The following is a 56,008-nucleotide window of genomic DNA, read 5'->3' as shown; positions in this document are numbered from 1 at the left end:
GGCCTTCTGCGTGGCTGCGGATCTAGACGTACGCGTCGAGTTCGGCCACCTGGGCGTGGCACGCCTCGTCGACCTGCCACGGCTCGGCCGTGACGGGGGCGAGCCGAAGGCTTTCGGCCTGGAGCGTCGCCGGGATGAAGGCGCAGTCGGCGATCAGCTCGGACAGGGTCTCGGGTTCGGTGACGGCGTTCACGATTCGTCACGCTATTGATCCGCTCTCGACCGGAAAAGGAGTACCAGCCGGTAGTGTCGGCGGGGTACGCGCGAACTACCCGGATGGGTCATGACCCGGGGGTAACTTCGCGCCTTTTGCCGTGAGGTCGAACACGAAGGAGCAGCCGGTGGCAGACAGGGCCAGGATCGCGGTGTCCGGCAGTATCGCGACCGACCACCTCATGCACTTCCCGGGCAGGTTCGCCGAGCAGCTGGTCGCGGAGCAGCTGCACCGGGTCTCGCTGAGCTTCCTTGCCGACGACCTCGTGGTCCGGCGGGGCGGGATCGGCGCGAACATCGCCTTCGGCCTCGGGGTGCTCGGCGTCCAGCCGGTCCTCGTGGGTGCGGTCGGCGCCGACTTCGCCGACTACCGCTCCTGGCTGGAGCGGCACGGTGTGGACACCTCGGGCGTGCACGTGTCCGAGGTCGCGCACACCGCGCGGTTCGTCTGCACCACCGACGAGGACCTCTGCCAGATCGCGACGTTCTACGCCGGCGCGATGGCCGAGTCCCGCAACATCGAGCTGCTGCCGATCGCCGAGCGCGCCGGCGGGCTGAGCCTGGTGCTGATCAGCCCGGACGACCCCGAGGGCATGATCCGCCACGCCGCGGAGTGCCGTCAGCGCGGGTACGAGTTCGCCGTCGACCCCTCGCAGCAGCTGGCCCGGATGACCGGCGAGCAGGCGCGCGCGTTCGTCGCCGGCGCGAAGTACCTGTTCAGCAACGACTACGAGTGGGAACTGCTGCTCCAGAAGACCGGCTGGACCGAGGCCGACGTCCTCGACCAGGTCGGCCTGCGGATCACGACGCTGGGCGAGAAGGGCGTCGAGATCGTCGGCAAGGAGGGCATCGCCCTGCAGATCGGCGCGGTCCCCGAGCGGCTGAAGGCGGACCCGACGGGTGTCGGCGACGGCTTCCGCGCGGGCTTCCTGGCCGGCCTCGACGGCGGCCTCGGCGTCGAGCGCGCGGCCCAGCTGGGTTCGCTGATCGCGGTGCTGGTCCTGGAGACGGTCGGCACCCAGGAGTGGACGTTCGACCGCGCGGAGGCACTGGCCCGCATCGGCGAGGCGTTCGGCCCGGACGCGGCGGACGAGATCTCGGCGGTCCTGCCCGCCGCCTGAGCCCCGGATGTGACGAAGGGCCCGCACCGAACCGGTGCGGGCCCTTCGTCACACGAGCCTCAGAGCTTGACCGGGTACACCGGCTCCGGGATCTCCGGCTTGATCCGGTGCTCGACGAAGATCCCGTGCCACAGCATGAACACGATCAGCGCCCACAGCTGGCGGCTGCGGTCCAGCTGGCCCGCCCTGTGCTCCTCCAGCAGTGCCAGGATCGCCGTCTTGTCGAGCAGCTCCTCGGTCTTCGAATCGCTGATGATCCCGCGGGCCCAGTCGTACATCTCGTTGCGCAGCCACAGCCGGATCGGCACCGGGAAGCCCAGCTTGCGGCGGTTCAGCACGTGCGCCGGGATGATCTTGGCCAGGGCCTGGCGCAGCGCGTACTTCGTCGTGCCGTGGGCGAGCTTCTGGTCCAGCGGGATCGACGCCGCGACCTTGAACACCTCGGCGTCGAGGAACGGCACCCGCAGCTCCAGCGAGTTCGCCATGGTCACCTTGTCGGCCTTGACCAGGATGTCGCCGCGCAGCCACGTGTAGAGGTCCACGTGCTGCATGCGGGCCACCGGGTCCCAGCCGCGCGAGACGTCGTACCAGGGCGCCGTGACGTCCTTGAAGCCCACGCCTTCCTGGTAGGTCTTCAAAACGTTCCGCAGCTGGTCGTCGCGGAAGTTGCGGGCGTTGCCGTAGTAGCGGTCCTCCAGCGGCAGCGCGCCGCGGCGCAGCAGGTCCTTGCCGCGGGTGCCCTCGGGGATCTTCGTCGACACCTTGCCGATCAGCTTCCGCATGCCGCCCGGGATCTTCTCGAACGGCGCCAGCGAAATCGGCTCGTTGTAGATCGTGTAGCCGCCGAACAGCTCGTCCGCGCCTTCGCCGGACAGCACCGCCTTGACGTGCTTGCGGGCCTCGCGGGCGATGAACCACAGCGGGACCAGCGCCGGGTCGGCCACCGGGTCGTCGAGGTACCAGACGATGAGCGGCAGGACCTCCATCATCTCGTCCGCCGACACCGTGCGGACCACGTGCTTGACGCCGATCGCGGCGGCCGACTCGGCGGCGACGTCGACCTCGGAGTAGCCCTCGCGCTCGAACCCGGTGGTGAACGCGATCAGATTCGGGTTGTGCTCCTTGGCCAGCGTGGCGGTGGCCGTGGAGTCGATGCCGCCGGAGAGGAACGCGCCGACGGTGACGTCCGGGTCGGAGATCATGTGCTTGCCGACCGAGTCGCGCATCACATCGGCGATCCGCTGGTACAGCTCTTCGGCCTCGGCGGGCCCGTTCACCGGCTTCGCGCTGAACTGCGGGTGGAAGTAGCGGGTGAACTTCACCTCACCGCCGGGCACCACCTCGAACGAGGTGCCGGACTCGACGCGCCGGATCGCCGTGTGCAGCGACTCGGGCTCCGGCACGTACTGCAGGACCAGGTAGTGCTGGAGGGCCTTCCGGTCCAGCTCCTGCGCGACGCCGAGGACGTCCGACAGCTCCAGCAGACTCTTCTTCTCGCTGGAGAACGCCACGCCGCCGGGGCCGGCCGAGTAGAACAGCGGCTTGATCCCGAACGGGTCACGCGCGCCGAAGACCCGCTTCTCCTGCGAGTCCCAGATCATGAAGGCGAACATGCCGCGCAGGCGCTTGACCCAGTCGGCGCCGAGGTAGTGGAAACCGGCGACGATGGCCTCGCCGTCGCCCTCGGTTTCGAACTTCGCGCCGTGCTGCTCGGCGAGCTCCGCGCGCAGCTCCAGGTAGTTGTAGATCTCCCCGTTGAAGTTCATCGTGTAGCGGCCGGGCGCTTCCGGCGGGCCCCAGACCAGCGGCTGGTGCGCGTGCTCGACGTCGATGAAGGCGAGCCGGTTGAAGCCGTAGACGACCTCGGCGTCGGCCCAGGTGTCCTGCTCGTCGGGGCCGCGGTGGCGCTGGCAGCGCATGGCCGCGCCGACGGCGTCACGCGCGTTCGCCGCGCCGGTCTCGGTCGCGCAGATCAGTCCAAGCAGGCCGCACACGGGTACTCACACACCTTCGGAGTTCACACGGGGCTGGGGAAGAGCCCAGTATGCCGGGCGGGTGGTGGCGAGTAACACGCGCGTCGATGGTTACCCCTTGGTCAGCGGGATGGGCCAACTCGGCTAGAGTCCGGCTGTCACAAAGATCGGTCGTAGGAGGCTCTGGGTGAAAGGGCGAGGCGCAGTGGGACAACCCGAGCGCACCCTGGGGAAGCGGACCGTGCGCGTCGCCGCGTTGGCCGTGCTGGTCGCGCTGACCGCGACGGGCTGCTCCGGCGACGAGATCCTGCGGTTCGGCTGGCCCGTCGGGGTCACCGAGCAGGCGAACCAGATGCGCAACCTGTGGACCTGGGCCGTGGTGGCCGCGCTGGTCGTCGGGGTCATCGTGTGGGGCCTGATCTTCTGGACCGCGACGTTCCACCGCAAGAAGAAGACGGTCGACGGCGAGCCGGAGGAGCTGCCCCGGCAGTTCCAGTACAACATCCCGCTCGAGCTGTTCACGGTCGTCGTCCCGACGATCATGGTCTGCGTCCTGTTCTTCTTCACCGCGACGACGGAGTCGAAGGTCCTGGACAAGGTGCCCAACCCGGACGTCAAGGTCCAGGTCGTGGCCTTCCAGTGGAACTGGGAGTTCAAGTACGAGGACGCCAACGCGGCCAAGCCCGACGGCAGCGGCCAGGTCAGCACGGTCGGCTCGTCCGGCGAGATCCCGCTGCTGGTGCTCCCGGTCGGCAAGACCATCCAGTACGACCTGGTCTCCACCGACGTCATCCACTCCTTCTGGGTGCCGGAGTTCAACTTCAAGCGGGACGTCTTCCCGAACCCGGAGAAGAACAACCAGGACAGTTCCTTCCAGAACAAGATCGACCGCGAAGGCTCCTTCGTCGGCCGGTGCGCGGAACTGTGCGGCACGTACCACTCGGTGATGAACTTCGAGGTACGCGCGCTGTCGGCGGACAAGTTCGACCAGTACATCGCGCTGCGCAAGCAGGTGAACCCGGCCACCGGCCAGACGTTCACCGCGGCCGAAGCGCTGGCGAAGATGAACTGCGGCGAGCTGTGCACCCCGCACGCGGTGACCACCCAGCCGTTCAACACCGACCGCACGGCGCGGACCGCGTCCAACTGACGGCTCAGGCAGTGACATCCGGGGCTTCGCCCCCGGGCCGGGGGCTCCGCCACCCGGGCCCCCCAAAGCGGATACAGGGAGTAGGAAAGACCCATGAAGGTCGAAGCCCGCATCTTCTTCATCGTGGCGATCTTCGCCGTGTTCATGGCGGGGGTCTACTGGCTGTGGACCGCGCTGTCCGCGACCCACGGTGCCGAGCCGGTGGGCATCGTCGCGCTGTTCCTCACCGGTGGCCTCGCGTTCCTGGCCGGCAGCTACATGCAGTTCGTCGCCCGCCGCATCGAGCCCCGCCCGGAGGACCGGGAGGACGCCGAGATCAGCGACGGCGCGGGCGAGCTGGGCTTCTTCAGCCCGGGCAGCTACTGGCCGATCGGCATGGCGGCCACCGCCGCGCTCGCTGCCTTGGCGCTGGCGTTCTTCCACATCTGGCTGCTCGTCATCGCCCTGGTCGCGCTGCTCATCACGATCGGCGGCCTGGTGTTCGAGTACCACACGGGCCCGTCGCACGACTGAGTTCGCTCCGTTCGGACCGGCCGCCACATTCGTGTGGCGGCCGGTTTCGTTTCTGCCGGGTGCTCAGCCGCGGAACGCCGTCCGGTAGGACGAGGGGCTCGTCCCACGCAGGCGGCTGAACTGGTGGCGCAGCGCGGCCGCCGACGCGTAGCCGCACGCCGTCGCGATGTCCTCCACCGACAAGCGGCCCTCCTCCAGCAGGGCCTGGGCCCGGTCCAGCCGCCGCTCGGTCAGCCAGCGGTGCGGGGTGGTGCCGGTCGCCGCCGAGAAGCGGCGCAGGAACGTCCGCTCGCCGAGGCCGCTGCGGCGGGCCAGCTCGGCCACGGTGAACGGCTGGTCCAGCCGCCGCTCCACCCACTCCAGGGCCTCCGCGACGACGGCGTCGTCGCCCGCCGCCGTCGCCGGGACGGGCGCCTGCACGAACTGGGCCTGGCCGCCGGCGCGGTGCGGGGCCGCCACCATCCGCCGGGCCAGCGTCGTGGCCGCCGCGACGCCGCGCAGCCGGCGGACCAGGTGCAGGCACAGGTCGACCGCCGCGACGGTGCCCGCGCTGGTCAGGATGCCGCCGTCGTCGGCGTAGAGCGCCTGCGGGTCCACCTCGGCGGCCGGGAACCGCTGCCGGAACTCCGCCTCGTACACCCAGTGGACCGTGCAGCGGCGGCCGTCGAGCAGGCCCGCGTAGCCGAGGCTGAACACGCCCGCGCAGAACCCCGCCACCCACGCGCCGCGCCCGGCCGCGTCGCGCAGGACCTCCAGCACCGGTGCGGGCGGAGGTGCGGTCCGCGGCGCGCACGTCGGCACGATCAGCAGGTCCGCCGACGCCGCGAAGTCCAGGTTCCGCAAGCCGGACAGCCCGAACCCCGACCAGCTCTCCACCGCCGCCCCGGCGGGGGAGCAGACGGCGAAGTCCCAGCCCTCGATGCCGTCGGCACTGCGGTCGGTGCCGAACACCTCGCACGCGACGCCCAGCTCGAACGGCGAAACGCGGTCCGCGAGCACCACGGCGACCCGGTTGACGTCCATGCCGGTCAGTGTGTCACAAGTTTTGCGGTGGTTGTCATCTCTGACACTGGTCGGCGGTGCCGGACGGGACGAACCTGGTCGGCATGACGAACTCCGAAACGCGCCCGCTGCTCCAGTGGTCCGCGGCGATGGCGATGTCCGGCACGATCGGCGCGGTCGTCCTCGAGAGCGGCGCGGCCGCGCCCGCGGTGGCCTTCGCCCGCTGCTTCGTCGGAGGCACCCTGCTGGTGCTCTGGTGCCTTTCGCGCGGCTGGCTGCAGGCCTGGCGGCCGTCCCGCCGCGACCTCGGGCTGGCCGTGCTGGGTGGGCTGTTCCTGGTCGGCAACTGGGTGCTGCTGTTCGCCTCGTACGCGCTGTCGTCGATCTCGGTCAGCACGGTGGTGTACCACACGCAGCCGCTGATCCTGGTCGGCCTGGCGGCGGCGTTCCTCGGCGAGAAGGTCGCCAAGAGCCACCTGGCCCGGGCCGGCATCGCGTTCGCCGGGGTGGCGTTGATCTCGTTGTCCGCGCACGGCGAGGGCGGCAATCCGGTGCAGCCGGCCGGGATCGCGCTGGCCCTCGGCGCGGCGGTGCTGTACGCCGGAGCGTCCTTCGTCGCGAAGCAGCTGAAGCACATCCGCCCGCACCTGCTGGCCGCCGTCCAGACGACGGTGGGCGCGCTGGTGCTGGCACCGGTGCTGCTGATCACGCCGCTGCCGTCGACGACGTCGGGGCTGCTCTGGCTGGTGCTGCTGGGCACGGTGCACACGGCCCTGATGTACGTGCTGATGTACGCGAGCATCGGCAAGCTGCCCACGACGACGGTGGCGTTGCTGTCCTACCTGTACCCGGTGGTCGCGGTCGTGGTCGACATCGCGTTCTACGGCCACCGCCCGAGCTGGCCGGAGGCGCTGGGCATGCTCGCGGTCCTGGCGGCCGCGCTGGCCCCACAGCGCCGCCGCCCGGCCGCCGTGCCGGAGAACTCCGAGGAAGCCGACGAAGTGCCCGAGCCCACCGCCCGCGCTTGAGCGGGCGGCCGGTCAGCCGAAGGCGATCCAGCGGTCCAGCAGGGCCGCTGCGGCGCCCGAGTCGATCGCCTCCGCGGCTCGCGTGAGCCCGGCGCGGAGATCGTCCTCCAGCGAGTCCGAGAAGCCCGTGAAGGCCGCCAAAGCCGCCGCCGCGTTGATCAGGACCGCGTCGCGGACCGGGCCCGGCTTGCCGCCCACCAGTTCGCGGACCACCTCGGCGTTCGCCGCCGCGTCGCCGCCGCGCAGGTCCTCCGCCGTCGCGCGGGGGACGCCCACCGACGCCGGGTCGAAGGTGCGCTCGGTGACTTCGCCGTCCGAGACCACCCACACCGTCGACGTCGTCGTCGTGGTGATCTCGTCGAGGCCGTCGTCGCCGCGGACCACCAGGGCGCGCGTGCCGCGGCGGGCGAAGGTCTCCGCCAGCACCCGCGTCTTGTCCGGGTACGCGCAGCCGATCAGCGCGGCGCCCGGCTGGGCCGGGTTGGTCAGCGGGCCGAGCAGGTTGAACGTCGTCGGGATGCCGAGCTCGCTGCGCACCGGGCCGGCGTGCCGCAGGGCCGGGTGGAACGCCGAGGCGAGGAAGAACCCGATGCCGACCTCGGTGAGGCTGCGCCGGACGTCCTCCGGCGGCAGGGAGATTTTCACCCCGAGCGCTTCGAGGACGTCCGCCGCGCCGGACTTCGAGGACGCGCTGCGGTTGCCGTGCTTGGCCACCGGTGCGCCCGCGGCCGCCGTGACGATCGTCGCCATCGTGGAGATGTTCACCGAGTTCGAGCCGTCGCCGCCGGTGCCGACGATGTCGACGGCCGGGCGGTCCAGCTCGACCCGCCGGGCGTGCGCCAGCATCGTGGCCGCCATGCCGGCGATCTCCTCGGGCGTCTCGCCCTTGGCGCGCAGCGCCACCGCGAACCCGGCGATCCGGGCCGGGCTCGCCGCGCCGCTCATGATCTGGTCCATCGCCCACGCCGTGTCCTCCGCGGAGAGGTCGACGCCCGCGATGAGCTGCTTGAGCAGGGGTGGCCAGGTGCGGGGGACCGGGGTGGTCACCGGGCTCAGCCGTTCACGACGGGGACCCGTCGCGCGCGCAGCACGTCGGCGACGGTCTCCGCGGCGGTCAGCGGGTCCAGCGGGTGCACCAGCACGGCGTCCGCCTGCGACCAGGTGGCCAGCCACCGGTCGTCCTTGCGCCGCACGGCCACCACGATCGGGGGGCAGTCGGCGATTTCACTCTTCAGCTGGCGGCACAGGCCGATGCCGCCGGTCGGCTGCGCCTCGCCGTCGAGGATCGCCAGGTCGACGTTCCCCGCGTCCACTTCGGCCAGCACGTCGGCGATGCCGGCCGCCTCGACGTAGTCCACGCGCGCCAGGTCGGCGGCGGGCCGCCGGCCGACCGCGTTCACGATCGCCTCGCGCACCTCCGCCTTGTGGCTGAACACCAGGATCCGCATCGACTCGCCCATCAGGCACGCCTCCGTATCGCTACCGCACTGCTCTTCGGGGGGTTCCGGGTGGCGGAGCCCCCGGCCCGGGGCGGAGCCCCGGTTGAGCACTGCCGCCGATCGTATCGGCCGAGACCGACATCACGCGGTCGGCTCCGGCTGTTGCGCGTCCCAGCCGAGCGCGTCGCCGCCCAACCGTTGCGCGAGACCGGCCATCCGGGACCGTTCCTGGGCGCAGTGCAGCGCGTCGAGCACCTGGACGCGCACCGCGAGCACGCGCACCAGTTCGCCGTCCGGTCCCTGTTCCCGCAGGTCGTAGCCGTCCCGGGCGAGGATCGACGCCGCCTCGGCGAGCCGGTCCGGCGGCAGCAGCAGGTGGTGCCGCAGAACGGCCGGTGCCGCGGCGACCCAGCCGGGTGAACCGGCGAGCACGGCGGAGTCCGCGACGACCGGGTCGAAGGCCTCGGCGACGATCGCCAAGCCGGGCGCATCAGCGGTCAGACCGGGCGTTTCCCGCTTCCTGACCAGGTCAAGCAGGCGGTCGAGTAAACCCATGAGTAGCTCTTCCCTTCGCGGGCATCCGGTGTGATCGGTTACGCAGACGGCTCGCCGTGGACCCACCCGGCGGAGCGGCGGTGCGAGAGGACATAATGCGACGCGTGACAACGGCAGCTCCCACCATCAGTCAGCGGGTCCACTCGCTGAACCGGCCGAACATGGTCAGTGTCGGCACCATCGTGTGGCTTTCCAGCGAGCTGATGTTCTTCGCCGGACTCTTCGCGATGTTCTTCACGGTCAAGGCGCAGAACTCGTCCGGCCAGTGGCCGCCGCCGCTGCACGGCGAGGAGTTCAAGCTCAACGTGGCGTACGCGATCCCGTTCACGGTGATCCTGGTGCTGTCCTCGCTGACCTGCCAGTTCGGCGTGTTCGCGGCCGAGCGCGGTGATGTCTACGGGTTGCGCCGCTGGTACATCATCACGTTGATCATGGGCGCCATCTTCGTCGGCGGCCAGGCCAACGAGTACCACAACCTGGTCGAAGAGGGGATGACGATCCCGTCCGGCCCGTTCGGCACGGTCTTCTACCTCGCGACCGGCTTCCACGGCCTGCACGTCATCGGTGGGCTCATCGCCTTCGTGTACCTGCTCATCCGCACGAAACTGAGCAAGTTCACGCCCGCCCAGGCCACGTCGGCGATCGTCGTGTCCTACTACTGGCACTTCGTCGACATCGTGTGGGTCGGCCTCTTCGGTGTGATCTACCTCCTTCCGTAGGTCGCCCCCGCCGCCACCACCATCACCATCGGCCTGAACTGACAGCAAGGGTTGCCGCAAGATGACCACCAGCACCAACACCTCGGAGCGCCGGTACCGCGCGCGGTCGAAGCTGCGGAGGCGGTTCGCCGGCCTGCTCGCGCTCGGCATCGCGCTGGTGGGCGCCGGCGCCCTGTACGCCGTGTTCGCCCCGGAGCCGCAGACCGCGCAGGCCCAGGGCACGCCGGCGCAGCTGCGCCTCGGTGAGCAGGTCTACAACAACACCTGCATCGCCTGCCACGGCGCGAACCTCGAGGGCGTGCAGGACCGCGGGCCGAGCCTGATCGGCATCGGCGACGCCGCGGTGTACTTCCAGACCTCCTCGGGCCGCATGCCCGCCGCGCGCCAGGAGGCGCAGATCGAGCGCAAGCCGCCGAAGCTGACCGAGGCCGAGATCGACGCGGTCGGCGCCTACATCCAGGCGCACGGCGGCGGCGTCCAGCGCCCCGCCGAGAAGGGCGAGGCCCTGCGCGGCGACGACCCGGCCCGCGGTGGCGAGCTGTTCCGCCTCAACTGCGCGTCGTGCCACAACTTCACCGGCCGCGGCGGCGCGCTGTCCGCCGGCAAGTACGCGCCGAACCTGGACCCGGCCAGCGAAGAGCAGATCTACACGGCCATGCTCACCGGCCCGCAGAACATGCCGAAGTTCTCCGACCGGCAGCTGTCGCCGGAGGAGAAGAAGGACATCGTCGCCTACGTGAAGTCGGTGTCGGACGGCAACAATGACCCGGGTGGTAACGGCCTCGGCGGGGTCGGCCCCGCTTCGGAGGGCGTCATCGCCTTCATCGTCGGGATCGCCGCGCTGATCGGCGTGACGCTGTGGATTGGATCGAAGGCATGAGTGCCGAGGGGCCGAAGCCGCCGACGGAGGCGGAACTGGCTGAGATGGACCGGGACCAGCTGCTCAAGCTGGGTGGCGCGCTCGACGGCGTCGAGATCGTCGAGTACCCGACCCCGTGGCCCGTGGAGGGCACCCGCGCGGAGAAGCGGGCCGAGCGCCTGGTCGCGTTCTGGTTCGCGCTGTCCGCGCTGGCCGGGATCGGGTTCGTCGTCTCGCTCATCTGGTGGCCGTGGCAGTACGAGGCGCCGGACAACGAGAGCGCCCACTTCTGGTACAGCCTCTACACCCCGATGCTCGGCATCACGCTCGGCCTGGCCATCCTCGGCCTGGGCATCGGCGTGATCCTGTACACGAAGAAGTTCGTGCCCGCCGAGGTCGCGGTGCAGCAGCGCAGCGACAACGACGGCGGGGGGTCGGCCGAGGTCGACCGCGCGACGATCCTCGCGCACCTGGCCGACGCCGGGAACCGCAGCACCATCGCCCGCCGGTCGCTGATCAAGCGCACGGCGATCGCCGGTGCCGGTGCCCTCGGCCTCGCCGCCGCCGCGCTGCCGGTCGCGTCCTTCATCAAGAACCCGTGGAAGGACAGCGAGTCCCGCGACTCGCTGTGGCACACCGGCTGGCAGCCGAACTTCCCCGGCGAGAAGGTCTACATGCGCCGGGCCACCGGCAAGCCGGTCGAGGTGGAGCACGGCAAGCAGACCGAGATCTCCCTGGTCAAGGCCGAGGACCTCGACGCCGGCGCGATGGAGACGGTGTTCCCGTTCCGCGAGTCCGAGCGCAACGACGCGGAGGCGCTGGCCAAGGCGCTGACCCGGGTGGACAACCCGGTCATGCTGATCCGCCTGCGCCCGACCGACGCCGCCAAGGTGGTCAAGCGGGCCGGCCAGGAGGACTTCAACTTCGGCGACTACTACGCGTACACGAAGATCTGCAGCCACGTCGGCTGCCCGACCTCCCTGTACGAGCAGCGGACCAACCGCATCCTGTGCCCGTGCCACCAGTCGCAGTTCGACGCCCTCCACTACGCCAAGCCGATCTTCGGCCCGGCGACGCGTCCGCTGGCCCAGCTACCGATCACGGTGGACGAAGAGGGATACTTGATCGCGCGAGGCGACTTCATCGAGGCCATCGGTCCGGCCTTTTGGGAGCGTAAGTCATGAGTTCACTCACCACGCCGACCAAGGGCTCGAGCGCCGTGGAACGGCACTTGGGCGAGGCCGCGAACAACGCCGACCAGCGGTATCTGCTGGCCAAGGGGCTGCGGCACCAGCTGAACAAGGTGTTCCCGACGCACTGGTCGTTCCTGCTGGGCGAGATCGCGCTCTACAGCTTCATCATCCTGCTGCTGACGGGCGTGTACCTGACGCTGTTCTTCGACCCCTCGATGCAGGAGGTCGTCTACCACGGCAGCTTCAAGAACATGCAGGGCCTGGAGATGTCCCAGGCGTTCCGCACGACGCTGGACATCTCCTTCGACGTGCGCGGCGGCCTGTTCATGCGGCAGCTGCACCACTGGGCGGCGCTGATCTTCGTGGCGTCGATGGCCGTGCACATGCTGCGGATCTTCTTCACCGGCGCGTTCCGGCGCCCGCGTGAGGCGAACTGGGTGATCGGCGGGCTGCTGCTGATCCTGGGCTGCTTCGAGGGCTTCTTCGGGTACTCGCTGCCCGACGACCTGCTCTCCGGTACCGGTATCCGGGCGACGCTCTCGGGCATCGTGCTGTCGGTGCCGGTGGCCGGGACGTGGATCCACTGGGCGTTGTTCGGCGGGGAGTTCCCGGGTGACCAGATCATCCCGCGGTTGTACACGCTGCACATCCTGCTGATCCCGGGCATCATGCTCGCGCTGGTCGGGGCGCACCTGGCGCTGGTGTGGTACCAGAAGCACACGCAGTTCCCGGGCGTGCGCCGCAAGGAGACCAACGTCGTCGGCGTCCGGATCATGCCGTACTTCGCCCTCAAGGGCGGCGCGTTCTTCACCCTGGTCGTGGGGGTGCTGGCGCTGATGTCGGGGCTGTTCCAGATCAACCCGGTGTGGAACTTCGGCCCCTACAACCCGGCGCAGGTGTCGGCGGGCTCGCAGCCCGACTGGTACATGGCCTGGGCCGACGGCATGCTCCGGATCTGGCCGGCCTGGGAGGTCTACCTCGGGAACTACACGATCCCGGCGGTGTTCTTCCCCGGCGCGGTCGGCATGCCGATCCTGTTCGGCCTGCTGCTGGGCTACCCGTTCATCGAGCGGAAGCTGTCCAAGGACACCGCGCACCACAACCTGCTCCAGCGGCCCCGGGACACCCCGGTCCGCACGGCGCTGGGCGCGATGGCGCTGGGCTTCTTCATGGTCATCGAGCTGTCCGGCTTCAACGACATCATCGCCGACCAGTTCGACATCTCCCTGAACGCGACGACGTGGGCGGGCCGCATCGGCGTGCTGATCGTGCCGCCGCTGGCCTACTACTTCACCTACCGCATCTGCCTGGGCCTGCAGCGGGCCGACCGCGAGGTGCTGGAGCACGGCGTCGAGACGGGCATCATCAAGCGGCTCCCGCACGGTGAGTTCATCGAGATCCACCAGCCGCTGGCGGGTGTCGACAGCCACGGCCACGCGATCCCGCTCGAGTACCAGGGCGCGTCGGTGCCGAAGAAGATGAACAAGCTGGGCTCGGCCGGCCACGCGGTGCCGGGCACGCTCTGGTCCCCGGACCCGGCGGAGGAGACGGCGGCGCTGGAGCGGGCCAACGGCAACGGCCACTCCGGAGCCCAGAACGGCCAGCACGGCCAGCACGGCGAGTTCGACTCCGCCGAGGTGGCGTCGAGCGCGAAGCAGGCCGACCACTAGCCAGGGTCACGACGAAGGCCACCTCCTCCGGGAGGTGGCCTTCGGTCGTTTCCGGCCCTTCTCGGCCCCCCGCGCCCCTTGGGTCCGTCGAATCGACGCTGCTGCGGCGCGCAGCGCCTCCGTTGAGGGCGGCGTGGGGGCAGGGCGGAGCAACCAAGGCCGCCTTGGGGCGCTAGTCCTCCACGCCGATCGAGAAGGCCGATTCCGTGTCGGTGCGGCTGTAGGACCGGAACGCGATGTGCGTGACCGTGTTGAGCACGCCCGGCACCTTCCCGATCCGGCCGGGGATCAGGTCGGCCAGGTCCTCGTGCGTGGCCACCTTCACCGTGGCGATGAGGTCGACGTCCCCGGCGCACGAGTAGACCTCGCCGACCCCCTCGATGTCGGCGATCGCCTGCGCCGCGTCCGGGATCGCGTCCGCCTCTACCTGGATCAACACGATCGCGGTGATCACCTGGGTCCTCCAAGACTCGTCTGCGGGTGTCGCCCGCGATCCTAGTGAGCCCTGCGCCCTCCGGCGCCGTCCCGGGCGCCTGCCGCGCCGCCCAGCCGCCTCTCGGCCGCTCCCGTCACCTCCCGTGCCCAGCCGGTCGGCGCGGGTACCTGGGGTGGCCGGACGGCGTGCCTGGGCGGTCGGAAGGCGCAGCTGGGTGCTCGGGCACGAACGACCATCCAACTACGCAGGCCGAGCTGTTCAGGCACCTCTGCGTCCCCACCCCGCCCAGCCGGAGCCGGGTAGGCCGGGCCGGTCAGCCGACGTGCTCCAGGGAATGGGCCTCCGCGACCAGGTCCAGCCAACCCCGCCAGCCCGCCACCGCCGCGGGCTCGGCCCAAGGGCGGGTGGTGCGGACCAGCCTGACCCCCGGGCGGGCCAGCCAGCGCAGCAGCACCCCCACCTCCTCCGGCGGTGCTCCGTGGAGCGGACCCGGCTCCGGGAACACCGTCTCCGCCGACGCCACCAGGGCCTCCACCACCGGCATCGGGGGCACTCCGCGCCGGGCGACGCCGGCCGAGGCCAGGCGGCCGTAGCGGATCACCGACAGCTCCCAGCCGCCCGCGCCGTCCGGGGCCGCCGCGATCAGCTCGGCGATCGAGGCCAGCGAGGCCTGGCGGTGCGCCCGGCCGAGTGCGCGGATCAGCGCCGCCAGCTCGTCGCGGTGGCGGGCCGCCTGTTCGTAGTGCCGGCCCGCCGCCAGGCGCTCCACGTGCTCGGCCGCCGTGTGCAGCGGGCTGCCGTCCAGGCCCGCGATCAGTCCCGACACCGACTCGACCGCCGGGCTGTACGCCTCGACGCTCTGCCGTCCCGCGCAGGGCGCTCCGCAGCGCCCCAGCTCCGCCAGCACGCACGGGGTCCCGTTCGCCGACCGCGGCGAGATCCGCTGGGTGCACGTCCGCAGGCCCGACGCCCCGGCCAGGGTGTCCGCCGTCGTGCGGGCGTCCGCCTGGTTGCGGAACGGCCCCAGCACCCCCGGCCGCGGCAGGCGCACCACCGACAGCCGGGGGAACGCCTCGTCCGTCAAGCCGATCCACCAGCCCTGGTGCCGGTTCTTCGACCGCCGGTTGTAGGCGGGCCGGTGCGCCGAGATCAGCCGCAGCTCCCGCACCTCCGCCTCCAGCGCGTGCGCGCACACGACGTGGTCGACGCGCTCGGCCAGCGCGACCATCTCCCGGATCCGGCTTCGCCCCTCCGAACCCGTGAAGTACGTGCGCACCCGGCGCCGCAGGTCCTTCGCCGTGCCGACGTACAGGACCTCCTCCTTCGGCCCCTTGAACAGGTAGACACCGGGAGCCGACGGCAGGTCCGCCGCCAGGTGCCGTTTGGCGCGCTGGGCGACGGTCACCTCCGGCAGGTAGCCCATCAGCTCTTCGAGCGAGTGCACGCCCAGGTTCCCGACCCGCTCCAGCAGGCCGTGCAGGACGTCCACCGTCGCCCGTGCGTCGTCCAGGGCGCGGTGCGTCGGCCGCGTCCTCGCGCCGAACAGCAGCGCCAGCGCCGTCAGGTTGTACCGCCCGACCTCGTCCCGCGGCACCACCCGCCGCGCCAGCCGGACCGTGCACACCACCGTCAGCTTCGGCCACACGTACCCGTGGCCTTCGCACGCCGCCCGCATGTGGGACGTGTCGAAGCCGGAGTTGTGGGCGACCAGCACCGTGCCCCCGATGAACTCCAGGAACGCCGGCAGCACCTCCTCGATCGGCGGCGCGTCGTAGACCATCGCCTGGGTGATCCCGGTCAGCGAGACGATCTGCGGCGGGATCGGCGCGCCGGGGTTCACCAGCGTCGCGAACTCGCCCAGCACCTCGCCCCCGCGCACCTTCACCGCCCCGATCTCGGTGATCCCCGACGGGCCGGGCGGCGCCCCGGTCGTCTCGAGGTCGAAGACGACGAAAGTCGTGTCCCGCAAGGGAGTTCCGAGCTCGTCGAACGCGAGCTGAGCCTGGACCGAACGCATGGGCGGGACTCTAGGGGCCACCCCCGACAGTTTTGGCCGCGCCGTGGCCGACCGGGTGCCCGGCGCGGTCGGTGTGGCGCGGTCCGTGTGGCGCGGTCCGTGTGGCGCGCGGGGCGGGATGCCGGGCCGGGAACTACCCTGGACCAATGCACCCGCAGCCGCTCGTGCCGGAGCCACCGGGGGACCCCGTCGGTCCCTCGGGTGTCGCGTCGCGCGCCGAGCCGGCCGAGGAGGCCGAGGAGGTCGCTGACCAGGCCGGACATCCCGAGCCCGCCACCTGGCCCGCGCTGCCCGAACCGGTGCGCGACCGCATCGCCGAGCTCGCCGCGGCCGCCGTCGCCAAGCTGCCCGCCACCGACGTGCCCCGCCAGCTGCGGCCGGTCGCGAAGTTCGCCCCCGCCAAGCGGGCCAAGCTCGGCGGCGCCGCCCTGCTCGCGGCCCTCGGCGACTCGTCCCAGTTCCGGACGGCCGTCATCGAGTGGCTGCGCGAGCACCGCACCGACGCCCTCGACCCCAACGCCGCCGATTCCGTCGCCGCAGCGGCCGCCGCCGTCCTGCTCGGCGAGTCCGAGGCTGCCGGGCGCGTCCGGCTGGTCGCCAGGAACGCCGAGGAAAACGCCCTGCGCGCCGAACGCGACGCCGCGCTCGCCCGCGCCCAGCGGCTGGAGGCCGAGCTCGCCCAGGTCCGCGCCGAACTCGCCGAAGCGAAGCAAGCCGCCGAGAACGCCCGGGGTGAGCGCGAGGGCGAAGTCGAGAAGCTCCTCAAGCGACTTCGCGAACAAGGCGTGCAGCTGCGCCAGGCCAGGGACGCGGCCGAAGCGGCCTCCGCCGACGTCGAACGCGGGTCCGCCGCCCACCTCGCCGAGCTCGCCGCGCTCACGGCCCAGCTCGAGCGCGAACGCCAGCGCGTCGCCGGGGAGCGCGCCCGCGCCGAGCGTGCCGTCGCCGACGCCGAGATCGCCCGCCAGTCCGCGCGCGAGGCCCGGCAGGCCGACGAAGTGCGGCTCGCCCTGCTCATCGACACCATCGACGGCGCCGTCAGCGGCCTGCGCCGCGAGCTCGCCCTGGGCGCGCGCGGAGCCCGGCCGGCGGACATGGTCCGCGGCGCCAGTTCCGGGACCGGCCAGGGCGGCAAGATCCCCGACGTGTCCACCTTGGACCGCTACCTCGCCCTGCCCAACGTGCACCTGATCGTCGACGGCTACAACGTCACCAAGACCGGCTACCCGGAACTCGCCCTCGCCGACCAGCGCGACCGGCTGATCCACCAGCTGTCCGCGCTCGCCGCGCGCACCTCCGCCGAGGTCACGGTGGTGTTCGACGGCGCCGGCGTGCTCTCCGTCCCGGCCTCGGTGCCCCGCGGGGTGCGGGTGCTGTTCTCCGACCGCGGGGTCCTGGCCGACGACGTCATCCGCAACCTCGTCGCGGCCGAGCCCGCGGGGCGGCCGATGGTCGTCGCGACGTCCGACCGGGCGGTCGCGGACTCCGTGCGGGGCCGCGGCGCCCACCCGACGCCGTCATCGGTGCTGGTCAGCCGCCTGTCGAGGGTCTGACCGCCCGAAACTGTCGGTGGTGGCGCCTACCGTTCTCCCCAAGTCAGCACCGACGTGAGGAGGACGACATGAGCGACACCCCCGAGCTGTCCGAAGTGGACGTCTCGCACATCGCCGTTTCGGACATCGAGAACCTGGTGGTCGATTGCGACCGCTGTGCCGTGCGCGGCATTTCCTGCCACGACTGCGTCGTGAGCGTGCTGCTCGGCGCGCCCCCGGCGGTGGTGTGGGACGCCGACGAACGGCGCGCGGTGGACGCGCTGGCCGAAGCCGGGATGGTGCCGCACTTGCGGCTGGTCGAAGAACCGGTCCGGCGCACCGCCTGATTTCCACCGTTTCGTGAGGGCGCGCCGAATGGTCGATCGAATCGGTGAACGGTCGGTAGTCGAAAGGTCCTCCGGAGAATCGCCAGCGTGTAACACCCATCACACCTTTCCTCCCGCCCTGGTCCGATGGTGTTCCGGGCTGTCACTCAGCGTTTTTGGCGGCGAGGTGGTGGACGCGGTGGCGGTCTTTTCGTAACCTGTCCGAGATCTCGTGGCCCTCGGCCGTCTGTGGAGGCGGCGACGCGAGATCGCCGCCGGGCGCAGCTTTGTCGGGAAGCTGGGAACCGGAACCACCACCGCGTGCTTCACCTGTTGCGGCTCGTGCATGGCAAAAGCGCACGGCTCGGGCCGTGGTGGCGGGACAGCGGCGAAGAGGAACTCCCCGGCCTCTTCGTGCCCCGGGTCCCGTTCGGCGGCCGAGACCAAAGGAGACCCGCGCGACCGTGCAGTCGCATTCCCTCAGGCGCGTGGTTTCAGGTGCCCTCGCCGCGGCCTCGGTGATCACCCTCGTCACCGTGGCCCAGCCGTCGGCCACCGCCGCCCCCGTCCCCGTGCTCCAGACCCCGCCCGCCGGCTCCGACGCCCTCGCCAAGTACCGCGACCTCGCGGCCCAGGCCGAGAAGCTCAACGAGGACCTGCTGTCCGCCAAGGACGACCTGAAGAAGAAGCAGGGCGAGCTCGACAAGGCCAACAACGACGTCAACGCGGCGAAGGAACAGGCCGTCAAGGCTTCCGAGAGCCAGAAGAAGTACCAGACCGAGGTCGACAAGTTCGCCGGCGCGTCGTTCACCAGCGGTGTCCAGCTGAACAAGCTGTCGGCGCTGCTGGCGGGCACGTCCACCCAGGACTTCCTCGACCGCTCCTCGGCGCTGGAGGTCATCGCGACCGGCAAGAACGCCGCGATGGGCAACCTCACCGGCGCCGTCCAGCAGGCCACCGACGCGGCCGCCAAGGCCAGCGACGCCGCGAAGCGCGCGCAGGACGCGCGCGACGCCGCGGCCAAGCTGACCCAGGACATCGAGGCCAAGCAGAAGACCCTGCAGGACCAGATCGACCAGCTCGAAGCGGCCAACAAGAACCTGAGCGCGTCCGACCGGGCCGCGCAGAAGGACCGCGGCGGGTCGGCGCCCACCGACATCAAGGCGCCCACCGCGGCCGCGCAGGCGGCGTTGAACGCGGCGCTGAGCAAGCTCGGCAGCGCCTACGTCTACGGCGCCACCGGGCCGAGCACGTTCGACTGCTCGGGCCTGACCATGTGGGCCTACAAGCAGGCCGGCATCACGCTGCCGCGCACCAGCCGCGAGCAGTCGACCTTCGGCGCCGCGGTGCCGCGGGACCAGCTCCAGCCGGGCGACCTCGTGTTCTACTACTCGCCCGTTTCGCACGTCGGCATGTACATCGGCGACGGCAAGATGGTGCACGCGCCCGACACCGGTGACGTCGTGAAGATCTCGCCGCTGCAGAGCCAGTACGCGGGAGCGCGCCGCCCGACGGCGTGACCTTCGCCGGCCCTGTACCCGATCCCGGGGGCGGTACCGCGGACGCGGTGCCGCCCCCGGTTCGTCGGTGGCTAGCCTTTGGTCGTGCTCAAGACCCTGCTCGTGACCAACGACTTCCCGCCGCGGCCCGGGGGCATCCAGAACTACCTGAACTCCCTCGCCACCCGGCTGCCGGCGGACGACCTGGTCGTCTACGCGCCTTCGTGGGAGTCGCGCACGGGGTCGCACGAGGAGTTCGACGCCGAAGCGCCGTTCGAGGTCGTCCGGCACCCGACGTCGCTGATGCTGCCGACGCCGGACGTGCTTCGCCGGGCGAAGCAGATCATGCGGGCGCGGGACTGCGAAGCCGTCTGGTTCGGGGCGGCGGCGCCGCTCGCGCTGCTGGGGCACCCGCTGCGCCGGGCCGGGGCGCGCCGCGTCGTGGCGTCGACGCACGGCCACGAGGTCGGCTGGTCCATGCTCCCCGGGTCGCGGCAGGCGCTGCGGCGGATCGGCGACACCGCCGACGTCCTCACCTACGTCAGCCGGTACACGCGCGGCCGCTTCGCCGCGGCGTTCGGCCCGATGGCCGGGCTGGAGCTGCTGCCGTCCGGGGTGGACACCGAGCTGTACCGGCCGGACCCGGCCGGGCGCGCCGAAATCCGCGCGCGGCACGGCCTCGGCGACCGGCCGACGATCGTGTGCGTGTCGCGGCTGGTCCCGCGCAAAGGCCAGGACCAGCTGATCCGTGCGCTGCCGAAGATCCGCGAGCGGGTCCCGGACGCGGTGCTGCTGATCGTCGGCGGCGGCCCGTACCGCAGGACGCTCACCGGGCTGGTCGCCGACCTGGGCCTGGAACGCGACGTCGTGCTCACCGGGTCGGTGCCGTGGGCCGAGCTGCCGGCGCACTACGCGGCGGGCGACGTCTTCGCGATGCCCGCGCGCACCCGCGGCAAGGGGCTGGACGTCGAAGCGCTCGGCATCGTCTACCTGGAGGCCTCGGCGACCGGCCTGCCGGTGGTCGCCGGCAACTCCGGCGGGGCGCCCGAGACGGTGCTCGACGAGGTCACCGGGCACGTCGTCGACGGCCGGGACGTCACCCAGCTCGCCGAGACCCTGGCCAGCCTGCTCGCCGACCCGGTGCGCGCGCGCCGGATGGGCGAGGCCGGGCGCGGGTGGGTGACGGCGAACTGGCGCTGGGACGTCATGGCGCGGCGGCTGTCCGGCCTGCTGGACGGCGACCCGGTGGCCGTCGTCCGCTAAGGCGTGTAGAGCGCCGGGTGCCGCGGATCGTCGACGCGCACGACGACGTCGGCGAGCGAGCTCGGGCCGGCTTCTTCTTCGTAGCGTTCGTAGGCCGGGACCGCCCAGGCGTCCGGCACCCGCCGGCGCAGCGCGGCGGGGGAGAGCCAGAGGTGGACGGCCAGGTCGAAGGCCAGCCCGGCGCCCAGCAGCAGCTCGCCGTCGAGGAGCACGACCCCGCCTTCGGGCACCGGCACCCGCGCGGCGCGGGTCGCGCGGTCGCGCTCGGCGTCCCACAACGACGGCAGGACTTCGCCCGCGTTCTTCAGCGGGTCCAGCACTTCGCGGCGGAGCGCGCCGAGGTCGAGCCAGTCGGTGTAGCGGGTGTCGGGGTTCGTGCGCCCGTGCTCGAAGCGCAGCGACGCGGGGCGCAGGAAGTCGCGCGCGGACACGCGCACGGTCGCGCGGCCGCGCAGGCGCAGGGGATCGACCAGCGCGTCGGCGAGTTCCGCGGCCGGTGTCGCGCCGGCCGCGCCGTCGACGGCGACCGCGAGCCGCGGCCCGGTCAGCGCGTCGATGCGCTCGGCGAGTTCTTCGGCCAGGACGGCGGGGGAGATCGGGCGGTAGCGCACGGGTGCCCATCCTCCACCCGGACCGCTCGCCGTTCTTGTCGTACCCCGGTGCGAGGATGCGGACATGACTTCTTCGGTGGGGAAAACCGCGGGTGCGGGGTGGAACATCGGCGTCTCGCGGACCGTGCCGTACCCGGCGGAAGCGGTGTGGGAGTTCCTGGTCAGCCGCGAGGGCGTCGCGATCTGGCTCGGCCCCGGCGCCGAGCTGCCGACGGAGCCGGGTGCGGCGTACGAGACGGCGAACGGCACGGTCGGGGAGATCCGCAGCTTCGTCGGCGGCGACCGCGTGCGGCTCACGTGGCGGCCGAGCGACTGGGACCACGACTCGACCGTGCAGGTGCGGCTCAGCGGCTCGGGGGCCAGGACGACACTGAGGTTCCACCAAGAATGGCTTGCGGGCGCGGAAGAACGCGAACGACAGCGGGCATACTGGCAGGACGTGACCGAGCGCGTCGTGGCGGCACTCGCCGAACGCTGACGCCGTGAGGACTGGGGGCTGAAATGACGACCGACGAAATCGTCGAGGTGGCGGCGGACTTCGCCCAGGACGCGCACCTGTTCTCGGAAATACTGCGCGGCGGCGGCCCGGTGCGCCGGGTGCGGCTGCCACCGCGCGGGCTGCCGTGCTACCTGGTCACCGGGTTCGCGGAGGCGCGGGCGCTGCTGGCCGATCCGCGGCTGCGGAAGAACAGCCAGGGCATCCGCGCGGTGTTCGAAGCGAAGCTGCCGCCGGAGGCCCTGCAGAACGGGCTGGGGCAGGACCTGAGCTGGCACATGCTCAACTCGGACCCGCCGGACCACACGCGGCTGCGGAAGCTGGTGAACAAGGCGTTCACCGCGCGGACGGTGGCCCGGCTGCGGCCGCGGGTCGAACAGATCACCGCGGAGCTGCTCGACGCGCTGGCCGGGCAGGAGCGGGCGGACCTGGTGGCCGCGTTCGCCGCGCCGCTGCCGATCACCGTGATCTGCGAGCTGCTGGGCGTCCGTGAAGAGGACCGCGCGGAGTTTTCCGGCTGGTCCAAGACGTTGCTGAGCGCGGCGGTGCGGCCGGAACAGGTCCAGGCCGCGGCGGGGAGCATGTTCGCGTACCTGACGGACCTGATCGCCCAGAAGCGCGCCGAGCCGGCGGAGGACCTGCTGTCGGACCTGGTGCACGCGACCGACGACGGGGATTCGCTGTCCGAGCCCGAGCTGGTGTCGATGGCGTTCCTGCTGCTGGTGGCCGGCCACGAGACGACGGTCAACCTGATCGCCAACGGCGTGCTGGCGCTGCTGCGCGAGCCGGCGCAGCTGGCCCGCCTGCGTGCGGAGCCGGAGCTGCTGCCGGGCGCGGTGGAGGAGTTCCTGCGCTTCGACGGCCCGATCCACCTGGCCACGCTGCGGTTCACGGCGGAGCCGGTGGAGGTGGCCGGGGTGACGATTCCCGAGGGCGAGCTGGTGCTGGTCTCGCTGCTCGGGGCGAACCGCGACCCCGAGCGGTATCCGGAGCCGGACAAGCTGGACATCACGCGCGCGGCCGGCGGGCACCTGGCGTTCGGGCACGGCATCCACTACTGCGTGGGGGCACCGCTGGCCCGGCTCGAGGCGGAGATCGCGCTGGGCGGACTGCTGGCCCGGTTCCCGGACATCGCGTTGGCCGCCAAGCCGGATGAGCTCGTCTACCGGACCAGCTCGCTCGTGCACGGGCTGGAGACGCTGCCCGTTCGGCTGTGAGGGTCGGCGAGCCGGGCCGGGGAGGCCGGGCCGGGGAGGCCGCGCCGGGGGATGGTGCCCGCGCTGCTGCGGCGGCGAAGGTCGGCGGCGGCAACCGGGCCCGGAGTGGTGTCGTAGGGTCGGCGGATGGACTCCGCCGACCTGCTCGCCCTCGATGCCCGGCACGTCTGGCACCCCTATGCGCCGATGCCGGCCAAGGTGCCGTCGCTGCTGGTCACCGAAGCGAGCGGGGTTCGGCTGACGCTGGCCGACGGGCGGGAGCTCGTCGACGGGATGTCCTCGTGGTGGTCGGCCGTGCACGGCTACCGGCACCCCGTTCTCGACGCCGCGCTCACCGCGCAGGCCGGGCGGATGAGCCACGTCATGTTCGGGGGCCTCACCCACGAACCCGCCGTCACCCTCGCCAAGACCCTCGTCGACCTCACGCCCGACGGGCTCGAGCACGTCTTCCTCTGCGACTCCGGATCGGTCTCGGTCGAGGTCGCCGTCAAGATGTGCCTGCAGTACCAGCGTTCCCGCGGGCGGACCGGCAAGCACAAGCTGCTCACCTGGCGCGGCGGCTACCACGGCGACACCTTCACGCCGATGAGCGTCTGCGACCCCGACGGCGGCATGCACTCGCTGTGGCGCGGTGTCCTGCCCGAACAGGTCTTCGTGCCCGCGCCGCCGTCCGGGTTCGACACCCCGCCCGATCCGTCCTATGTGGACACGCTGGCGGCCGGGATCGAGCGGCACGCGGGCGAACTCGCCGCCGTCATCGTCGAGCCCGTCGTGCAGGGGGCCGGGGGGATGCGGTTCCACCACCCCGCGTACCTGCGCGCCCTGCGGGAGCTCACCGAAGCGCACGACGTCCTGCTCGTCTTCGACGAGATCGCCACCGGCTTCGGCCGCACCGGTGCGTTGTTCGCCGCCGAGCACGCCGGGGTCACGCCCGACGTCATGTGCGTCGGGAAGGCGCTCACCGGGGGCTACCTCAGCATGGCGGCCGCGCTGTGCACGCCGGCGGTCGCCGCCGGGATCGCGCGGGGCGAACTGCCCGTCCTGGCGCACGGCCCGACCTTCATGGGCAACCCGCTCGCGTCCGCCGTCGCCAACGCCTCGCTCGGGCTGCTCGCCGACGGCGGCTGGCGCAGCGACGTCACGCGGATCGAAAAGGCGTTCCTCGACGGCCTGGCCCCGGCGCGCGACCTGCCCGCCGTCACCGACGTGCGGGTGCTCGGCGGGATCGGCGTGCTGCAGCTCGACCACCCCGTCGACATGGCGGTCGCCACCGACGTCGCCACCGCGCAGGGCGCCTGGCTGCGGCCGTTCCGGGACCTCGTCTACGCCATGCCGCCGTACGTTTCGACCGGCGACGACCTCGCCGTGCTCACCCGCGCGATGCTCGCGGTCGCCGAACAGGCCTGAATTCAGCACATCGGGCGTGACCACCGGCACACCGAGACCCGAAGGTCCCTCATCGTCGCGCTGGGTGCCGGACCAAGATCGAAACCACGCGAACGGCGGAGGGGTTAAGGGTGACCGGGCCGGGAAAGCCGGTCCGTCCTGTGCCCGGACGAACGCGAGAAATGCTTGCGTAGCAGACATTTCGCCCGATTTCGGCGATCCTGCCCCCATGATCGAGATCGTTCGCGGCGAGCACGACACCGGACCCCCGAAGCCCTTCCTGAACCGGGAGAACCTCAAGCACGATTTCCTCGCGTCGATAGTCGTCTTCCTCGTCGCCGTCCCCCTGTCCCTCGGCGTGGCCTTCGCCGCCGGGGCGCCGCTGCTCTCCGGCCTGATCTCCGCTGTCGTCGGAGGGCTGGTCGCGAGCCTCCTCGGCGGGTCGCCGCTGCAGGTCAGCGGTCCGTCCGCCGCCCTGACCGTGGTGCTGGCCGACACGATCGCCACCCACGGCTGGGCCGCCACCTGCGCGATCACCGTCGCCGCGGGCCTGCTCCAGATCTTCTTCGGCCTCACCCGCGCCGCCCGCGCCGCGCTCGCCGTCTCGCCGGCGATCGTGCACGGCCTGCTCGCCGGCATCGGCGTCACGCTCGTGCTCGGCCAGCTGCACGTCGTCCTCGGCGGCTCGGCGCAGGGCTCCGCGCTCGCCAACGTCCTGGCGCTGCCGGCGCAGGTCGCCGCGCACCACGACCAGGCCGTGCTGATCGGCGTCGTCACCCTCGGCGTCCTGCTGGCCTGGCCGCGGCTGCCGAAGGCCGTCCGCCGCGTGCCCGCGCCGCTGGCCGCCGTCACGCTGGCCACCGGCCTGTCCGTCGCAACCGGCATGACCCTGCCGCGCGTCGACCTCCCCGCCGGGCTGCCGGCCCTGCACGTCGTCCCGCGGCTGCCGGACGGCGGCTGGGGGAGCTTCGCCGTCGCGGCGGTCAGCATCGCGCTCATCGCCGGCCTGGAGAGCCTGCTATCGGCGGTCTCGGTGGACAAGCTCCGCGGCGGCCCGCGCACGGACCTCGACCGCGAGCTCATCGGGCAGGGCGCGGCGAACGTCGCCGCCGGCGCGCTCGGCGGGTTCCCCGTCACCGGCGTCATCGTGCGCAGCATGACCAACTTCGAGGCGGGCGCGCGCACGCGGCTGTCGTCGATCCTGCACTGCGGCTGGATCCTCGCCGCCTGCCTGGCGCTCACCGGCGTGCTGCGGCTGATCCCGCTGGCGGCGCTGGCCGCGTTGCTGGTGTTCGTCGGGACGAAGCTGGTGAACCTGCACGGGCTCAAGGAAGTCCGGCGGCACGGCGACCTGCCGGTGTACGTCGTCACCCTGGCCGGTGCCGTGGCCGTCAACCTGCTCACCGGCGTCGCGGCCGGGATCCTGCTGGCGCTGGCGCTGATGCTGCGGCGGATGATCTTCTCCGGCATCCACGTCGAACGGGAAGGCGGCCGCCACCGCGTCGTCATCGAAGGCGCGCTCACGTTCCTGTCCGTGCCGCGGCTGACCCGCGTGCTCGCCGAGGTGCCGCCGCACGCGGAGGTCACCCTCGAACTGCTCGTCGACTACCTCGACCACGCCGCGTTCGACTGCCTGCGCGGCTGGCAGCAGGCGCACGCCGGGTGCGTCACCGTCGACGAGATCGGGCACCCGTGGTTCGAACGCGGCCGCTCGGGCGAGCCGACCGTGCGCCGCAGCGTCGCCGCCCGGGTCGTGCCGCGGTGGCTCGCGCCGTGGTCGCAGTGGCAGGCCGAGCACGTCGTGCTGCCCGCCCAGCGCACGGCCAGTTCGCTGCTGTGCCGGGGTGCTTCGGAGTTCCAGCGCCGCACGGCGCCGCTGCTGCGCGACACGTGGGACGGGCTGGCGCACGGCCAGCAGCCGCACACGCTGTTCATCACCTGCGGCGACGCCCGGATCGTGCCGAACCTCATCACCACCAGCGGGCCGGGCGACCTGTTCACCGTGCGGAACATCGGCAACCTCGTGCCGCCGCCCGACGGCACCGACACCTCGGTCGGCGCGGCGATCGAGTACGCCGTCGGGGTGCTGGAGGTCGCCGAAATCGTGGTGTGCGGGCATTCCGGCTGTGGCGCGATGAAGGCGCTGCTCGGCCGGGCCCCGGCCGGGCTCGACCAGCTCGGGAGCTGGCTGCGCCACGGCGAGGCGACGCTCCGGCGCCGCCACCGCGAGGCACCGCTGCTGCTCGGCGGCGAACGGCCGGCCGCCGAGGCCGACCAGCTCGCGCTGCAGAACGTGGTGCAGCAGCTGGAAACCCTGCGCGGCTACCCGGTGGTCGCGGCCGCCCTGGACCGGGGCGCGCTGCGGCTCACCGGGATGTACTTCGACGTCGGCGCGGCTCAGGTGTCCCTTTTGGACGGTACGGCACGCGGGTTCGTCCCCGCGGAGGCGCTGGAGCACTGATCCCGGAAAGCGCCCCAATGTGGCCTTGGTTGCGTGAGACGCACCGAAGGCCGCCTTGGGTGCGTGAGACGCACCGAAGGCCACATTGGGGCGCTTGGGTGGGCGCAAACCCTTGTGTCGTACGGGATTCAACTGTCGCGTGACAGAAATTGTGCTGTGAACGGGGGGTTAACGCGGTGCCCGATATGTGACATTCGGGCTAAATACCGGCAGTTGTTCACTCGAACGGGTGGTACATAGCGGACATTTCACTCGGTTTCCGGTTGCATGGCGATCATGAGACCCCTCGCCGTGCTCCGCCACGACCTGCCGGCCTCACTGGTCGTCTTCCTCGTAGCCGTTCCCCTGTCCCTCGGCATCGCCCTCGCCTCGGGCGCCCCGGTCGCCGCCGGGCTCGTCGCCGCCGTCGTCGGCGGCATCGTCGCCGGCGCGCTCGGCGGTTCCGCGCTCCAGGTCAGCGGACCCGCCGCCGGCCTGACCGTGGTCATGGCCGAAACCATCCAGACGTTCGGGTGGGCCGTCACCTGCGCGATCACCGTCGCCGCCGGGGCGTGCCAGATCCTGCTGGGGCTGAGCCGCATCGCGCGCGCCGCGCTGGCCATCTCGCCGGCCATCGTGCACGGCATGCTGGCCGGCATCGGCGTCACCATCGTGCTCGGCCAGCTGCACGTCATCCTCGGCGGCAAGGCCCAGAGCTCGGCGGTGGAGAACGTCGCCGAGCTGCCCGGCCAGATCGTCGCCCACCACGACTCCGCCGCCATCGTCGGCCTGCTCGCCATCGCCCTGCTGCTGATCTGGCCGAAACTGCCCGCTGCCGTCCGCAAGGTGCCGGGGCCGCTGGCCGCGATCGCGGTGGCGACGGTGGTGTCGGTCGCGTTCGGGATGACGCTCCCGCGCGTGGAACTCCCTGGCGACCTGCTGGACGTCCACCTCGTCCCGCAGCTGCCGGACGGCGGCTGGGGCGGGTTCGCCCTCGCCGTCGTCACGATCGCGCTGATCGCCAGCGTGGAGAGCCTGCTCTCGGCGGTCGCCGTCGACCGCATGCACACCGGGCCGCGTGCCCGCCTCGACCGCGAACTCGTCGGCCAGGGCACGGCGAACATGATCTCCGGCGCGCTGGGCGGCCTGCCCGTCACCGGCGTCATCGTCCGCAGCTCCACCAACGTCGCCGCCGGGGCGAAGTCGCGCGTGTCGGCGGTGCTGCACGGGGTCTGGGTGCTGCTGTTCGTCGTCCTGCTCGCCGGGCTGATCCAGAGCATCCCGCTGGCCGCGCTGGCCGGGCTGCTGGTGCACGTCGGCGCGAAGCTGGTCAACCCCGGGCACCTGAAGACCGTGCTGGCCCACGGGGATCTGCCGGTGTACCTGCTCACCCTCGGCGGGGTCGTGGTGTTCGACCTGCTGACCGGCGTGCTGGCCGGGATCGGGCTGGCGGTGGTGCTGATGCTGCGCCGCACGGTGTGGTCGGGCATCCACGTCGAACGGGAAGGCGACGACTGGCGCGTCGTCGTCGAAGGCGTCCTGACGTTCCTGTCGGTCCCGCGGCTGTCGAAGGTGCTCGGGACCGTCCCGGGCGGGGTCCGGGTGCGGCTGGAACTGGTCGTCGACTACCTCGACCACGCCGCGTTCGAAAGCCTGCAGACGTGGCAGCAGGCGCACGAGCGCGCCGGCGGCACGGTCGAGGTCGACGAGGTCGGCCACCCGTGGTTCGGCGAGGGCAAGGCGGGCCGCCCGACGCGGTCCCGGACCGCGGCGAGCCGGGCGGTGCCGCGCTGGCTGGCGCCGTGGTCGGCGTGGCAGGCGGCCGAGAGCGTCGACATCCCGGCCCAGCAGACCCGGCGCGGCGCCACGGAGTTCCACCGCCGCGCCGCGCCGCTGCTGCGTGACACGCTGTCGGGCCTGGCGGACGGCCAGCGGCCGCGCACGCTGTTCATCACCTGCGGCGACTCGCGGATCGTGCCGAACCTGATCACGACCAGCGGGCCGGGTGACCTGTTCACGATCCGCAACATCGGCAACCTGGTGCCGCCGGGGCAGGCCGACGCGTCGATGAACGCGTCGATCGAGTACGCGGTGGGCGTGCTCGGGGTGTCGGAGATCGTGGTGTGCGGCCACTCCTCGTGCGGCGCCATGGCGGCGCTGGCCGATGGCCCGCCGCCGGGGCCGCTGTCGGCCTGGCTGCGCCACGCGGAGCCGAGCGCCCACCGGCTGGGCTCGGCCACCCTGGACGGCGCGGTCCCGGACCGCGAGGGCGACCGGCTGGCGCTGCACAACGTGCTGCAGCAGCTGGACCACCTGCGCGAGTACCCGTCGGTGGCGGTGGCGGAGTCGGCCGGGAAGCTGCAGCTGACCGGCATGTACTTCCACGTCGGCGAGGCCCAGGTGCACCTGTTCGACGTCGGGGAGCGGACGTTCCGCCCGGCCGGGGCGCCGGTGGTGGTGCCGGGCGCCTGAGCGGCCGTCCGATCGAGGGCCGGCCGGGCCTGCGGTGCGGGGGTCCGGCTGGTCCGGTGCACGACAGGGCCGGATCGTTCCGTGGCCGGCGGTGGCCCGGACGGCCACCCCGGGCCCGCGAAGTGGCCGCGCGCGTGGCCCGTCGGCCCCGCCGACCACGGCCCGCGTGCGCGGCCGTCCCCGGAGTCACTAAATTGATGGTCCGTGACCATGCTGGTGATGACGGGGACCGGGACCGGGGTCGGCAAGACGATCACCACGGCGGCGATCGCGGCGCTGGCGGCGGCCGGGGGACAGCGGGTGGCCGTGCTGAAGCCCGCCCAGACCGGGGTGCGTCCCGACGAGCCCGGTGACCTCCAGGACGTCGTCCGGCTCGCCGGGCCGGACGTCACCACCCGGGAGCTGCGCCGCTACCCCGATCCGCTTTCGCCGGAGGCCGCTGCCCGGCGCAGCGGGCTGCCGGCGCTCGACCCCGGCGAGATCGCCCAGGCCGCGTCCGACCTCGACACCGCGCACGACCTCACCCTGATCGAGGGCGCCGGCGGCCTGCTCGTGCGCTTCGACGGCGCCGGCGCGAGCCTCGCCGACGTCGCCTGGTCGCTCGGCTCGCTGGTGATCATCGTGGCCGAGGCCGGCCTCGGCACCCTCAACGCCACCGCGCTCACCGCCGAGGTCGCCACCAAGCGCGGGCTGACCGTCGCCGGGGTCATCATCGGGGCCTGGCCGGCCGAGCCGGACCTCGCCGCGCTGTCCAACCTCGAAGACCTGCCGGTCGCGGCGGGCGCGCCCCTGCTCGGCGTGCTGCCCGCGGACATCGGGCAGGCCTCCCGGGAGGACTTCCTGGCCGCCGCGCGGGCCGGGCTCTCGCCGTGGTTCGGCGGCGAGTTCGACCCGGAGCTTTTCGCGGGATGCGCTTCCACCGGGAAGTGACCTGCGTCGCTGTTCCCCCGGGTCCCCTTCGGGCACGATGAGGGACGCTTTCCCGCACCACCTCGATCAAGGAGCCGCCGTGACCGCAGTCCCGGACACCGACGTTCTCGCCTCAGCGCGCGAGCAGGTCCTCGAAAACGGCGTCGGCCTCGGCGAACAGCAGGTCCTCGACGTGCTCCGGCTGCCCGACGACCGGCTGCCCGACCTCCTCGCCCTGGCGCACGAGGTGCGGATGCGCTGGTGCGGCCCCGAGGTCGAGGTCGAGGGCATCATCAGCCTCAAGACCGGCGGCTGCCCCGAAGACTGCCACTTCTGCTCCCAGTCCGGTCGCTTCCCGACGCCGGTGCGCTCGGCGTGGCTCGACATCCCGAACCTCGTCAAGGCCGCCCGGCAAACCGCCGAGACCGGCGCGACGGAGTTCTGCATCGTCGCCGCCGTCCGCGGCCCGGACCAGCGGCTGCTCTCGCAGGTGCGCGAAGGCGTCAAGGCGATCCGGGAAGACGGCAACGACATCCAGATCGCCTGCTCGCTCGGCATGCTGACGCAGGAGCAGGTCGACGAGCTCGTCGACATGGGCGTCCACCGCTACAACCACAACCTCGAGACGGCGCGTTCGCACTTCCCGAACGTCGTCACCACCCACACGTGGGAGGAGCGCTGGGACACGCTGCGGATGGTCGCCGAAGCGGGCATGGAGGTCTGCTGCGGCGGCATCATCGGCATGGGGGAGACGGTTGAGCAGCGCGCCGAGTTCGCCGTGCAGCTCGCCGAGCTGAACCCGCACGAGGTGCCGATGAACTTCCTCATCCCGCAGCCGGGAACGCCGTACGAGCACTACGAAATCGTCGAGGGCCGCGATGCCCTGCGGACGGTCGCGGCGTTCCGGCTCGCGATGCCGCGCACGATGCTGCGCTTCGCCGGCGGCCGGGAGCTGACGCTCGGCGACCTCGGTGCGGAGCAGGGCATGCTCGGCGGGATCAACGCGATCATCGTCGGCAACTACCTGACCAACCTCGGCCGGCCCGCTTCGGCGGACCTCGAAATGCTCGACGAGCTCAAGATGCCCATCAAGGCCCTCAGTGACAGCCTCTGACCCGGGCTTCTGCGTCCACTGTGGACAGGAATCGCCGGGTGGGGCGGACCACCCGGCGTGCCACAACCCGCGCACGGCGCTGGAGCCGCCGCGGTACTGCGCGTTCTGCGCGCGCCGGCTGGTCGTCCAGGTGAGCCCCCTCGGCTGGACGGCCCGCTGCAGCCGGCACGGCGAGACGGCGAGCGGGTGACGAACCGGCTCGGCCCGCACGACACGGGCGAGCGGCTCACCGGGTTCGCGCACCGACCGGTTACGCTCGGTGTACTGATCGCAGGAGGGAGTCCGGGTGAGTGAGTCGTCGGGACCCGCGCACCGGCCGTCGGCCGTGGCCGGTCCGTGGTCGGTGCCCGTGCTCTTCCGGGAGCGGCGGCCGCGGGTCGTCGTGAAGGCCGACCTGCTGCCCGCCGTCAGCGTGTTCGGCGTCCTCACCGTGCTGTGCTTCCCGCTCGCCCTCGCGTGGGCGCTGCTCGCGCCGCCGGAGCGGGTGCGCATCGTCGACGCCGACGGCACCCAGGGCCCCCTCGAGCTGGAAAGCTGGCACCGCTTCGACGACCTGGCGGTCTTCGGGTTCCTCGCGCTCGGGCTGGGGATCGTCGCCGGCGTCGTCGTCTGGCTGCTTCGCGAACGGCGGGGTCCGGTCGTGTTCCTCGCCGCGGTGCTCGGTGTCACGCTCGCCGCCGCGCTCGCCAAGCTGATCGGCGTCGGCTGGGCGAACGCCTTTTACGTCATCTCCACCCCGCCCACGCTGGGCTCGGTGATCGAGCTGGCGCCGCGCCTGGAGTCGTGGTGGGTGCTGCTGACCGGCCCGCTCGGCGTGTCGATCGCCTACACCCTGCTCGCCACCTGGAACGGCCGCGACGACCTGGGCCGCCGCCTCGGCTGACCGCTTTCCCCTATGGTGTGACGCGTCACCTACAGGGGGGATCCAGAAGTGACTGAGGACATCGAGGCTTCGCGGCACAACGCCGTCCGCTTTCCCGGCATCAGCCCGCGCGCGTACGAGCACCCGGTGGACCGCGGCGCGCTCGCGACGCTGCGCGCGGTGCCCGGCTTCGCCCAGGTCGTCAAGGCCGTTTCGGGCTTCTACAACGAGCGCGGCGAGCGGCTGATGGCGCTGGCGTCGTCGATCCGCGTCGGGCCGAAGCAGTACCCGGAGCTCGACCGGCTGCGCCACGAGTGCGCCGAGACGCTCGACCTGCCCGCGGTGCCGAACGTGTTCGTCTTCCAGGACCCGCGGGTCCGGGCGGAGGCGGTCGGCATGGACGAGCCGTTCGTCCGCGTCAGCACCGGGCTCGTCGAGCTGATGGGCCAGGAGTCCCTGCGGTTCGTGCTCGGGCACGAGCTGGGGCACGTACTGTCGGGGCACGCGGTGTACCGCACGATCATGGTGCGCCTGATCAACCTGCAGCTGGTGATGTCCTGGACGCCGGTCAGCGCGCTCGGCATCCGGGCGGTCATCGCGGCGCTGCGCGAGTGGTTCCGCAAGGCCGAGCTGTCGTGCGACCGGGCCGGGCTGCTGTGCAGCCAGGACCCGACGGCGGCGCTGCGCGCCCAGATCCAGGTCGCCGGCGGCATCGACCCGGCGCGCATCGACGTCCCGTCGTTCCTGCAGCAGGCCGCGGAGTACGAGTCCGTCGAGGACATCCGCGACAGCTTCCTCAAGCTGAAGTCGGTCGAGACGGAATCGCACCCGTTCGCGGTGGTCCGCGCGGCCCAGCTGCAGAAGTGGGCGGCGTCGGAGGACTACCGCGCGATCCTGGCGGGCGACTACGCGCGCCGGGACGCCGACTCCCCGGCGTCGGACTGGAAGGACGACCTCAGGTCGGCGGCCAAGTCGTACAAGGAGTCGTGGAACTCGTCGACGGACCCGCTGACGAAGGCGTTCAGCGACGTCGGGGAGGCCGTGTCCGGTGCGGCCGGGAAGGTGTGGAGCAAGTTCGGCAACGGGTCTGAGGTCTGAGGGTTTGCCGGGTGCTGTTTCCGCTGGTGGCGGAGCAGTTTCTTCGGGGGAGTCTCCGTGGTTGCGCTGGAGGCGAACGTCTTGTGGGCCGGTCGGTGAGACCGCCGCTGTTCTCCACGTCGGGGCGGTATTTCGGGTGCCGTCACGGGGTTGTCCCCAGGGGTTGCCGATTGTGGACAATCGGGCGGGGGTTGCGGCTTCGCCGCCGGATTTGTCGGTGGGTGGCGATAGGCTGGAACGGGGTCAGCCCCCAGGGATGGGTGGGGCCTGTTCTGTGGGGGCGGAGGCTCGGGTTCACGCCTTGGGGCAGCGGGTTCTCCGGATCGCTTACCGTGTGCGTGAGGCAGGGGGCGCGCGTGCGGGCGATCGCGGCCGAGCTGGAACGGCCGATGGCGACGGTCGGCCGCGAACCGCGTCGCCACCGGCACCTCGACGGCGCCTGGCCGCCCGAGCCGGCCGGTGCCCGGTGGGCTCGGCCGGGATCGGCGAACTGATCGCGGTGGGCGATCGTCCAAGAATCCGCCCATGGGTGGGGCCTGTTGTGTGGGGGCGGCGGGTCAGTTCAAGCTGGCCGGGCGGCTGAGGTCGGTCAGCTCACCCGGGGGCAGCGGTACCGCGCCCAGCGTGTTCAGGAACCCCGCCTCGCGGGTCAGCAGGCGGCAGGCGATGCGCAGCCGGCGCAGGGGGTGGCGTTCCTCCAGGAGGCGCTGGCGGTCCTCCAGGGGGAGGAGGCAGTCCGCCGCCAGGACGTACGCCAGCTCGGCCAGCGTCGTGTCCGGGGGCGGGGCCTGCCAGTCGTCGCTGCGCCAGGCCGTTTCGCAGTACCGCTCGTGGGCCGTGCGGGCCACCGCGGCCAGGCGCTCGGCCATGCCGCCCGACGGTGTCGCCGGGTCGTCGTCGACCCACTCCACGGAGGCGATCATGTAGGGGGCCGAGACGCAGTCGAGGTCGCGCAGGCGGAAGCGGCGCCGGGCCTCCGTCACCACGTCGAACCGGCCGTCCGGCAGGCGCTTCGCTTCGCGCAGCACCGTGCTGCAGCCGATCTCGTACAGCTGGTCCAGACCACGGACCTCACGCGTCAGCGACGACCGCAGCGCGACCACGCCGAACTCGCGGCCCGGCACCGTGCCGCTCACCAGGTCCGCCATCAGCTGCCGGTACCGCGGTTCGAAGATGTGCAGCGGGAGCTTGGTGCCGGGCAGCAGCACGGTCTGAAGCGGGAACAACGGCAGGATCGTCGTCGTCGCGTCACTTTCCGATTCCGGCTCGGTCACGCGTCCACCGTAAAGGGAGAACGCCGTCGCCGCAGGATGGTCACCGGTTGGGTGGTTTGAACACGGCAAACGGGTCGGTGATCTGCATGCCCTTGCCGGCGAAGGAGAACAGCGCCGCCGGGCGCCCGCCCGCGCGGCCCGGGGGCGCCGTGTGCCCGGTCGGCACCAGCAGCCCGCGCCGGGACAGCACCCGCTGGAGGTTCGTCGCCGAGACGCGGTAACCCAGCGCCGCCGAATACAGGCCGCGCAGCGCGGAAATCGTGAACTCGTCGGGGGCCAGCGCGAACCCCAGGTTGGTGTACGACAGCTTCGAGCGCAGCCGGTCGCGGGCACGCAGCACGATCGCTTCGTGGTCGAACGCCGTCCGCGGCAGCTTCGCGACGTCGTGCCACTCGGTGTCCTCGGGGACCTCGGGGTCGACGTCCGAGGGCACGAGCCCGAGGAACGCCGTCGCCACCACGCGCGGCCCCGGCACCCGGTCCGGGTCGCTGAACACCGCGAGCTGCTCGACGTGCTTGAGCTGGCGGACGTCCACCTTCTCCGCGAGCTGGCGCCGGATCGACGTCTCGACGTCCTCGTCGGGCCGCAGCCGGCCGCCCGGCAGCGACCAGCGGCCGAGGTGCGGGTCGAGCGCGCGGCGCCACAGCAGCACCCGCAGTGTGTCCGAGCGCACTTGAAGGACCGCGCCCAAAACCTCGTGGGCCAGGGGGGCCTGGGTGTTAAGATGACTTCGCACGGTTTTCGATTGTAAGGCGAAAACCGGAGATCGGTCCAGGAGGGCCAGCATGACTTCGACGCTCGAACAGGACCTCACCCCCTACGGCGGGGTCGAGGCGAACGCGGCTTGGGCCGAGGAGGTGCGGCGCCTGGCGAAGCAGCGCGACGCGGTCCTGCTCGCGCACAACTACCAGGTCCCGGAGATCCAGGACATCGCCGACCACACCGGCGACTCCCTCGCGCTCAGCCGGATCGCAGCGAGCAGCGATGCCTCGACCATCGTCTTCTGCGGCGTGCACTTCATGGCCGAGACCGCGAAGATCCTTTCGCCGGAGAAGACCGTCCTGATCCCGGACGCGCGGGCCGGCTGCTCGCTGGCCGACTCCATCACCGGCGCGCAGCTGCGGGCCTGGAAGGCCGAGCACCCGGGCGCGGTGGTCGTCTCCTACGTCAACACCACGGCCGAGGTGAAGGCCGAGACCGACATCTGCTGCACGTCCTCGAACGCCGTCGACGTCGTCGCGAGCATCCCGGCTGACCAGGAGGTTCTCTTCCTCCCGGACCAGTTCCTCGGTGCGCACGTCAAGCGCGTCACCGGCCGGGAGAACATGCACGTCTGGGCCGGGGAGTGCCACGTCCACGCCGGCATCAACGGGGCCGAGCTGGCCGAGCGCGCGGCCGAGACCCCGGACGCCGACCTGTTCATCCACCCGGAGTGCGGCTGCGCCACCTCGGCGCTGTACCTGGCCGGCGAGGGCGCGGTGGCGCCGGAGCGGGTCAAGATCCTCTCGACCGGCGACATGGTCCACGAGGCGCGCGACACCCGGGCCAAGACCGTCCTGGTCGCCACCGAGATCGGCATGATCCACCAGCTCCGCAAGGCCGCGCCGGGCATCGAGTTCCGCGCGGTGAACGACCGGGCGTCCTGCCGGTACATGAAGATGATCACCCCCGCCGCGCTGCTGCGCTGCCTGCGTGACGGCCTCGACGAAGTCCACGTCGACGTCGAGACGGCCGCCCGCGCCCGTGCCTCGGTGCAGCGAATGATCGAGATCGGGCAGCCCGGCGGCGGCGAATGAGCACGCCGGTTAATGACCCACAGGCGAAAACTCCGGTCTGGGAGGCCCGTGCCGACCTGGTCGTGATCGGCAGCGGTGTCGCGGGGCTGACCGCGGCGCTGCGAGCTCAGGCCCTCGGGCTGCACGTCCTGGTGGTCACCAAGGGCGCGGTCGCCGACGGCAACACGCGCTGGGCCCAGGGCGGCGTCGCCGTCGTCCTGGAGAACGAGCACGACCTCGACGACTCGGTCGCCAAGCACGCGGAGGACACCTTCACCGCGGGCGCCGGCCTGTGCGACGAGCCGGCGGTGCGCGCGATCCTCGACGGCGGGCCGGCCGCGGTGGCCCGGCTGCGCGCCGGCGGTGCGCAGTTCGACGCGTCCGGGAACGGCCTGCTCGCGCGGGCCCGCGAGGGCGGGCACAGCGCGTTCCGCGTGATCCACGCGGGCGGCGACGCGACCGGCGCCGAGGTCGAACGCGCCCTGGTCACGCAGGCCGGGCAGGCGGGGCTGCCGGTGCTGGAGCACCACATCGCCGTCGACGCGCTGCTGACCCCGGGCGGCCGGGTCGCGGGCATCACGGTCCTGGACCGCCACGGCGTGCCCGGCGTCGTCCGCGCGTCGGCCGTGCTGGTGGCCAGCGGGGGGCTCGGGCAGCTCTACCAGGCGACGTCGAATCCGGAGCTCGCCACCGGTGACGGGCTCGCGCTCGCGCTGCGGGCCGGCGCGGCCGTGGCGGACATCGAATTCGTGCAGTTCCACCCGACCGTGCTCTACACCCCGGGCGCGCGCGGCCGCTGCCCGCTGGTCACCGAAGCCGTGCGCGGCGAGGGGGCGACGCTGGTCGACGGCGCCGGCCTGCCGGTGATGCGAGGCGTGCACCCGCTCGGCGACCTCGCGCCCCGGGACGTCGTCGCGGCGGCGATCACGCGGCGGATGGCGACCGCGCCGGGCGGCGTCGACGACCACGTCTTCCTCGACGCGACCTCGATCGCGGGGTTCGCGCGGCGGTTCCCGACGGTGTCCGCGGCTTGCGCGGTGCTCGGGCTCGACCCCGCGGTGGACCCGATCCCGGTCACCCCGGCGGCGCACTTCTCGTGCGGCGGCATCGTGACCACCGTGGACGGACGTTCGTCGGTGGCCGGGCTGTACGCGGCCGGCGAAGTGGCGCGGACCGGCTTGCACGGCGCGAATCGCCTGGCCTCCAACAGCTTGCTCGAAGGCCTGGTCGTCGGGCAGCGCGTCGCCGAAGCCGTCGCGGCGGACCTCGCGGCCGGGCTGCTGGCCGATCCGGCGCGGGGCCGGTTGCCGGCGCGGACCACCGCACCGGCGGCGGACCGCGACTCCCTGCAGCGGGTGATGAGCCGGTACGCGGCCATCGGCCGGGACGCCGACGGGCTCGCCGCGGCCGGTTCGGTGCTCGACCTGTCGATTTCGGACACTCCGTTGTGGACGCATGCGGGCGTCGAGGACGCGGCGCTGACGGTGGTGGCGCAGGCGCTGCTCGCCGCGGCCGTCCGGCGCACCGAGTCGCGCGGCTGCCACGTGCGGTCCGACTTCCCCGCGCGCGACGACGGCTGGCGGCGCAGCCAGCTCATCCGGCTCAGCCCGTCCGGCCAGCCCGTGCTGGCCGACCCGATCCCCCTGGAGGGCGTGGCATGACGTTCCCGATCTCCGACACCGTCCGCGGCCTGATCGCGGCGGCCGGGCTGGACGTCGACGACGTCGAGCGCGTGGTTTCCACGGCGCTGGGCGAGGACCTGCGGTACGGGCCGGACGCGACGACGGCGTCGACGGTGCCGGCCGAGGCGACCGCGGTGGCGGAGCTGACCCCGCGCGTCGACGGCGTCGTCGCCGGGCTGCCGGTGGCGCTCGCGGTGTTCGACATGGTCCTGGGCGACGGCTACGAGGTCCTGGCGCGGCGCGAGGACGGCGCCCGGCTGGTCGCGGGGGAGCCGGCGCTGGTGCTGGCCGGCCCGGTGCGCGGGCTGCTCACCGCCGAGCGCACGGCGCTGAACCTGCTGTGCCACCTCTCCGGCGTCGCCACCGCGACCGCCGCTTGGGTGTCCGAAGTGGACGGAACCGGATGTGCGATCCGGGACTCCCGCAAGACGCTGCCGGGACTGCGGCTGCTGCAGAAGTACGCCGTCCGCTGCGGTGGCGGCGTCAACCACCGGCTGGGGCTCGGCGACGCCGTGCTGATCAAGGACAACCACGTCGTCGCCGCGGGTTCGGTGACGGCGGCGCTGGAAGCGGCGCGTGCGCACGCGCCGGAGCTGGCCTGCGAAGTCGAGGTCGACACGCTCGCGCAGCTCGAGGAAGCGCTGGCCGCCGGGGCCGACGAGGTGCTGCTGGACAACTTCACGCCGGAGGAGTGCCGCCGGGCGGTCGCGCGCCGCGACGAAGTTTCGCCGAAGACGCGGCTGGAATCCTCTGGTGGGCTCACCCTGGATCGTGGTAAGGCCTACGCGCAGTCCGGTGTGGACTATCTTTCAGTGGGCGGGCTGACGCATTCTTCACCGGCGCTGGATCTCGGCATGGACCTTCGCTGACGCCGGGTTCCGGGCTAGACTGACGGTGGCGGAAGTCCTTTTCCGCCACCGTCTTTCGGCTTCGGGGGTTCGGGTGCGGTTACCGGCGGTGCTCGCGGTGGCGGGCCTCGTGGCGGCGTCGGGCGGCTTCGTCGCGCCGGCCGCTTCGGCGCAGGGCTGCGCGAATCCGTCGGGTACCTACACCGGCGAGGTCCCGTGGGGGCAGCGCCTGGTCGACCCGGCGCGGCTGTGGCCGCTGACGCGGGGCGAAGGACAGCTGGTGGCCGTGGTCGGTACCGGCGTCGACGGGCGGAACACGCAGTTCGCGCCCGGCCAGCTCCAGGGCGGGGCAGGCACCGAGACTTCCGATTGCGACGGCCGCGGCACGATCGCGGCCGGAATCGTCGGCGCGCAGCCGGATCCGTCGACGACGTTCGCCGGTGTCGCACCCGGCGTGCGGCTGCTGCCGGTCCGGTACACGACGTCCGACGGCGGCGACCCGGGCGCGCTGGCGGAGGCGATCGACAAGGCCGTGGACCGGCGGGCGGGCGTGATCCTGGTGGCCGTGCCGACGGCGGCCGACAGCCCGGCGTTGTCCGCCGCGGTTTCGCGGGCGCGGGCGGCGGGGGCGGTGGTCGTCTCGGCGGCGTCGGCGACCCAGCAGGGCGCGCGGACGTACCCGACGGCGACGTCCGGGGTGCTGGCCGTCGGGTCGGTGAACCCCGCGGGCGAGCCGGTGCAGACGGAAGCGGGGGACTACGTCGGCGTCGCGGCGCCGGGCGCGGACCTGGTGAGCACGTCGGCGGGGGCGGGCGGCGCGGTGGCACACCGCTGGCCGGTGACCGACCCGAGCCTCGCGGCGGCCTACGTCGCGGGGGTGGCGGCCTTGGTCCGGGCGTACCACCCGTCGCTGTCCGGGGACCAGGTCGTCACGCGCCTGACGTTGACGGCCCACCGCCCGCCCTCGGGCGGGCACGACCCGCGGCTGGGCTGGGGTGTCCTGGACGCGTACGCGGCGGTGTCGTCGACCCTGCCGGCGGACGTCCCGCCGCCGGGCGCGGTTCCCACCCCGGCCTCGGCTCCCGTCGTGGTCCCGGCCGCCGCTCCGGCCCCACGCCGTGCCGACATCGCGGCGGGCACGCTCGCGCTGGCGGGGGTCGCGTTGGCCGCGGCCGCCGGGGTGACGGTGGCGGCGGTCCGCCGCGCCCGCCGCCGCGCCTGGCGCCCCACCCGCTTCACCCCGTAACCCGTGTCGTCCCGCCGATCACGCGTGTCGTCCCTCCAATCACGCGTGTCGTCCCTCCAATCACGCGTGTCGTCCCTCCAGTCACGCGTGATGCCCGCCCAATCACGCGACTTCCGTCCCTGATCACGCGGGTTCGGTGCTCAATCACGCGAGTTCCGCGTATCGGGCCGGTCGGCTCGCGTACCTGGAGGGTCGATTGCCGTGATCCCGGCCGGATCTCGCGTGATTGGGGAGGCATCACGTGTGATTGAAGGGTCATCACTCGTGATTGGGGGGACGACACGTCAGGCTGGGACGGGGCGGGTGGAGCCGATGATCGTGACGGAGCCCGCGATGTGGACCGTGAAGTCCGCGCCATCGCGGGTGAAGCGGGTGATGTGCTCGGCCGGGGTGCTGCGGTCGTGGGACTGCCAGCCGGCGCGGTGCAACACCGGGACGTACGACGCCAGGCCGGCTTCCGGGGACGCCGGGTGCTCCACCCGGACCCCGTACTGCCAGCACAGCAGGTGCCCCGGGCGGATCGGGTCGCAGTCCAGTTCGCCCGAGACCGTCGGGTCCGCCGCCGCGCCGAAGGCGGCCGCGACGTCGTCGATCACCGCGGTCAGCTCGGCCGCCAGGCGGGTCAGCTCCGGCGTCATCGCAGGTCACCGCCCGAGGTGAGGACGCGGTAGATGTTCGTCCACGAATCCGAACCCGGCTTCAGCACGTCGTTGTGCGACGACACGCCCCACAACGCCGAACCGGACGCGTCGTTGCCGGTACCGAGCTCGGTGACGCCGGGGAAGACGTCCGGGTCCGCGCCGTGGCCGATGCCCGTCCACTCCAGGCCCCACGCGTTGCCCTGGGCGAGCACGATCGGGTCGAGCGGCGCCGTCATCGAGAACCGCTGGACGCCGGCCTGGCTCGGCGGCAGGTCGGCCGGGGACCACACGCCGTGGCCCATGCCGGCCGATTCGACGTGCAGGACGCGGTCGACGTCGAGGCCGTGCGCCTCCGCCAGCCCGACCGTCGCCCCGCCGTAGCTGTGGCCGATCGCGGTCAGCGTGACGCCGGAACCGGCGTGGCCCGCGATCTCGCCGCGCAGGTCGTCGGCGAAGTGCTTCAGGTCCGGCGCCATCGCCTGCGCGTAGCTCGCGTCCGGCCCCTGCGCCACCGGGCCCTGCGGGAACACCCCGTCGGCCCAGACGACGACCGCGGTGCGCCCGGTCGGGTCCGCGGCCACCAGGCTGCGCCCGAGACCGGCGTAGGCGTCGAAGTTCGCCAGTTGCGTGTTGACGCCGGGCACGAACAGCCCGACGTTGCGCGTCCCCGGCTCGATGTGCCCGACGAGCTCGGCGATCCGCCCGTTGCCCGCCGGGTCGAACCGGAGGATCTGCCGGTCGTGCGCGAGGATGTCTTCGTACAGCTTGATCCGCGCCCGCGACCGCGCGATTTCGTCGCCGTCGGTCAACGCGGCCAGCCGCGCCCGTTCGGCGGTCAGGGCATCGGCGACCTTGACGCGGTTGCCCGCGATCGCGTGCGCCCACGCGCCGGTGTCGGCCGCACCGCCGATCCCGGCCGGATTTCCCGCCCGCGGCAACGGATCTTCGGGCAGCAGCGCCCGGTACATCGCCGCCACCTGGGCGTCGGCACGCCGGTAGCCGGCCGCGCAGGAAACGAGTCCACTTTGGATCGTCCGCAGCCGGGCCACGTGCGACTCGAGCTTCGAACCCAGCTCCGTCATGGTTTTCTCGAACGTCTTCGCCGCGGCGGCGGACTCGCTCACCCGGCCGAACGCGGTGGCGGGCACCTGCTCGCCCGCCACCGCCGACTGCGCCTGCGCCAGCGCCGCCGCGCGGGATCCGGACTCGCCGGCCACCGCGTCGAGGCGGGCCGGGGCCACGCGGTAGCCCGCCGCCGTCATCAGACGCCGTCTTCGCCGATGACCGGCGGCGCGACCGGCGCCGACTGGCCCCAGACGTTCTCCGTCTCCACCAGCCACGCCGGGATCCGCCGCCCGGACCCCATGTCCCCGCCGCCGCCCATGCCCATCGGCATCATGGGCATCATCGGCATCGCGCTCTTGGCGGCCGCCGCGCCCGCGGCCCCGGCCGCACTGCCGGCGAGCCCGCTCAGCGCGTTGCCCGCGCCGCCGTCGCCGGCCAGGCCGGAGTGCGCCGCCGGCGCTTCCCCGGGACCGGTCAGCCCGCCGCCGACCGGGACACCACCACCGCCGCCGAGGGAAGGCGCGTCACCGCCGCCGATCGGGATGCCGCCCCCGGTGCCGCCCTCGACGCCGGCGCCGCCCCCGCCGAGCTTCGTGCCCGGCGGCTGCCCCTTGTCGTCCTTGTCGTTTTCGGAGTCCTTGTCGTCCTTGGGGTCCTTGCCGGTGGCCCACGACGGCACCTTCGGCATGATCGAGCCGAACCGGCCGAACGCGGCGGCCGAAGCCGCGGCGAGCCCGGCGGTGAACATGTCGCCGAACAGCGGGTTCGACGTCGGCACGGTCGTTCCCGGCGCCACGGTCGTCCCGCCTGCGCCGGGCAGCGGGTGCCCGCCGGTGGGGGTGACGACGACGCCGGAACCGGTCAGGCCGTTGCCGACGAGCCCCGGCGAACCGGCGGTCCCCGCGCCGCCGCCGCCGGCGGGCGGGGTCGTGGGCGTCCGGACGGCGTTCGGCGAAGCCGGGATCGACTCCTCCGCGACGGTGTACTCCCCGGCCAGCTGGGTCATGACGGCGATGGCCTTGCCGTGCGCCGAGCCGGCGGCGTTCGCGGCGGCCTGCTGCGCTTCGACGTTCGCGATGGCCTGCTGACGCTGCTGCGCCGCGGCCTGCACGACCGCGGGGGAGGCGTCCGGCGGCAGCAGGGGCGGGTTCACCGCGAGCGCGACGTCGGCGGGAGCGACGTCCGGCACCGCGACCGGCGGCGGCATCTCCTTCTTGGCCTTCACCAGCGCGTCGGCGGCGTCGCCGAGCATCACGTTCATCGCCTCGGCGGTCTGCGCCACCTTCGCGATGCCGTTCGCGAGGTCGACGATCATGTGCTGGTACTGCTCGGCCGCGCCACCGGTCCACTGGCCGGAGAACTCGGTCAGCTCCGAATTCAGGTTGTGGGCCTGCTCGTGCAGGTGCCGCGCGGCGGACTGCCACTTGTCGGCGGCGTGCCGCGCGCTGTTCGGGTCGCCGGCCTGCAGCATCGCGTACAGCTGCTGGTGGCTGTAGGCGGCGAAGTTCGTGTGCGCGGTGTTCGTCATCCCTTGCCGCTCCCGTTCGTGTCTCCGCCGCCCAGCAGGCCCAGCACCGGGTCGAGCAGGCCGGTGACGGCGCCCGAGGCGTGCAGGTCACCGGCGACCGCCTGGTCGGCGCTGGAGTAACCGTCGGCGACCGTGGTGGTCACGTCCTGGGCGAACCCGATCGCGCTGCGGACCTGGTCGAGCAGGCCCTGCATCTCCGAGACGGCGGCGCGGTGGGCGTCGGCCAGTGACCCGGCCTCGCCGAACTCGCCGAACAGCAGCGGCTCTTCGCCCAGGGTGAGCAGGAAGTCGTTCGGCTTGGCCATCGCGTGGATCTGGGTCTCCAGCTCCCGCACGAAGTCCTTCAGCGATTCCAGGTGGACGTAGTACGACTGGTCGTGCATCGGGTCCCGGCTCTCTTGTCGCACGGACGCGGAAGGGGAAAGCCGGTCGGCCGGTGCGAGCGGGGGGTTTCCCGCACCGGCCGACCGACGTCTGGGGCGGGGGTCAGCCCGCGAACAGGCCCTGGTTGCGGTTCTCCAGCGACTGCTGGAGGTCGTGGGCCTCGCCGACCTTCCCGCCGAACTGCGCGATGATCGCGACGATGTCCGCGGTGGCCTGGCGCAGGCGCGTTTCGGCCTGGCGGGCGGCGTCACCGGCGGAGCTGCCGGAGGCGTACCAGGTCGCGGTGATCGGCTGCAGGTTCTGGTGCAGCTGCTCCAGCTGCGAGGTGAGCGCCTTGGCCTTGGCGGCCAGGGATGCCGAGCTGTGCTGCAGCGCGGCGAAGTTGATTTCGACGACGTCGGCCATGGTGGGCGTCCTCTCGGTCAGGGGTTGAGGCGGGGGAGCACGCCGGAGCCCTCGAGGGTGTGGCCGACCCCCTGGAAGCTCTGGTGGACGTCGGCGTCGCCGCGGCCGTAGTTCGCGTGGCTGGTGTGCACGAGCTGCGACATCGTGTCGAGCTCCTTCACCGCGGCGGTCATCTTCTCCTGCAGCCGCCGCTGGAGGTCCCAGAAGGCCACGGCCTGGTCACCCTTGTAGTTGCGCAGGGCCTCGGTCAGCTCGGACTCCAAGCTGGCCATCGTGGACTTGGCGTTCGTCGCGGTTTCCTCGAAACCCTGGACGGCGCGCGTCATGGCAGCGGAATCTGCCTGGAATCCCGGACTGGACATCGACGGGCCACCTCCTTCCTGAAGCGAATTCCCCGGGCGCGGTGGTCCGCGCGGTGTGAAAGTCACGCTAGGAAAGAGGCCAGTGTGGTCAAACGGCACAACTGCCGGTCGCGCTGACGGCACTATTACCCACGCGAGCGGGGGTAGGGCGGTCCCCACCCCGGCACGGTGGTGCGCTCCAGTGACCCCGGGTAGCCCCGGCGCCAGGCTTGAGGCCATGGCAGACAAGGGAAATCCGCTGGTCACGCTGCGCGCGTGGCACCGCCCGCTGGTGGTGCTCGCCGGGGCGATGGGGGTGCTGTGCGCGGTCTCGCTGCTCGGGCTCCTGGTCGATGATCGCACGCTGGTCAACGCGCCGATCTGGCTGAAGCCGTTCAAGTTCTCCGTGTCGATCGGGATGTACGCGCTGACGCTGGCGTGGCTGCTGACGCACGTGCGCCGCGGCCGCCGCGCCGGCTGGTGGTTCGGCATGCTCTTCGCCGCGGGCATCGGCCTGGACTTCGCGCTGCTGGTGTGGCAGATCATCGTCCGCGGCCGGACGCTGCACTTCAACCAGGCGACCGCGGCGGACAAGATGATCAACAACCTCGTGGCCGGTGGTGCGTACACGGCGTGGCTGATGACCGCCGCCGTCGCCGTCCTGCTGTTGTTCCAGCGCATCCCGGACCGGGCCCTGAGGTCGGCCGTGCGCTGGGGCAGCGCGCTCGCCGTGGTGGGCATGTACGTCGCGACGCTGATGTTCTCGCCGACACCGGCGCAGCAGGCGGTGCTCGAGGCCAACGGCAAGTACTCGACGTTCGGCGCGCATTCGGTCGGCGTCGAGGACGGCGGCCCCGGGCTGCCCGTCGTCGGCTGGAGCACGGTCGGCGGGGACCTGCGGATCCCGCACTTCATCGGCATCCACGCCCTCCAGGCGCTGCCGCTCGTGGCGTTCGGGCTGCTCCTGCTGGCCCGCCGCTACCGGGTGCTCGAATCCGACGTCGTCCGCCGCCGGCTGGTCCGGACCACGGGCGCGGGCTACCTCGGCCTGCTCGCGCTGCTCACCTGGCAGGCCGAACGCGGCCAGTCGATCGTCCACCCGGACTTCTGGACCCTCGCCGCGGCCACCGGCCTGCTCGCGGCCGTCGCCGTCGCGGGCACGCTCTCGCTGCGGTCGCTGCCCCGGCCGCAGGTCGTTTCTGCCGAAATTCTGAGATCCGCGCGGTAGACCGGGAGCCCCCGGGCGAGAGGTGAGTCGCGATGGTCCACCCGCAGGCACTGCTGGACGAGCTGGAGCGCGCTCCGGAGGTCCCCGCGTTCGAACACGGCTCGCGGGTGACCACCCGCGGCGAGCTGCGGGAGCTGATCGGCCGGTTCGCCGCGGGCCTGCGGGCGGCCGGGCTCGGCCCGGGTGACGGCGTCGGCCTGGCCACCGCCGTCACGCCGGAGGGGTTCGCCGCGCTCGTCGCGGTGCACGTGCTCGGCGCCCGCGCGGTCGCGGTGCGGCCGGGGCTGCCGGAGGCGCAACTGCGGCACATCCTGAGCGACGTCGCCGCGGTGGTGGTCGACGACGACACCGTGGTGTCGGACGCCGAGGTGCCGGTGCTGCCGGTGGAGCGCCTGCTGACGGCCTACGCCGAGCCGGTGCCGCAGGGGCAGCTCGACGACATCGCGACGGTGGTGTTCACCAGCGGCAGCACCGGCGTCCCGAAGGGGGTGGCCTACAGCTACCGCGCGCTGACCGAAGGCCGCGTGTGGCGGCCGCCGGTCCCGGGGTCGGCGCACGAGCGGCTGGGGGCCGGGTTCGGGCGGTACCTGCTGTTCGGCACGCTGGCCAGCGCGGTGATGGTCGAGCAGCTGGGCGTGTGCCTGTTCGCCGGCGGCACGGCGGTGATCCCCGAGGGGCTGCCGGACTTCCCGGCGGTGCTGCCGCGGCTGGGCATCACCGCGGCGCTGACGACGGTGCCGCGGCTGCACCAGGTCCTCGAGGTGCTGCGGGACACGGACGTCGACCTGAGCGCGCTGCGGCGGCTGATCGTGGCCGGGTCGCCGGTGCCGCCGCACACGCTCGCCGAGGCGGCCGAGCTGATCGGGCCCGCGATGCACCATGCGTACGGCCAGACCGAGACGGGGATGCTGACGATCTGCCGGGCCGGCGAAGGCGTCGGGTCGGTCGGGAAAGCCTGCGACACGGTGGACATCTCGGTGCGCGAGGGCGAGGTGTGGGTGCGGACGCCGTCGGCGTTCTCGGGCTACTGGCGTGACGAGGCGGCCACGGCGGAGGTCCGGCGCGACGGCTGGGTGCGCACGCAGGACCTGGGGTTCGTGGACGCCGAGGGCTACCTGCACCTGTCCGGCCGCGCGCGGGACGTGGTCATCGTGAACGCGATCATCCACTACACCGGCCCGATCGAGCGGGCGATCGCCGCGTGCCCGGACGTCGACCAGGCGTACGTGGTGGCGGTCCCGGACGCGCGAACCGGCGAGGCGGCGCACGCTTTCGTGGTCCCGGCACCGGGCCGTTCGCCGGACCTCGCCGAGCTGCGCAAGGCGGTGGCGGCCGAGCTGGGGGAGGCGGCGGTCCCGGCGCGGTTCAGCTTCGTGGGCGCGGTTCCCGTGGCACCGTCGGGGAAACCGGACAAGGCGGCCTTGCGGGCGTCCATTATGGACTGACCGCTCCCGGCGCTTCCGCGAGGTCGGCGGGGATGTCGAGTTCGCGGGGCGTGGTGTCGAGGGACCCGGGTGCGGAACTCCATGCCGCGAGCATGCCGCGTGCCGGCCACCCTGGCCGGGAGGCCGGCACGGCGGTGCCGACGGCGTCAGACGCCGGTGGTCGTGCGGATCCAGCTGCGGCTGGCCGCGATGCTCGCGTAGTTCTGCGTGCCCTGCGGGTTCGAACCGGAGTTGTTCCCCGTGGAGCACACCCCGACCTGGAGGCCGTTGTAGAGCTCCGGGCCGCCCGAGTCGCCGTGCCACGCCGAGCCGTTGATGCCCTGGCTGGCGATCGCCGTGCCGCCGAACGCGTCCGTGCTGGTGCCGGTCACGCGCACGTTGGCCGTCTTCAGCGTGCTCGACGGCGGGCTGCTGCCCTGCGTGCGGCCCCAGCCGTAGATCTGGTTGGTCGAGCCGGTCGGCGGGTTGCCGGTGCCGAGCTTCATGTAGGTCGTGTTCACCGCCGTCGACAGGTGCAGCAGGGCGATGTCCCCGTTCGGGGACGCCTTCTGCTGGTCGACGTTGGCGTTGGTGCCCTGCTGGAGCGTCACGCTGCCGACCTTGACGTGCATGCCGGGCGAGTTCAGGCAGTGCTGCGCGGTGAGCACCCACTGCGGGGCGATGATCGTCCCCGAGCACTCGAAACCGCCGTACGTCGTGACGTTGTTCCAGTAGATCTGGGCGCCCCACGGCGCGGAGGAGACCGTGCTCCCGCCGATGATGTCCTGCTGGGCGTCCGCAACCCCCGCTGAGACCAGACTCAGCGCCGCGGCGGCAGCACCCACCGCGGCCACAGCCCTCGACATTCGCATGAAAATGCCCTTCGGCCCAGGTGATCCGGATATCCGTCCCGAACGGGACGACCAGCCCAACGTAAGAGCCGTGAAGGATTTTCGGAACCTACCGAAGTCGGGAGCCCGCCCCGGGAGGGCGCTGGCCGGGTCAGGGGATCGGGTGAGACACGAAGGCCTCCGGTACGTGAAGTGGTTCACTCCACGACCGGAGGCCTTCGCCTGTCAGCGCGACAGGTCGTCACCGCTCAACCCAGGACGCTTGCCCGGGCAGCACAGCTAGAGGACGGTGATCGCCCGGGGTACGGGAACCTCGCTGTTGAACGCGAAGTCGCCGTGCCAGGCCGAGCTGGTGCCGAATTTCGCGCCGGTCGACAAGGAGACGTAGACGTCGCCGGCGGTACCGCGGGTGAAGGTGGCGATGTCGTCCTTGCCGTCGCCGTTGAAGTCGCCGACCGCGGGGATTTCGTTGCCGTAGGCGAAGTAGTCGTGCCACAGGACGCCGCTGCCGTTGAACTTGGTGCCGTCGGACAGGGCGACGTAGACGTCCGCGCCCGTGCCGCGGGCGAAGACGGCGATGTCGTCCTTGCCGTCGCCGTTGAAGTCGCCGACCGCGGGGACCTCGCTGTTGTAGGCGAAGTCGTCGTGCCACTTCACCTCGTTGCCGACGAACCGGTAGCCGTCCGAGAGCGCGACGTAGACGTCACCGGTGGTGCCGCGGGTGAAGGTGGCGATGTCGTCTTTGCCGTCGCCGTTGAAGTCGCCGACCACCGGGGTTTCGTCGTTGGCGGCGAAGTACTCGTGCCACTTCACGGCGTTGCCGGTGAACTTGGTGCCGTCGGACAGGGCGACGTAGACGTCGGCGCTGGATCCGCGGGTGAAAGTGGCGATGTCGTCCTTGCCGTCGCCGTTGAAGTCGCCGACCACGGGGATCTCGTCGTTGGCGGCGAAGTAGTCGTGCCACAGTACGCCGTTGCCGTTGAACTTCGAACCGTCGGACAGGGCGACGTAGACGTCACCGGAGGTGCCGCGGGCGAAGGTGGCCACGTCGGCCTTGCCGTCGCCGTTGAAGTCGCCCGAGAGCGGGATTTCCGAGCCGATCGAGAACCGGTCGTGCCACCGCACGCTCGTGCCGTTGAACTTCGTGCCGTCGGAGCCGGCCACGAAGACGTTGCCGCTCGTGCCGCGCACGAACGTGCCGATGTCGGCTTTCCCGTCGCCGGTGAAGTCGGTCAGGGACCGGGTGCCGGTGGTGGTGGCGAAGTCGTTGCTCCAGCCCCCGGCGGACGAAATGACCAGGTAGTGCCAGGTCTTCCGGGCCGTGGCCGAGTGCAGGAGCGTGGTCCCGGACGTCGAGCCGATGAACTGCTCGGCGCTGTAGGCCGCCGCGCCGTCGGGGCTGGCGTAGACGGAGTACGTCGCGTTGTCGGAGGCGGCGACCGGCGTCCACGACACCGTGACGCCGTGGCCGACCGCCTTGGCCGTGCCGACGATCGCCTGGTCGCGGATCCAGCGGCTCAGGTCGTCGGCCCGGGCGGCGGTCGTGCCCTGCCGGGTCTCGGTCTCCCCGAAGCAGCCGTGCTGCCAGGACGCCCCGGCCACGCCGGCCAGCGTGCCGTCCGCGCGGAGGACCGGCGCACCGGCGTCGCCCTTGCAGGCGTCGGTCGCGCCGGTCAGTGACAAGGTCGTCGCGCCGGAGGCCGAGACGGTGAACTTGCCGACGTGGGCCTCGTTCGGCACCCACTCGGTGGCGGTCCGGCCCCAGCCGGCCAGCGACAGCTCCTCCGAAGCGCCGGGCACGCCCGCGTCCGCGGCGAGCTTGGGCGTCGCGACATCGGTGATCGTGGTGTCGATCCGGACGAGCGCGACATCGCGATCGGTGCGGGGGATCACCGCCGTCACCTTCGCGACGTGCGATCCGACGGTGACGCTGACCGGCTTGGCCGGCGGGTTCTCGGGGAAGCAGCTCGCCGCCGTCAGGACGAGCGTGGGTTCGACGAGCGCGCCGCTGCAGGCGCGGCCCTCGGTGGTGATCTTGGCCGCGAAGCCGAGATTCACCGCCGCCGGGCCGGGCACGGCCGTCGCGGGGACCGCGGCCACCAGGCCGGCGACGGCGACGACCGCCGCGACCGTGGCCGCTCTTCGGGAATTCGTGCGCATGGAGGGTTTCCGTTCAGTGGTCGAGCCGGCCGGAATCGGGGGAGGCGGCGTCACGGGGACGCCGCCTCCGCGAGGTCAGAACGAGGTCAGAACATCGTCGACTGGGCGGCGTTGAACGTGCCGTTGCTGCTCCACTTGACGCCCTCGTCGTCGAACCCGCCCGAAGCGTTGGCGTGCCGCCGGAACAGGTTCGTGTTCGAGCCGCCGTAGTCGTAGGCCGCGAGCAGGTCGGTGCGGCCGTCGCCGTCGAAGTCGCCGGTGGTCCACCGCGACTGGCCGAGGTTCCAGTTGCCCGGCCCGGTCGTCCACTGCGTGACCGGCGCGTCGACGCCGGTGGCGGTGGCGTGCCAGGTGCGGAACGTCAGGTTGGCGCTGCCGAGGTCGATCGCGGCGGCGAGGTCGGTGCGCCCGTCGCCGTCGAAGTCGCCGGAGAGGAACTGCGCCTTGCCGGACGGGATGGCCCCGCTCCACTTGACGTTCTGCGCGTCGAACCCGCCGGACGCGTTGGCGTACCAGAGGAACAGGTTCGACGAGTTGTCGCGGTAGTCGTAGAACGCGGCCAGGTCGGCCCGGCCGTCCCCGTTGAAGTCGCCGGCCCGCCAGCTCGACTGGGCGAGGTTCCAGTTGCCTGCCCCGGTGCGCCACTGCGTGACCGGGGCGTCGAACCCGGTCGCCGTCGCGTGCCAGGTCAGCACGCTCAGGTCGGCGCTGCCGTTGTCGTAGGCGGCCGCGATGTCCGTGCGGCCGTCGCCGTCGAAGTCGCCGGTGGTGAACCGGGCGTTCAGCGGCCGGAAGGCGCCGCTCCACTTGATGCCCTGGCTGTCGAAGCCACCGGAGGCGTTGGCGTACCAGAGGAACAGGTTCGTGCCGCCGTCGAGGTAGTCGTAGAACGCCCCGAAGTCCGTGCGGCCGTCGCCGTTGAAGTCGCCGGTCACCCAGCGGGCCCGGGAAGCCACCCAGCCGTCGGCGCTCCACTTCTGCTGCGGGGCGTCCACGCCGCCGGTCGCGTTCGTCGGCCAGACGTACACGCCGGTACGGGCGTTCTGCAGGTCGTAGCCCGCGCCCGCGTCGTCCTTGCCGTCGCCGGTGAAGTCGTTGCCCGCCGACACCGGCGTGGTGGCCGGGACGGCATCGGTCGGCGTGCCGGCCGCACCGTCGGCCGTCGCGACGACGACGCGGTAGTAGCGGGTCTGCTTGGCGGGCAGCCCGGTGTGCGTGTACGACGTGCCGGTGACGCTGCCCAGCAGGTGCGCGCTGTCGACCGGCACGTCCGGGGTGGCCGCGGCGTAGACGCGGTAGCCGGTGCGGTCGCTCACCGGGTGCCAGCTCAGGGTGATGGCGTGGCCCACGGCCTTGGCCGACGGCGCCAGGGTCTGCTGGCGGATCCACGCGGCGATGTCGTCGACGCGGGCGGCGGTGGTGCCCTGCCGGGTCGTCGTCTCCCCGAAGCAGCCGTGCTGCCACGACGTGCTGGTCACCCCGACGACGTCGGTGCGGCCGCCGGCGTCGCGGAAGATCGGGGCGCCGGCATCGCCGCGGCAGGCGTCGGTGCCGTTCGTGCCGGTCAGCGCGAGCGTGGTCGCCGTCGAGGACGGCGCCTTGAACGTGCCCACGTGCAGCGTGTCGGGCACCCATTCGCTCTCGGTGCGGCCGTAGCCGGCCAGGGTGAGCGTCTCGTCGCCGCCGGCCGCGGTGGTGGCGAGCGGCAGCGGGGCGATGTCGGTGACCGGCGTCGCCAGCCGGGCCAGCGCGACGTCCCGGTCGGTGCGGACGACGACGTTCGTGACCGCCACGACGTGCCCACCGGTGCCGCTCAGGCTGGTGCGCCCGATGGTGGCGGTGGTCGCCCTGGCGGGCACGCCGCCCTGCGGGGTCTCGGGAAAGCAGCTCGCGGCGGTGAGGACGAGATCGGGCTCGACGAGCGCACCCCCGCAGGCCCGCCCGTCGGCGGTGAGTTTCACCGCGAACGGATCAGTGCCCGCGGCAGCGGCGGTCCCGCCGGACACGGCTTCGGCGGGTAAGGCGGTCAGGAGCCCGGCGGCCAGCAGGACCGTGGTGGCTGCCACGGCCCCGGCGGGACGGATGGACATGCGGAGTTCTCCCCTTCGTTCTGCGGCGCCGATCAGCGACCGCCTGGTCGGCCCGGCCCGGCCCCGCCCGGCCTGCCGGAGTGCCATGCCTCCGGTCGATGTGCTCGCGGAACGGCGGTTTGCCCGTGCGTGACAGCCCGGTGAGCGTTGTCCCGCTCAACGGAAAGGAGTGGCGGTGGGCGCAGAAGCGCAGGATTGTTCGCGACCTGCCCGCAATTCTTCCGCTACCGCGCGTGTCGCGACGTCCTGGCGTCCTCGACATGTCCGTACCGGGAATGGGCCTGAGCGGGAATGAATGTGACGTTTCCCACGCGAACGCTCGGTTCGCGTGGGAAACACGTCACGGAAAACGATGCGACTCGAACCGGAAACCGGTAAATCCGTCCGGCAGATGCCGCAACGGCATACTCCGGATGTCCGATCAGGCCGACGCGCGCAGCTCCAGAAGCGTCGAAGGATCGGTTCCGGCACCTTCTCCGATGCCCGTCCACCCGGTCTTGCTGATCGGGACCGTGCTCGTCTGGCCGTTGATCTCGACCGTCGCCTGGACCGCGTGCTGGTTGTCGCCGAACAGCTGGTAGGCGTTGGGCACCTCCAGCCGGAGGTAGCCGGTCGGGCCGCTGATCTTGAAGCAGTAGTGGCCGGGGTCCCGGTCGTGGTCGGCCGAGTTGTAGGCGTGCAGCTCGAGGAGGCCCGTCTGGCTGCCGCACGCCACGAGCACGATGTGCCCGTCGCCGCTGATCAGCTTGATGGCGCGGTCCTGGAGGATCTGCGCCGCGCCCGGGTAGGAGTAGTCCTCGACGATCGGCGGCGGCGAGTCGGTGGCGGTCGCCGCGCCGGCCGAGGCGCTGAAAGCCAGGCCGAGAGCGGCTGCTCCGGCACCGGCCGTCGCCGCTGCGATGAAACGCGCGCGTGTACCCAAGATTCCCCCTGCGGTCGGAAAAACAGCACGAACGCACGGCGGCGAACTCCTCGCCGTGCGACAGGACGTGGATAAGGTCGCGCCCGACCCCGAGCGAACGCGAATCGGACTCTAATCACAGTCCCGGCGCGAAGTCAACAAATGTCCGGCAAGCCGTCGTCGTCGTCGAAGGGTCATGTGGATCACCCGAATGCGGCTTCCGGGCGGTTCCCTTCTTCTGCTACTTTTCGACCGCTTTGGGGGGAGGATCCAGGGCGGGGCAAGGGCGGAAAACGCTCTCTTGTCATTTTCGCGCGCACGGGAACCGGTGTCGGTTTCCCGCCCGTGCGCGTCCCCCCGTGGCGACCGGATACGTCGTTTGCACGGGAGGGCTGGCGAGGTGCGGATCAGCAGATCGATCGCAGGGAGCGCGCGCGCCTCCGTCGTGGTCACCGTGGTCACCTTGGTGGCCGCGGTGGCTTCGGGCGCGGTGGCGGTGCCCGCGCGGGCGGCGGAACCGGCCGGCGTGGCGGAACGCACGCAGGTCGTCGCCTTGTGGCAGGCCGGTGGACCGGCGACGAAGGACGCGGCGGCCGCGGCGCTGGTGGGCTCGGACGACGAGGTCCACATGTTCTTGACCACGGGCAAGGCCGTCGCGGCCGAGCATGACGACCGGATCAAGGTCAGCCAGCTGCTGACCGTGGCCGGCCCCGGGGTGCGCCGGGCCGCGCAGGCGGCGTTGAGCGGTTCCGCGGCCGACGTGCACAGCTTCCTCGCGACGGGCTGGCAGCAGCCGTGGCGCGACGACAACCGCGCGCAGGTGTCCCGGTACATCACGACCGGCGGCCACTGGGTGCAGGTGGCCGGGCAGGCCGCGCTGAGCGGCACCGAAGCCGACGTCCAGAAGTTCCTCGACTCCGGCCGGCAGCAGGCCCAGAACGACGACGACCGGATCAAGGTCAGCCAGCTGGCGACGACCGGCGGGCCGGAGGTCAAGAAGGCCGCGCAGCGGGCGTTGAGCGGCACGGTCGAGGACATCGAGGCGTTCCTCGAGACCGGCTACGCCCTCGCGGCCGAACGTGACCAGGAAACCGCCACCGTCGCGCACCTGGCCGACCTGGCGCGGGACGCGGGCGCGCAGGCGGCGACGCAGACCAAGCAGGCACAGGACGCGGCCGACCGGGCGATCGCGGCGGCGCAACGGGCCAAGGAAGCCGCGCAGCGGGCGGCCGCCGAAACGCAGGCGGCGCGGGATTCGTCGGTGCAGGCGGCGGGTGCGGCGGCGCGGGCCGCGAATGCGGCCCGTGGCGCGGCCGACGCGGCCAAGACCGCGATCGGTGCCGCGGCCGAGGCGAACCGGGCGTCGCGAGTGGCGGCGAACGCGGCGGCGCAGGCCGCGACGGCGGCTTCGCTGGCGGAGCAGGCGTGTTCGCGGGCGTACTCGGCGGCGTCGGCCGCGGCGGCGGACGGCGCGCACGCCGCCGAAGCGCGGCAGGCCGCGGTGGACGCGCGGAACGTGGCGGCCGGCGCACGCGCGGCGGCGGACGCGGCGAACGCGGCGGGCCAGGCGGCGGATGCGTCGGGCCGGGCCGCGGGTGCGGCCCGGAGCGCCAGTTCGAACGCGGACGCGGCGGCTTCGGCGGCGAGCGAGGCGGCGGGATACGCGCGCTCGGCGGGCGCGAACGCCGGCCAGGCCGAGCAGGCGGCGGCCACGGCCCGTGCCGCGGCGGCCCGCGCGAACCGGGCGGCGAACACGGCCGAGTCGCTGGCCGCCCAGGCCGCGGCGGCGGCTCGCCAGGCCCGCGACGCGGCGAACACCTCGGCGGCCCACGCGGACGCGGCAGCACTGGCGGCCGACCAGGCGGCCGCGGCGGCGGACCAGGCGAAGAAGGACGCGGACGCGGCGGCGAGGTACGCGGCCTCGGCCAAGACATCGGCGGACACGGCGACGACGGCGGCGAACCAGGCGGCCGCACTCGAAAAGACGTCCCGCGACGCGGACGCGGCACGCTTGGAAGCCCAGAAGGACCAGGCGATCGCGGACGCCGAGGCGGCGAAGGAAGCCGAAGACACCCGTGAGGCTTCGGGCGAATGGAAGGCCGGCGAGGCGGCGAAGCGGGCGGCGGAGACGCAGCTCCTGCTGGACGAGGCGGCGAACCCGGCCACGGCCCCGGAAACAGTGGTCCTCGACATCCGCAAGGCGGCGGTCCAGCTCCTGGACACCGGCGGCCCGTGGACCCAGGCCGCAGCGGCTTCGGTGCTGGCGAAGGACGAGGCCGGTTTGCGTGAATTCGTGCGCAGCGGACTCGCCACCGCGACCCAGCAGGACAACCGCGCCAGCGTCGTCGCGCTCGCGGACGAGACGGCCAACACCCGGTTCAAGCAGGCGGCGCTGACGGCGTTCGCCGGACCGGCCGCGGCAGTCACCGACTTCCTGCGCACCCGGGCTTACCCGGGGAAGGCGGACGACGACCGCGTCGCCGCGCAGCTGATCCTCAACACCGGCGGCCCGGCCACCAAGGAGGCCGCCAACCGGGCGCTCAGCGGCACCGCCGACGATGTCGCGGAGTTCCTCCGCACCGGTCAGTACGTCGCGGCCGAGCACGACGACCGGATCGCGGTGACGCAGGCGCTGACCAACGGCGGTCCCGAGGTCAAGGCCGCGGCCGAAGCCGCACTCGCCGGTCCCGTGTCGTACCTGAGGAACTTCCTCGACACCGAGCGGTACAAAGCGGAACAACGCGACATCGACACGACCACGCACGCCGCCGACGTGCACCGCTACGTGACCGAAGCGGCCAGTGTCGCCGCGCGGGCTCAGGCCGACGCGGCCTTGGCGGCAGCGGCGGCTGCGCGGGCACGCAACGCGGCGCAGGAAGCCGCCGCGGCCGCGGCCGAGGCGGACCGGCAAGCGGGTCTGGCCAAGACGTACGCCGACCAGGCCAACGAGTCGGCGAACCAGGCCCAGCAGTCCGCCGAACAGGCGGCGCAGTCGGCCCGGCAGGCGCGGAACGCGGCGCAGAGTGCCCAGCAGGCGGCCAGGAACGCCGCC

The 56,008-nt window shown here is 72.4% G+C and carries 51 protein-coding genes (1 of these 51 running past the window's edge); 30 read left to right on the top strand and 21 right to left on the bottom strand.

The genetic code is table 11. The features are described from left to right. Positions 1–22: 22 nt before the first annotated feature. Complete coding sequence (locus ACLJOU_RS18780; protein WP_410568928.1) at positions 23–193, bottom strand: hypothetical protein; 171 nt, start codon at positions 191–193, stop codon at positions 23–25. A gap of 148 nt (positions 194–341) precedes the next feature. Here ACLJOU_RS18780 and ACLJOU_RS18775 point away from each other — a divergent pair, with 148 nt between their 5' ends. Then, on the top strand, positions 342–1,334 hold the full coding sequence (locus tag ACLJOU_RS18775; protein ID WP_410568927.1) for a carbohydrate kinase family protein: 993 nt from the start codon (positions 342–344) through the stop codon (positions 1,332–1,334). 59 nt (positions 1,335–1,393) lie between these two features. Here ACLJOU_RS18775 and asnB read toward each other — a convergent pair whose 3' ends face one another. Then, positions 1,394–3,328: an asparagine synthase (glutamine-hydrolyzing) gene (asnB, locus tag ACLJOU_RS18770; protein WP_410568926.1), complete on the bottom strand. Its 1,935-nt coding sequence runs from the start codon at positions 3,326–3,328 to the stop codon at positions 1,394–1,396. A gap of 184 nt (positions 3,329–3,512) precedes the next feature. On the opposite strand from asnB, the gene ACLJOU_RS18765 reads away from it, so the two are divergent. Both ACLJOU_RS18765 and ACLJOU_RS18760 read left to right on the top strand, forming a co-directional pair. Then, a complete protein-coding gene (locus tag ACLJOU_RS18765) occupies positions 3,513–4,457 on the top strand; it encodes a cytochrome c oxidase subunit II (protein ID WP_410568925.1) in 945 nt (314 codons plus the stop codon). Positions 4,458–4,550: 93 nt separating this feature from the next. Next, the gene (locus ACLJOU_RS18760) at positions 4,551–4,970 is read left to right on the top strand and encodes a cytochrome c oxidase subunit 4 (protein WP_410568924.1); all 420 of its coding nucleotides are present in this window, start codon (positions 4,551–4,553) and stop codon (positions 4,968–4,970) included. A gap of 63 nt (positions 4,971–5,033) precedes the next feature. Here the strand turns inward: ACLJOU_RS18760 and ACLJOU_RS18755 are convergent, their stop codons facing one another. Next, positions 5,034–5,993 carry a GlxA family transcriptional regulator gene (locus ACLJOU_RS18755; protein WP_410568923.1) on the bottom strand — a complete coding sequence of 320 codons (960 nt, stop codon included), beginning with the start codon at positions 5,991–5,993 and terminating at the stop codon, positions 5,034–5,036. An 83-nt stretch (positions 5,994–6,076) separates the two neighbouring features. On the opposite strand from ACLJOU_RS18755, the gene ACLJOU_RS18750 reads away from it, so the two are divergent. Beyond that, the gene (locus ACLJOU_RS18750) at positions 6,077–7,000 is read left to right on the top strand and encodes a DMT family transporter (protein WP_410568922.1); all 924 of its coding nucleotides are present in this window, start codon (positions 6,077–6,079) and stop codon (positions 6,998–7,000) included. A 12-nt stretch (positions 7,001–7,012) separates the two neighbouring features. Here the strand turns inward: ACLJOU_RS18750 and trpD are convergent, their stop codons facing one another. From trpD to ACLJOU_RS18735, 3 genes are all read right to left on the bottom strand, one after another. After that, positions 7,013–8,047 (bottom strand): anthranilate phosphoribosyltransferase, encoded by a 1,035-nt coding sequence (gene trpD / locus ACLJOU_RS18745; protein ID WP_410568921.1) that lies wholly within the window; start codon positions 8,045–8,047, stop codon positions 7,013–7,015. Positions 8,048–8,052: 5 nt separating this feature from the next. Continuing rightward, positions 8,053–8,460 (bottom strand): hypothetical protein, encoded by a 408-nt coding sequence (locus tag ACLJOU_RS18740; RefSeq protein ID WP_410568920.1) that lies wholly within the window; start codon positions 8,458–8,460, stop codon positions 8,053–8,055. Positions 8,461–8,580: 120 nt separating this feature from the next. After that, positions 8,581–8,994 (bottom strand): hypothetical protein, encoded by a 414-nt coding sequence (locus ACLJOU_RS18735; protein WP_410568919.1) that lies wholly within the window; start codon positions 8,992–8,994, stop codon positions 8,581–8,583. 95 nt (positions 8,995–9,089) lie between these two features. On the opposite strand from ACLJOU_RS18735, the gene ACLJOU_RS18730 reads away from it, so the two are divergent. From ACLJOU_RS18730 to ACLJOU_RS18715, 4 genes are all read left to right on the top strand, one after another. Beyond that, on the top strand, positions 9,090–9,713 hold the full coding sequence (locus ACLJOU_RS18730; protein ID WP_364582535.1) for a heme-copper oxidase subunit III: 624 nt from the start codon (positions 9,090–9,092) through the stop codon (positions 9,711–9,713). A 61-nt stretch (positions 9,714–9,774) separates the two neighbouring features. Beyond that, on the top strand, positions 9,775–10,593 hold the full coding sequence (locus tag ACLJOU_RS18725) for a c-type cytochrome (RefSeq protein WP_410568918.1): 819 nt from the start codon (positions 9,775–9,777) through the stop codon (positions 10,591–10,593). Beyond that, positions 10,590–11,756 (top strand): ubiquinol-cytochrome c reductase iron-sulfur subunit, encoded by a 1,167-nt coding sequence (locus ACLJOU_RS18720; RefSeq protein WP_410568917.1) that lies wholly within the window; start codon positions 10,590–10,592, stop codon positions 11,754–11,756. The genes ACLJOU_RS18725 and ACLJOU_RS18720 overlap by 4 nt, the downstream gene beginning before the upstream one ends. Continuing rightward, on the top strand, positions 11,753–13,435 hold the full coding sequence (locus ACLJOU_RS18715) for a cytochrome b (RefSeq protein ID WP_410568916.1): 1,683 nt from the start codon (positions 11,753–11,755) through the stop codon (positions 13,433–13,435). The genes ACLJOU_RS18720 and ACLJOU_RS18715 overlap by 4 nt, the downstream gene beginning before the upstream one ends. Before the next feature lie 172 nt (positions 13,436–13,607). Here the strand turns inward: ACLJOU_RS18715 and ACLJOU_RS18710 are convergent, their stop codons facing one another. Beyond that, on the bottom strand, positions 13,608–13,889 hold the full coding sequence (locus tag ACLJOU_RS18710; protein ID WP_410568915.1) for an Lrp/AsnC family transcriptional regulator: 282 nt from the start codon (positions 13,887–13,889) through the stop codon (positions 13,608–13,610). 295 nt (positions 13,890–14,184) lie between these two features. Beyond that, on the bottom strand, positions 14,185–15,888 hold the full coding sequence (locus tag ACLJOU_RS18705; RefSeq protein WP_410568914.1) for a DEDD exonuclease domain-containing protein: 1,704 nt from the start codon (positions 15,886–15,888) through the stop codon (positions 14,185–14,187). A gap of 146 nt (positions 15,889–16,034) precedes the next feature. On the opposite strand from ACLJOU_RS18705, the gene ACLJOU_RS18700 reads away from it, so the two are divergent. The 4 genes from ACLJOU_RS18700 (at position 16,035) to ACLJOU_RS18685 (ending at position 20,508) form a co-directional block, all read left to right on the top strand. Continuing rightward, complete coding sequence (locus ACLJOU_RS18700) at positions 16,035–17,441, top strand: NYN domain-containing protein (protein ID WP_410568913.1); 1,407 nt, start codon at positions 16,035–16,037, stop codon at positions 17,439–17,441. A gap of 68 nt (positions 17,442–17,509) precedes the next feature. Further along, a complete protein-coding gene (locus tag ACLJOU_RS18695; RefSeq protein ID WP_410568912.1) occupies positions 17,510–17,767 on the top strand; it encodes a hypothetical protein in 258 nt (85 codons plus the stop codon). Positions 17,768–18,210: 443 nt separating this feature from the next. Then, entirely contained in the window at positions 18,211–19,266 is a 1,056-nt protein-coding gene (locus tag ACLJOU_RS18690; RefSeq protein ID WP_410568911.1) for an NlpC/P60 family protein, read from the top strand. An 84-nt stretch (positions 19,267–19,350) separates the two neighbouring features. Beyond that, on the top strand, positions 19,351–20,508 hold the full coding sequence (locus ACLJOU_RS18685) for a glycosyltransferase family 4 protein (RefSeq protein ID WP_410568910.1): 1,158 nt from the start codon (positions 19,351–19,353) through the stop codon (positions 20,506–20,508). Here the strand turns inward: ACLJOU_RS18685 and ACLJOU_RS18680 are convergent. After that, positions 20,505–21,119 (bottom strand): uridine kinase, encoded by a 615-nt coding sequence (locus tag ACLJOU_RS18680; RefSeq protein ID WP_410568909.1) that lies wholly within the window; start codon positions 21,117–21,119, stop codon positions 20,505–20,507. The two genes, ACLJOU_RS18685 and ACLJOU_RS18680, sit on opposite strands and share 4 nt — an antisense overlap. 64 nt (positions 21,120–21,183) lie before the next feature. Here ACLJOU_RS18680 and ACLJOU_RS18675 point away from each other — a divergent pair, with 64 nt between their 5' ends. The 11 genes from ACLJOU_RS18675 to ACLJOU_RS18625 all read left to right on the top strand — a co-directional run bounded on the left by ACLJOU_RS18675 (position 21,184) and on the right by ACLJOU_RS18625 (position 33,607). Further along, positions 21,184–21,597 carry an SRPBCC family protein gene (locus ACLJOU_RS18675; protein WP_410568908.1) on the top strand — a complete coding sequence of 138 codons (414 nt, stop codon included), beginning with the start codon at positions 21,184–21,186 and terminating at the stop codon, positions 21,595–21,597. Between the two features lie 23 nt (positions 21,598–21,620). After that, positions 21,621–22,832, top strand: a complete 1,212-nt coding sequence (locus ACLJOU_RS18670) for a cytochrome P450 family protein (RefSeq protein ID WP_410568907.1) — start codon at positions 21,621–21,623, stop codon at positions 22,830–22,832. A gap of 126 nt (positions 22,833–22,958) precedes the next feature. Then, complete coding sequence (locus tag ACLJOU_RS18665) at positions 22,959–24,239, top strand: adenosylmethionine--8-amino-7-oxononanoate transaminase (protein WP_410568906.1); 1,281 nt, start codon at positions 22,959–22,961, stop codon at positions 24,237–24,239. Between the two features lie 208 nt (positions 24,240–24,447). After that, positions 24,448–26,679 carry a bifunctional SulP family inorganic anion transporter/carbonic anhydrase gene (locus ACLJOU_RS18660; RefSeq protein ID WP_410568905.1) on the top strand — a complete coding sequence of 744 codons (2,232 nt, stop codon included), beginning with the start codon at positions 24,448–24,450 and terminating at the stop codon, positions 26,677–26,679. A gap of 267 nt (positions 26,680–26,946) precedes the next feature. Then, positions 26,947–29,130, top strand: coding sequence for a SulP family inorganic anion transporter (locus tag ACLJOU_RS18655; protein ID WP_410568904.1), 2,184 nt, complete (start codon positions 26,947–26,949; stop codon positions 29,128–29,130). Positions 29,131–29,334: 204 nt separating this feature from the next. Beyond that, positions 29,335–30,060: a dethiobiotin synthase gene (gene bioD, locus ACLJOU_RS18650; RefSeq protein WP_410568903.1), complete on the top strand. Its 726-nt coding sequence runs from the start codon at positions 29,335–29,337 to the stop codon at positions 30,058–30,060. Positions 30,061–30,139: 79 nt separating this feature from the next. Further along, positions 30,140–31,153, top strand: a complete 1,014-nt coding sequence (bioB, locus tag ACLJOU_RS18645) for a biotin synthase BioB (protein WP_410568902.1) — start codon at positions 30,140–30,142, stop codon at positions 31,151–31,153. Next, positions 31,140–31,343, top strand: a complete 204-nt coding sequence (locus ACLJOU_RS18640; protein ID WP_410568901.1) for a hypothetical protein — start codon at positions 31,140–31,142, stop codon at positions 31,341–31,343. The genes bioB and ACLJOU_RS18640 overlap by 14 nt, the downstream gene beginning before the upstream one ends. A gap of 96 nt (positions 31,344–31,439) precedes the next feature. Continuing rightward, positions 31,440–32,036, top strand: a complete 597-nt coding sequence (locus ACLJOU_RS18635; RefSeq protein WP_410568900.1) for a DUF2567 domain-containing protein — start codon at positions 31,440–31,442, stop codon at positions 32,034–32,036. Positions 32,037–32,084: 48 nt separating this feature from the next. Then, positions 32,085–33,113, top strand: a complete 1,029-nt coding sequence (locus ACLJOU_RS18630; RefSeq protein ID WP_410568899.1) for a M48 family metallopeptidase — start codon at positions 32,085–32,087, stop codon at positions 33,111–33,113. A gap of 356 nt (positions 33,114–33,469) precedes the next feature. Continuing rightward, a complete protein-coding gene (locus tag ACLJOU_RS18625) occupies positions 33,470–33,607 on the top strand; it encodes a hypothetical protein (protein ID WP_410568898.1) in 138 nt (45 codons plus the stop codon). A 63-nt stretch (positions 33,608–33,670) separates the two neighbouring features. Here ACLJOU_RS18625 and ACLJOU_RS18620 read toward each other — a convergent pair whose 3' ends face one another. Beyond that, positions 33,671–34,387: an LON peptidase substrate-binding domain-containing protein gene (locus tag ACLJOU_RS18620; RefSeq protein WP_410568897.1), complete on the bottom strand. Its 717-nt coding sequence runs from the start codon at positions 34,385–34,387 to the stop codon at positions 33,671–33,673. A 40-nt stretch (positions 34,388–34,427) separates the two neighbouring features. Further along, positions 34,428–35,060 carry an NUDIX hydrolase gene (locus tag ACLJOU_RS18615; protein WP_103339831.1) on the bottom strand — a complete coding sequence of 211 codons (633 nt, stop codon included), beginning with the start codon at positions 35,058–35,060 and terminating at the stop codon, positions 34,428–34,430. A 112-nt stretch (positions 35,061–35,172) separates the two neighbouring features. Here ACLJOU_RS18615 and nadA point away from each other — a divergent pair, with 112 nt between their 5' ends. The 4 genes from nadA (at position 35,173) to ACLJOU_RS18595 (ending at position 39,938) form a co-directional block, all read left to right on the top strand. Next, the gene (gene nadA / locus ACLJOU_RS18610; protein WP_410568896.1) at positions 35,173–36,183 is read left to right on the top strand and encodes a quinolinate synthase NadA; all 1,011 of its coding nucleotides are present in this window, start codon (positions 35,173–35,175) and stop codon (positions 36,181–36,183) included. Next, positions 36,180–37,823, top strand: a complete 1,644-nt coding sequence (locus tag ACLJOU_RS18605; RefSeq protein WP_410568895.1) for an L-aspartate oxidase — start codon at positions 36,180–36,182, stop codon at positions 37,821–37,823. Before nadA ends, ACLJOU_RS18605 begins: the two co-directional genes overlap by 4 nt. Then, entirely contained in the window at positions 37,820–38,713 is an 894-nt protein-coding gene (nadC, locus tag ACLJOU_RS18600; protein ID WP_410568894.1) for a carboxylating nicotinate-nucleotide diphosphorylase, read from the top strand. The genes ACLJOU_RS18605 and nadC overlap by 4 nt, the downstream gene beginning before the upstream one ends. Positions 38,714–38,786: 73 nt before the next feature. After that, positions 38,787–39,938, top strand: coding sequence for a S8 family serine peptidase (locus tag ACLJOU_RS18595; protein WP_410568893.1), 1,152 nt, complete (start codon positions 38,787–38,789; stop codon positions 39,936–39,938). 284 nt (positions 39,939–40,222) lie between these two features. Here the strand turns inward: ACLJOU_RS18595 and ACLJOU_RS18590 are convergent, their stop codons facing one another. The 6 genes from ACLJOU_RS18590 to ACLJOU_RS18565 all read right to left on the bottom strand — a co-directional run bounded on the left by ACLJOU_RS18590 (position 40,223) and on the right by ACLJOU_RS18565 (position 44,323). Continuing rightward, positions 40,223–40,576, bottom strand: a complete 354-nt coding sequence (locus tag ACLJOU_RS18590; RefSeq protein ID WP_410568892.1) for a hypothetical protein — start codon at positions 40,574–40,576, stop codon at positions 40,223–40,225. Further along, the gene (locus ACLJOU_RS18585) at positions 40,573–41,841 is read right to left on the bottom strand and encodes an alpha/beta hydrolase (RefSeq protein WP_410568891.1); all 1,269 of its coding nucleotides are present in this window, start codon (positions 41,839–41,841) and stop codon (positions 40,573–40,575) included. Before ACLJOU_RS18585 ends, ACLJOU_RS18590 begins: the two co-directional genes overlap by 4 nt. Then, entirely contained in the window at positions 41,841–43,172 is a 1,332-nt protein-coding gene (locus ACLJOU_RS18580; protein ID WP_410568890.1) for a WXG100 family type VII secretion target, read from the bottom strand. The genes ACLJOU_RS18585 and ACLJOU_RS18580 overlap by 1 nt, the downstream gene beginning before the upstream one ends. Then, positions 43,169–43,555, bottom strand: a complete 387-nt coding sequence (locus ACLJOU_RS18575) for a hypothetical protein (protein WP_410568889.1) — start codon at positions 43,553–43,555, stop codon at positions 43,169–43,171. Before ACLJOU_RS18575 ends, ACLJOU_RS18580 begins: the two co-directional genes overlap by 4 nt. A gap of 103 nt (positions 43,556–43,658) precedes the next feature. Next, positions 43,659–43,961: a hypothetical protein gene (locus tag ACLJOU_RS18570; protein WP_003057455.1), complete on the bottom strand. Its 303-nt coding sequence runs from the start codon at positions 43,959–43,961 to the stop codon at positions 43,659–43,661. Positions 43,962–43,978: 17 nt separating this feature from the next. Next, positions 43,979–44,323, bottom strand: a complete 345-nt coding sequence (locus ACLJOU_RS18565) for a WXG100 family type VII secretion target (RefSeq protein WP_071831485.1) — start codon at positions 44,321–44,323, stop codon at positions 43,979–43,981. 217 nt (positions 44,324–44,540) lie between these two features. Between ACLJOU_RS18565 and ACLJOU_RS18560 the strand changes: the two genes are divergently transcribed. Both ACLJOU_RS18560 and ACLJOU_RS18555 read left to right on the top strand, forming a co-directional pair. Continuing rightward, a complete protein-coding gene (locus ACLJOU_RS18560) occupies positions 44,541–45,530 on the top strand; it encodes a hypothetical protein (protein ID WP_410568888.1) in 990 nt (329 codons plus the stop codon). Between the two features lie 32 nt (positions 45,531–45,562). After that, positions 45,563–46,975 carry a class I adenylate-forming enzyme family protein gene (locus ACLJOU_RS18555; protein ID WP_410568887.1) on the top strand — a complete coding sequence of 471 codons (1,413 nt, stop codon included), beginning with the start codon at positions 45,563–45,565 and terminating at the stop codon, positions 46,973–46,975. A 146-nt stretch (positions 46,976–47,121) separates the two neighbouring features. Here ACLJOU_RS18555 and ACLJOU_RS18550 read toward each other — a convergent pair whose 3' ends face one another. The 4 genes from ACLJOU_RS18550 to ACLJOU_RS18535 all read right to left on the bottom strand — a co-directional run bounded on the left by ACLJOU_RS18550 (position 47,122) and on the right by ACLJOU_RS18535 (position 52,977). After that, positions 47,122–47,826, bottom strand: a complete 705-nt coding sequence (locus ACLJOU_RS18550; protein ID WP_410568886.1) for a S1 family peptidase — start codon at positions 47,824–47,826, stop codon at positions 47,122–47,124. 258 nt (positions 47,827–48,084) lie between these two features. Beyond that, positions 48,085–49,965 (bottom strand): FG-GAP-like repeat-containing protein, encoded by a 1,881-nt coding sequence (locus ACLJOU_RS18545; RefSeq protein WP_410568885.1) that lies wholly within the window; start codon positions 49,963–49,965, stop codon positions 48,085–48,087. Positions 49,966–50,051: 86 nt separating this feature from the next. Next, the gene (locus tag ACLJOU_RS18540) at positions 50,052–52,055 is read right to left on the bottom strand and encodes an FG-GAP-like repeat-containing protein (RefSeq protein WP_410568884.1); all 2,004 of its coding nucleotides are present in this window, start codon (positions 52,053–52,055) and stop codon (positions 50,052–50,054) included. 421 nt (positions 52,056–52,476) lie between these two features. Further along, positions 52,477–52,977 carry a hypothetical protein gene (locus ACLJOU_RS18535; RefSeq protein ID WP_410568883.1) on the bottom strand — a complete coding sequence of 167 codons (501 nt, stop codon included), beginning with the start codon at positions 52,975–52,977 and terminating at the stop codon, positions 52,477–52,479. A gap of 379 nt (positions 52,978–53,356) precedes the next feature. On the opposite strand from ACLJOU_RS18535, the gene ACLJOU_RS18530 reads away from it, so the two are divergent. Continuing rightward, a protein-coding gene (locus ACLJOU_RS18530; RefSeq protein WP_410568882.1) for a polymorphic toxin-type HINT domain-containing protein crosses the window boundary here: on the top strand, positions 53,357–56,008 show its 5' portion. It continues 1,326 nt past the right edge of the window; only the first 2,652 of its 3,978 coding nucleotides appear in the window; its start codon is at positions 53,357–53,359; the stop codon falls past the right edge of the window.

Source organism: Amycolatopsis sp. cmx-4-61 (genome assembly GCF_046548775.1).
GTDB lineage: Bacteria > Actinomycetota > Actinomycetes > Mycobacteriales > Pseudonocardiaceae > Amycolatopsis.
This window is presented reverse-complemented; position numbering and strand designations above follow the sequence as displayed.

Coding starts and splice junctions, on each gene's coding strand:
- ACLJOU_RS18760 (WP_410568924.1), top strand. CDS start 4,551: ATGAAGGTCGAAGCCCGCATCTTCTTCATCGTGGCGATCTTCGCCGTG.
- ACLJOU_RS18755 (WP_410568923.1), bottom strand. CDS start 5,993: ATGGACGTCAACCGGGTCGCCGTGGTGCTCGCGGACCGCGTTTCGCCG.
- ACLJOU_RS18750 (WP_410568922.1), top strand. CDS start 6,077: ATGACGAACTCCGAAACGCGCCCGCTGCTCCAGTGGTCCGCGGCGATG.
- ACLJOU_RS18740 (WP_410568920.1), bottom strand. CDS start 8,460: ATGGGCGAGTCGATGCGGATCCTGGTGTTCAGCCACAAGGCGGAGGTG.
- ACLJOU_RS18735 (WP_410568919.1), bottom strand. CDS start 8,994: ATGGGTTTACTCGACCGCCTGCTTGACCTGGTCAGGAAGCGGGAAACG.
- ACLJOU_RS18730 (WP_364582535.1), top strand. CDS start 9,090: ATGCGACGCGTGACAACGGCAGCTCCCACCATCAGTCAGCGGGTCCAC.
- ACLJOU_RS18725 (WP_410568918.1), top strand. CDS start 9,775: ATGACCACCAGCACCAACACCTCGGAGCGCCGGTACCGCGCGCGGTCG.
- ACLJOU_RS18720 (WP_410568917.1), top strand. CDS start 10,590: ATGAGTGCCGAGGGGCCGAAGCCGCCGACGGAGGCGGAACTGGCTGAG.
- ACLJOU_RS18715 (WP_410568916.1), top strand. CDS start 11,753: ATGAGTTCACTCACCACGCCGACCAAGGGCTCGAGCGCCGTGGAACGG.
- ACLJOU_RS18705 (WP_410568914.1), bottom strand. CDS start 15,888: ATGCGTTCGGTCCAGGCTCAGCTCGCGTTCGACGAGCTCGGAACTCCC.
- ACLJOU_RS18700 (WP_410568913.1), top strand. CDS start 16,035: ATGCACCCGCAGCCGCTCGTGCCGGAGCCACCGGGGGACCCCGTCGGT.
- ACLJOU_RS18695 (WP_410568912.1), top strand. CDS start 17,510: ATGAGCGACACCCCCGAGCTGTCCGAAGTGGACGTCTCGCACATCGCC.
- ACLJOU_RS18675 (WP_410568908.1), top strand. CDS start 21,184: ATGACTTCTTCGGTGGGGAAAACCGCGGGTGCGGGGTGGAACATCGGC.
- ACLJOU_RS18670 (WP_410568907.1), top strand. CDS start 21,621: ATGACGACCGACGAAATCGTCGAGGTGGCGGCGGACTTCGCCCAGGAC.
- ACLJOU_RS18665 (WP_410568906.1), top strand. CDS start 22,959: ATGGACTCCGCCGACCTGCTCGCCCTCGATGCCCGGCACGTCTGGCAC.
- ACLJOU_RS18660 (WP_410568905.1), top strand. CDS start 24,448: ATGATCGAGATCGTTCGCGGCGAGCACGACACCGGACCCCCGAAGCCC.
- ACLJOU_RS18655 (WP_410568904.1), top strand. CDS start 26,947: ATGGCGATCATGAGACCCCTCGCCGTGCTCCGCCACGACCTGCCGGCC.
- nadA (WP_410568896.1), top strand. CDS start 35,173: ATGACTTCGACGCTCGAACAGGACCTCACCCCCTACGGCGGGGTCGAG.
- ACLJOU_RS18605 (WP_410568895.1), top strand. CDS start 36,180: ATGAGCACGCCGGTTAATGACCCACAGGCGAAAACTCCGGTCTGGGAG.
- nadC (WP_410568894.1), top strand. CDS start 37,820: ATGACGTTCCCGATCTCCGACACCGTCCGCGGCCTGATCGCGGCGGCC.
- ACLJOU_RS18590 (WP_410568892.1), bottom strand. CDS start 40,576: ATGACGCCGGAGCTGACCCGCCTGGCGGCCGAGCTGACCGCGGTGATC.
- ACLJOU_RS18585 (WP_410568891.1), bottom strand. CDS start 41,841: ATGACGGCGGCGGGCTACCGCGTGGCCCCGGCCCGCCTCGACGCGGTG.
- ACLJOU_RS18580 (WP_410568890.1), bottom strand. CDS start 43,172: ATGACGAACACCGCGCACACGAACTTCGCCGCCTACAGCCACCAGCAG.
- ACLJOU_RS18575 (WP_410568889.1), bottom strand. CDS start 43,555: ATGCACGACCAGTCGTACTACGTCCACCTGGAATCGCTGAAGGACTTC.
- ACLJOU_RS18570 (WP_003057455.1), bottom strand. CDS start 43,961: ATGGCCGACGTCGTCGAAATCAACTTCGCCGCGCTGCAGCACAGCTCG.
- ACLJOU_RS18565 (WP_071831485.1), bottom strand. CDS start 44,323: ATGTCCAGTCCGGGATTCCAGGCAGATTCCGCTGCCATGACGCGCGCC.
- ACLJOU_RS18560 (WP_410568888.1), top strand. CDS start 44,541: ATGGCAGACAAGGGAAATCCGCTGGTCACGCTGCGCGCGTGGCACCGC.
- ACLJOU_RS18555 (WP_410568887.1), top strand. CDS start 45,563: ATGGTCCACCCGCAGGCACTGCTGGACGAGCTGGAGCGCGCTCCGGAG.
- ACLJOU_RS18550 (WP_410568886.1), bottom strand. CDS start 47,826: ATGCGAATGTCGAGGGCTGTGGCCGCGGTGGGTGCTGCCGCCGCGGCG.
- ACLJOU_RS18545 (WP_410568885.1), bottom strand. CDS start 49,965: ATGCGCACGAATTCCCGAAGAGCGGCCACGGTCGCGGCGGTCGTCGCC.
- ACLJOU_RS18540 (WP_410568884.1), bottom strand. CDS start 52,055: ATGTCCATCCGTCCCGCCGGGGCCGTGGCAGCCACCACGGTCCTGCTG.